This window comes from Nocardia sp. NPDC005366, assembly GCF_040606855.1.
Taxonomy (GTDB): domain Bacteria; phylum Actinomycetota; class Actinomycetes; order Mycobacteriales; family Mycobacteriaceae; genus Nocardia.
In genome coordinates, this window is sequence record NZ_JBEXFQ010000025.1 from 57479 (window position 1) to 113598 (window position 56120).

General features: G+C 68.5%; 60 protein-coding genes (2 of these 60 running past the window's edge). 12 read left to right on the forward strand and 48 right to left on the reverse strand.

Features of this window, described 5'->3' with window-relative positions:
* On the forward strand, positions 1-2367 hold the 3' end of the coding sequence (mobF, locus tag ABZS43_RS25615; protein WP_355038499.1) for a MobF family relaxase. It extends 3705 nt beyond the left edge of the window; only the last 2367 of its 6072 coding nucleotides appear in the window; its start codon lies beyond the left edge, outside the window; its stop codon occupies positions 2365-2367.
* 127 nt (positions 2368-2494) lie between these two features.
* Here mobF and ABZS43_RS25620 read toward each other — a convergent pair whose 3' ends face one another.
* The 3 genes from ABZS43_RS25620 to ABZS43_RS25630 are packed head-to-tail and all read right to left on the reverse strand — an operon-like array spanning position 2495 to position 4717.
* Positions 2495-2896, reverse strand: coding sequence for a hypothetical protein (locus ABZS43_RS25620; protein ID WP_355038500.1), 402 nt, complete (start codon positions 2894-2896; stop codon positions 2495-2497).
* A 60-nt stretch (positions 2897-2956) separates the two neighbouring features.
* The gene (locus ABZS43_RS25625) at positions 2957-3787 is read right to left on the reverse strand and encodes an SAM-dependent methyltransferase (protein WP_355038501.1); all 831 of its coding nucleotides are present in this window, start codon (positions 3785-3787) and stop codon (positions 2957-2959) included.
* A 36-nt stretch (positions 3788-3823) separates the two neighbouring features.
* A complete protein-coding gene (locus ABZS43_RS25630; protein ID WP_355038502.1) occupies positions 3824-4717 on the reverse strand; it encodes a helix-turn-helix transcriptional regulator in 894 nt (297 codons plus the stop codon).
* Between the two features lie 215 nt (positions 4718-4932).
* Between ABZS43_RS25630 and ABZS43_RS25635 the strand changes: the two genes are divergently transcribed.
* The 9 genes from ABZS43_RS25635 (at position 4933) to ABZS43_RS25675 (ending at position 12917) form a co-directional block, all read left to right on the forward strand.
* Positions 4933-5271: a hypothetical protein gene (locus tag ABZS43_RS25635; protein WP_355038503.1), complete on the forward strand. Its 339-nt coding sequence runs from the start codon at positions 4933-4935 to the stop codon at positions 5269-5271.
* A gap of 59 nt (positions 5272-5330) precedes the next feature.
* Positions 5331-6407, forward strand: coding sequence for a hypothetical protein (locus ABZS43_RS25640; RefSeq protein WP_355038504.1), 1077 nt, complete (start codon positions 5331-5333; stop codon positions 6405-6407).
* Positions 6408-6417: 10 nt separating this feature from the next.
* Positions 6418-7329 carry an aminoglycoside phosphotransferase family protein gene (locus tag ABZS43_RS25645; protein ID WP_355038505.1) on the forward strand — a complete coding sequence of 304 codons (912 nt, stop codon included), beginning with the start codon at positions 6418-6420 and terminating at the stop codon, positions 7327-7329.
* 484 nt (positions 7330-7813) lie between these two features.
* Positions 7814-8692 (forward strand): hypothetical protein, encoded by an 879-nt coding sequence (locus ABZS43_RS25650; RefSeq protein ID WP_355038506.1) that lies wholly within the window; start codon positions 7814-7816, stop codon positions 8690-8692.
* Entirely contained in the window at positions 8689-9237 is a 549-nt protein-coding gene (locus ABZS43_RS25655; RefSeq protein ID WP_355038507.1) for a hypothetical protein, read from the forward strand. Before ABZS43_RS25650 ends, ABZS43_RS25655 begins: the two co-directional genes overlap by 4 nt.
* Positions 9234-9827, forward strand: a complete 594-nt coding sequence (locus ABZS43_RS25660) for a hypothetical protein (RefSeq protein WP_355038508.1) — start codon at positions 9234-9236, stop codon at positions 9825-9827. Before ABZS43_RS25655 ends, ABZS43_RS25660 begins: the two co-directional genes overlap by 4 nt.
* Positions 9828-9874: 47 nt before the next feature.
* A complete protein-coding gene (locus tag ABZS43_RS25665; RefSeq protein ID WP_355038509.1) occupies positions 9875-10069 on the forward strand; it encodes a cold shock domain-containing protein in 195 nt (64 codons plus the stop codon).
* Positions 10066-10845, forward strand: a complete 780-nt coding sequence (locus tag ABZS43_RS25670) for a TetR/AcrR family transcriptional regulator (protein WP_355038510.1) — start codon at positions 10066-10068, stop codon at positions 10843-10845. The genes ABZS43_RS25665 and ABZS43_RS25670 overlap by 4 nt, the downstream gene beginning before the upstream one ends.
* Before the next feature lie 260 nt (positions 10846-11105).
* Positions 11106-12917 (forward strand): hypothetical protein, encoded by a 1812-nt coding sequence (locus ABZS43_RS25675; RefSeq protein WP_355038511.1) that lies wholly within the window; start codon positions 11106-11108, stop codon positions 12915-12917.
* A gap of 220 nt (positions 12918-13137) precedes the next feature.
* Here ABZS43_RS25675 and ABZS43_RS25680 read toward each other — a convergent pair whose 3' ends face one another.
* The 31 genes from ABZS43_RS25680 to ABZS43_RS25830 all read right to left on the reverse strand — a co-directional run bounded on the left by ABZS43_RS25680 (position 13138) and on the right by ABZS43_RS25830 (position 43465).
* Positions 13138-14688, reverse strand: a complete 1551-nt coding sequence (locus tag ABZS43_RS25680) for an NAD(P)/FAD-dependent oxidoreductase (RefSeq protein ID WP_355038512.1) — start codon at positions 14686-14688, stop codon at positions 13138-13140.
* On the reverse strand, positions 14685-15353 hold the full coding sequence (locus ABZS43_RS25685) for a GNAT family N-acetyltransferase (protein ID WP_355038513.1): 669 nt from the start codon (positions 15351-15353) through the stop codon (positions 14685-14687). The genes ABZS43_RS25680 and ABZS43_RS25685 overlap by 4 nt, the downstream gene beginning before the upstream one ends.
* Positions 15354-15452: 99 nt before the next feature.
* Entirely contained in the window at positions 15453-16118 is a 666-nt protein-coding gene (locus ABZS43_RS25690) for a GNAT family N-acetyltransferase (protein WP_355038514.1), read from the reverse strand.
* 35 nt (positions 16119-16153) lie between these two features.
* Complete coding sequence (locus ABZS43_RS25695) at positions 16154-17011, reverse strand: MBL fold metallo-hydrolase (protein ID WP_355038515.1); 858 nt, start codon at positions 17009-17011, stop codon at positions 16154-16156.
* Positions 17012-17180: 169 nt separating this feature from the next.
* Entirely contained in the window at positions 17181-18092 is a 912-nt protein-coding gene (locus ABZS43_RS25700) for a hypothetical protein (protein ID WP_355038516.1), read from the reverse strand.
* Complete coding sequence (locus tag ABZS43_RS25705; protein WP_355038517.1) at positions 18089-18988, reverse strand: hypothetical protein; 900 nt, start codon at positions 18986-18988, stop codon at positions 18089-18091. Before ABZS43_RS25705 ends, ABZS43_RS25700 begins: the two co-directional genes overlap by 4 nt.
* A complete protein-coding gene (locus ABZS43_RS25710) occupies positions 18985-19908 on the reverse strand; it encodes a DUF4913 domain-containing protein (RefSeq protein WP_355038518.1) in 924 nt (307 codons plus the stop codon). Before ABZS43_RS25710 ends, ABZS43_RS25705 begins: the two co-directional genes overlap by 4 nt.
* Entirely contained in the window at positions 19905-21773 is a 1869-nt protein-coding gene (locus ABZS43_RS25715; protein WP_355038519.1) for a TraM recognition domain-containing protein, read from the reverse strand. Before ABZS43_RS25715 ends, ABZS43_RS25710 begins: the two co-directional genes overlap by 4 nt.
* 49 nt (positions 21774-21822) lie before the next feature.
* Entirely contained in the window at positions 21823-22848 is a 1026-nt protein-coding gene (locus ABZS43_RS25720; RefSeq protein ID WP_355038520.1) for a hypothetical protein, read from the reverse strand.
* Between the two features lie 178 nt (positions 22849-23026).
* Complete coding sequence (locus ABZS43_RS25725) at positions 23027-24001, reverse strand: hypothetical protein (protein WP_355038521.1); 975 nt, start codon at positions 23999-24001, stop codon at positions 23027-23029.
* A 13-nt stretch (positions 24002-24014) separates the two neighbouring features.
* Positions 24015-24929 (reverse strand): hypothetical protein, encoded by a 915-nt coding sequence (locus tag ABZS43_RS25730; RefSeq protein ID WP_355038522.1) that lies wholly within the window; start codon positions 24927-24929, stop codon positions 24015-24017.
* 65 nt (positions 24930-24994) lie between these two features.
* A complete protein-coding gene (locus ABZS43_RS25735) occupies positions 24995-25870 on the reverse strand; it encodes a hypothetical protein (RefSeq protein ID WP_355038523.1) in 876 nt (291 codons plus the stop codon).
* Between the two features lie 19 nt (positions 25871-25889).
* A complete protein-coding gene (locus ABZS43_RS25740) occupies positions 25890-26963 on the reverse strand; it encodes a hypothetical protein (protein ID WP_355038524.1) in 1074 nt (357 codons plus the stop codon).
* On the reverse strand, positions 26960-27505 hold the full coding sequence (locus ABZS43_RS25745; RefSeq protein WP_355038525.1) for a hypothetical protein: 546 nt from the start codon (positions 27503-27505) through the stop codon (positions 26960-26962). Before ABZS43_RS25745 ends, ABZS43_RS25740 begins: the two co-directional genes overlap by 4 nt.
* Positions 27502-28179, reverse strand: a complete 678-nt coding sequence (locus ABZS43_RS25750; RefSeq protein ID WP_355038526.1) for a hypothetical protein — start codon at positions 28177-28179, stop codon at positions 27502-27504. The genes ABZS43_RS25745 and ABZS43_RS25750 overlap by 4 nt, the downstream gene beginning before the upstream one ends.
* Positions 28176-28766: a hypothetical protein gene (locus tag ABZS43_RS25755; protein ID WP_355038527.1), complete on the reverse strand. Its 591-nt coding sequence runs from the start codon at positions 28764-28766 to the stop codon at positions 28176-28178. The genes ABZS43_RS25750 and ABZS43_RS25755 overlap by 4 nt, the downstream gene beginning before the upstream one ends.
* 102 nt (positions 28767-28868) lie before the next feature.
* Positions 28869-29981, reverse strand: a complete 1113-nt coding sequence (locus tag ABZS43_RS25760; RefSeq protein WP_355038528.1) for a C40 family peptidase — start codon at positions 29979-29981, stop codon at positions 28869-28871.
* Positions 29982-29996: 15 nt separating this feature from the next.
* Positions 29997-31697: a hypothetical protein gene (locus ABZS43_RS25765; RefSeq protein WP_355038529.1), complete on the reverse strand. Its 1701-nt coding sequence runs from the start codon at positions 31695-31697 to the stop codon at positions 29997-29999.
* Entirely contained in the window at positions 31694-33166 is a 1473-nt protein-coding gene (locus tag ABZS43_RS25770) for an SCO6880 family protein (protein WP_355038530.1), read from the reverse strand. Before ABZS43_RS25770 ends, ABZS43_RS25765 begins: the two co-directional genes overlap by 4 nt.
* Positions 33163-34620 carry a hypothetical protein gene (locus ABZS43_RS25775; protein ID WP_355038531.1) on the reverse strand — a complete coding sequence of 486 codons (1458 nt, stop codon included), beginning with the start codon at positions 34618-34620 and terminating at the stop codon, positions 33163-33165. The genes ABZS43_RS25770 and ABZS43_RS25775 overlap by 4 nt, the downstream gene beginning before the upstream one ends.
* On the reverse strand, positions 34617-35417 hold the full coding sequence (locus ABZS43_RS25780) for a hypothetical protein (protein ID WP_355038532.1): 801 nt from the start codon (positions 35415-35417) through the stop codon (positions 34617-34619). Before ABZS43_RS25780 ends, ABZS43_RS25775 begins: the two co-directional genes overlap by 4 nt.
* A gap of 15 nt (positions 35418-35432) precedes the next feature.
* Positions 35433-36101 (reverse strand): hypothetical protein, encoded by a 669-nt coding sequence (locus ABZS43_RS25785; RefSeq protein WP_355038533.1) that lies wholly within the window; start codon positions 36099-36101, stop codon positions 35433-35435.
* Between the two features lie 5 nt (positions 36102-36106).
* Positions 36107-36403, reverse strand: coding sequence for a hypothetical protein (locus ABZS43_RS25790; RefSeq protein ID WP_355038534.1), 297 nt, complete (start codon positions 36401-36403; stop codon positions 36107-36109).
* The gene (locus ABZS43_RS25795) at positions 36403-36702 is read right to left on the reverse strand and encodes a hypothetical protein (RefSeq protein WP_355038535.1); all 300 of its coding nucleotides are present in this window, start codon (positions 36700-36702) and stop codon (positions 36403-36405) included. The genes ABZS43_RS25790 and ABZS43_RS25795 overlap by 1 nt, the downstream gene beginning before the upstream one ends.
* Entirely contained in the window at positions 36699-37358 is a 660-nt protein-coding gene (locus tag ABZS43_RS25800; RefSeq protein WP_355038536.1) for a hypothetical protein, read from the reverse strand. Before ABZS43_RS25800 ends, ABZS43_RS25795 begins: the two co-directional genes overlap by 4 nt.
* 3 nt (positions 37359-37361) lie before the next feature.
* Complete coding sequence (locus ABZS43_RS25805) at positions 37362-38078, reverse strand: hypothetical protein (protein WP_355038537.1); 717 nt, start codon at positions 38076-38078, stop codon at positions 37362-37364.
* A gap of 132 nt (positions 38079-38210) precedes the next feature.
* Positions 38211-39713 carry a hypothetical protein gene (locus ABZS43_RS25810; protein WP_355038538.1) on the reverse strand — a complete coding sequence of 501 codons (1503 nt, stop codon included), beginning with the start codon at positions 39711-39713 and terminating at the stop codon, positions 38211-38213.
* Positions 39714-39780: 67 nt separating this feature from the next.
* Positions 39781-40908, reverse strand: a complete 1128-nt coding sequence (locus ABZS43_RS25815) for a lipase family protein (protein ID WP_355038539.1) — start codon at positions 40906-40908, stop codon at positions 39781-39783.
* A gap of 3 nt (positions 40909-40911) precedes the next feature.
* Complete coding sequence (locus tag ABZS43_RS25820; RefSeq protein ID WP_355038540.1) at positions 40912-42138, reverse strand: cutinase family protein; 1227 nt, start codon at positions 42136-42138, stop codon at positions 40912-40914.
* Entirely contained in the window at positions 42135-43079 is a 945-nt protein-coding gene (locus ABZS43_RS25825; RefSeq protein ID WP_355038541.1) for a hypothetical protein, read from the reverse strand. The genes ABZS43_RS25820 and ABZS43_RS25825 overlap by 4 nt, the downstream gene beginning before the upstream one ends.
* 146 nt (positions 43080-43225) lie before the next feature.
* Positions 43226-43465 carry a hypothetical protein gene (locus ABZS43_RS25830; RefSeq protein ID WP_355038542.1) on the reverse strand — a complete coding sequence of 80 codons (240 nt, stop codon included), beginning with the start codon at positions 43463-43465 and terminating at the stop codon, positions 43226-43228.
* Positions 43466-43751: 286 nt separating this feature from the next.
* Between ABZS43_RS25830 and ABZS43_RS25835 the strand changes: the two genes are divergently transcribed.
* Positions 43752-44573, forward strand: coding sequence for a helix-turn-helix transcriptional regulator (locus tag ABZS43_RS25835; protein WP_355038543.1), 822 nt, complete (start codon positions 43752-43754; stop codon positions 44571-44573).
* Positions 44574-45354: 781 nt separating this feature from the next.
* Here the strand turns inward: ABZS43_RS25835 and ABZS43_RS25840 are convergent.
* Entirely contained in the window at positions 45355-46209 is an 855-nt protein-coding gene (locus ABZS43_RS25840; protein WP_355038544.1) for a zf-HC2 domain-containing protein, read from the reverse strand.
* Between the two features lie 60 nt (positions 46210-46269).
* Between ABZS43_RS25840 and ABZS43_RS25845 the strand changes: the two genes are divergently transcribed.
* Positions 46270-46794, forward strand: coding sequence for an NUDIX domain-containing protein (locus ABZS43_RS25845; RefSeq protein WP_355038545.1), 525 nt, complete (start codon positions 46270-46272; stop codon positions 46792-46794).
* Here the strand turns inward: ABZS43_RS25845 and ABZS43_RS25850 are convergent.
* The 13 genes from ABZS43_RS25850 to ABZS43_RS25910 form a co-directional block, all read right to left on the reverse strand.
* Positions 46777-47520, reverse strand: coding sequence for a hypothetical protein (locus ABZS43_RS25850; protein ID WP_355038546.1), 744 nt, complete (start codon positions 47518-47520; stop codon positions 46777-46779). The genes ABZS43_RS25845 and ABZS43_RS25850 overlap by 18 nt on opposite strands.
* Positions 47521-47554: 34 nt before the next feature.
* Positions 47555-48199 (reverse strand): exonuclease domain-containing protein, encoded by a 645-nt coding sequence (locus ABZS43_RS25855; protein WP_355038547.1) that lies wholly within the window; start codon positions 48197-48199, stop codon positions 47555-47557.
* On the reverse strand, positions 48184-49239 hold the full coding sequence (locus tag ABZS43_RS25860; protein ID WP_355038548.1) for an aminotransferase class I/II-fold pyridoxal phosphate-dependent enzyme: 1056 nt from the start codon (positions 49237-49239) through the stop codon (positions 48184-48186). Before ABZS43_RS25860 ends, ABZS43_RS25855 begins: the two co-directional genes overlap by 16 nt.
* On the reverse strand, positions 49236-50270 hold the full coding sequence (locus ABZS43_RS25865) for a radical SAM protein (RefSeq protein WP_355038549.1): 1035 nt from the start codon (positions 50268-50270) through the stop codon (positions 49236-49238). The genes ABZS43_RS25860 and ABZS43_RS25865 overlap by 4 nt, the downstream gene beginning before the upstream one ends.
* The gene (locus tag ABZS43_RS25870; protein ID WP_355038550.1) at positions 50267-50932 is read right to left on the reverse strand and encodes a hypothetical protein; all 666 of its coding nucleotides are present in this window, start codon (positions 50930-50932) and stop codon (positions 50267-50269) included. Before ABZS43_RS25870 ends, ABZS43_RS25865 begins: the two co-directional genes overlap by 4 nt.
* Positions 50929-51753, reverse strand: a complete 825-nt coding sequence (locus tag ABZS43_RS25875; protein WP_355038551.1) for a methyltransferase domain-containing protein — start codon at positions 51751-51753, stop codon at positions 50929-50931. Before ABZS43_RS25875 ends, ABZS43_RS25870 begins: the two co-directional genes overlap by 4 nt.
* Positions 51750-52256 carry a phosphoribosyltransferase family protein gene (locus ABZS43_RS25880; protein WP_355038552.1) on the reverse strand — a complete coding sequence of 169 codons (507 nt, stop codon included), beginning with the start codon at positions 52254-52256 and terminating at the stop codon, positions 51750-51752. Before ABZS43_RS25880 ends, ABZS43_RS25875 begins: the two co-directional genes overlap by 4 nt.
* Positions 52253-52963 (reverse strand): 7-carboxy-7-deazaguanine synthase QueE, encoded by a 711-nt coding sequence (locus ABZS43_RS25885; RefSeq protein WP_355038553.1) that lies wholly within the window; start codon positions 52961-52963, stop codon positions 52253-52255. The genes ABZS43_RS25880 and ABZS43_RS25885 overlap by 4 nt, the downstream gene beginning before the upstream one ends.
* A 3-nt stretch (positions 52964-52966) precedes the next feature.
* A complete protein-coding gene (locus ABZS43_RS25890; RefSeq protein ID WP_355038554.1) occupies positions 52967-53368 on the reverse strand; it encodes a 6-carboxytetrahydropterin synthase in 402 nt (133 codons plus the stop codon).
* Positions 53369-53582: 214 nt separating this feature from the next.
* Positions 53583-54134, reverse strand: coding sequence for an AAA family ATPase (locus ABZS43_RS25895; protein ID WP_355038555.1), 552 nt, complete (start codon positions 54132-54134; stop codon positions 53583-53585).
* A gap of 208 nt (positions 54135-54342) precedes the next feature.
* Complete coding sequence (locus tag ABZS43_RS25900) at positions 54343-54810, reverse strand: hypothetical protein (protein ID WP_355038556.1); 468 nt, start codon at positions 54808-54810, stop codon at positions 54343-54345.
* A gap of 499 nt (positions 54811-55309) precedes the next feature.
* On the reverse strand, positions 55310-55675 hold the full coding sequence (locus tag ABZS43_RS25905; protein WP_355038557.1) for a hypothetical protein: 366 nt from the start codon (positions 55673-55675) through the stop codon (positions 55310-55312).
* A 53-nt stretch (positions 55676-55728) separates the two neighbouring features.
* Positions 55729-56120, reverse strand: partial view of an SAM-dependent methyltransferase gene (locus ABZS43_RS25910; protein ID WP_355038558.1) — the 3' end only. The gene runs 430 nt beyond the window's last position; the window shows 392 of its 822 coding nt (coding positions 431-822); its start codon lies beyond the right edge, outside the window; the stop codon is at positions 55729-55731.

The following is a 56120-nucleotide window of genomic DNA, read 5'->3' on the forward strand; positions in this document are numbered from 1 at the left end:
GTCAACCGGTGGGCCGAGACCGTGGACGGGATCGAGCCGCGCATCCTCACCGACCCGTACTGGCCCGCGATCGCCGAACGCATCGACCTCGCCGCGCGCGCGGGGATCGATATCGCCGAACACCTCCAAACCGCCGCTGGGTTGCGGGCATTGCCCGATGAGATGCCCGCCGCCGCGTTGTGGGCGCGTCTGGAACTCGACGCCTCCGCACTCGACGCCCGTGACCACAACCTGCGCCCGGACTGGATCGCCGACCTGGCCGATGTTCTCGGCGCCGATATCGCCGACCGGGTGGTCGAGGACCCCGCGTGGCCGCGGGTTGTGGCCGCGGTCGACCGCGCCGCCGCCACGCAGTGGGCACCGCGCCAGCTCTTGGCCACCGCCTACGAACTGCTGCTCGCCGCCACCCCCGACAACGACGGAAGCAGGCTGCGCCCCGACCAGATCGCCGCCGCGCTCGCCTGGCGCATCGACGCGCTCCTGCGCCACACACCCACCGCCGCCCCCGGCGAAAGGACCCCGTCCGTGAGCGAGAACACCACCGCAGAAGCAACTCCGGGATCGACGGCACGCGAACATCCACCCGACCTCGAATCGCCCGAGATCCACGATTCGAATCCCGCAGCCGCAGCCACGCCGGTGGCGTCCACGCCGGTCGACAGCAGCGGCTCCGGTGCCGATCCGGAGCTGGCGGCCATCGCGCAGTTGTATCGCGACGGCCGAATCCGCGCCGCGATACACCGATTTCGGCAGTTCGCGGATCAGCTCACCGACGAGCAGCGGTGGGTGATCGGCGCGGTCACCGACACTCTCTACCGCTACGCCTACCCCGTGGCCACCGCTCGCCTGCGCGACGCCGGACAACGGTTTCCGCACCATCGCGCGCTCATCGATGCCTGCACCCCAGCCGCCGATCCCGGTGTCCACGACGACCGCCCGGACCGGAAACCACCCGCACCGGTGTTCGAGCGCGCGCGCCGCGACCGAGCGGCCCGTGACCACGACACCCGCGTCGATCGTGACCTCGTCCGTGATCCGCTGCCCGATCCGCGGGTTCGTGCTCGCCGTCACGAGCAGGACTATCAGGACACCCGCGCCGGAATCGATGACGAGCCTTGGGCGCGTCCCGACGCGCACGAGGTCCGCGGTCTCACCGACGACCCCCAACTACCCGATTCCCGCCTGCCTCCCCTACCGAAACGTGTGCCTGCGGCACCTCGTGAGGCCGACCTCGCAGGCCATAGCTATCGCCGTGACGAAGCCAAAGACCCGACGCCTGCGGCGTATTCACTCGACTACGACAAAGCCGCCGGCCACCGCGCTCGCGGCCTGGAGTGCGTCTCGTGCAGCATCGAACGCCGCCCCCGCGACGCGACTCCGGTACCGCCGCGACGCTCCGACGACGGACTGTGCGGAGAATGCCGCGACAACGGCGAGCCCGGTATCCCCGACCACGATCCCGCCGAGCACATGACCGCGCGCGCCGACCACCTCGCGGCCACCAAACCCCTTCCCGCCGTGCACACGATCCTGCGCCGGGACTGGAGAGCCACGACCGACCTCGAACGCCGCGCCCAGATCGAAGCCTGGATACGCGCCCACCCCGCGCCCAGCGGCGAGGCCGCCTACCAGCCGCCGGTCTCCGATCCACTCTTCGCGCTCACCGACGCTCAACTCACCGACCGGGTCGACGACCTGCACCAGCAGCTCGCGCTCACCACCACCTACGCCGCCGCCTACACTGCGCCACCACCCGAACAATCCGACAGCACCGATATCGATGAACAGCTCCAACGCCATCACGACGCGCACACCGCCATCCGCACCGCACTCGACGCCGAGCAGCGTCTCCACGACGCGACCCGCACGCTGCACGCCACCCGATCCGAACTCGCGACCCACCGCCAAACACTCGACACCACACCCACCTACAAACGCCACGTCCGCCACGTGCTGCGTACACGCATCGATGAACTCGTGCGCGCCCAAGCCGAGCACGAACGCGCCCGCACCCGCGCCCGAGGCGACGCGCGAGAAACCCACCGCGACGCGGTCAACCACGCCGGAACACCCGAGCGGTGGAACGAGGTCCTGAACACCAGCTCAGACGACATCAGCTCCCGCAACAACAGCGCTCGCCCCTTGGCGGCCACCGCCGACGCGACCGCCGACCGGTTCGCCGCCGAGACCCGCGGCGAGATCGACCACGTGCACGCCGAGCAACAACGACGCGCCGCACTCACCCCGGCACAGACACGTCACGAACAGGCACTACGCCTCGCCGACGACCCCCGCACCACCCCCGACTACACGGAACTGAACCAGCCTGACCCCAGCGACTCGCCAGAGCCCGACCTCGGATTGTGAGAGGCTTCCGGACAGGCGGTTCTGCTCGTTGTCTTTCCGCCCATCCTGCCCCTGACGTTGTGCAACACAGTGGTCCTTCGTCGACAGTGACGAGCCGCTGCGTCGCCAGTCGAACAAGCTCCGAGTGCTACACCGGCTGCTGCGAGCCGACCCCTCGTTCGAACTCGCGGTTGAGCACGGCTATGGCGAAGGCGCGGTATTCGGCGTCATCGAAGTACAGTTCGGCCGTTCCGGCGCTACCCGCGTGCCCGTCGGCGGCGGTGAAGACGTAGCCGTTGTCGCTGGTTCGGGTGATCATGAGCGGGTGCCGCACCGGCTCGCCGGTCCGGATCGCGTGTTGGATCGCCTCGAATTGGTCGTGGCCGACGGTCAGGCACTCATGGAGAGGGACTTCGTGGTCGCCGAGGCGGGCGAGTTTGTCATCCCAGACCAAGGTGCGGGCGGCGTCGCGGTAGATCATGACGCATGCCTGCTGGGGTGAGCTGGCGACAGCCTTGCGGAATTGACTCACGGTCGGTGTCGGCAGCATGGGCGATCCTTTCGAGCGCGCGGAACCGTCCGGTTGTCCCGGTTCTCGCACCAGTCCACGTTACGACAGGGTGGCGGTAGCGGCGAAGTTGCAGCGTCGTGCGTCATCGTCGGCATCGATGTCGGTGGGGTTGTCGGCGTGCCAGTCGGTGGCATACGTGATGCCGGGTTCGGTGAGTGTCCAGCCGTCGAAGAAGCTCGCGAACTGCCGCCGGGTGCGCAGGGTGACGGGTGTGCTCGCTTCGGCGAACACCGACGCACCGGCGGCGACCTGGCTCCTGATCTCGGGACCTGCGTCCTCGAGGGAGACGTGGGTCATCGCGATCTGGCTACCGGGCGGCATCACATTACGGAGTTGGGTGAGAACGGCAGCGGGGTCGTCTTCGTCGGTGATCCAGGGCAACACCGAGATCAGGAGCAGCCCGATGGGCTGGGTGAAGTCGAGCAGTCTGCGCGTCTCGGGGTGCTCGAGGATGCGTGCCGGTCGGCGCAGATCGGCATCGACCATAGCGGTCGTGTCGCCGAGCTGGTGCCGGGTGAGCAGTTCGCGGGCGCGGTTGACGGCTTCTTCATCGTTGTCCACGTAGACCACGCGCGGGTCGGTGATGAGTTCGCGGGCGACTTCGTGGGTGTTGCCACCGGCGGGCAGTCCCGATCCGATGTCGAGGAATTGCCGGATTCCGTGACTAGCCATGTGCCGCACGGCGCGGCCGAGGAAGGCCCGATTGTGCCGCGCCCACTTCGGATAGAAGGGGATCGCGGTGTAGAGCTGGTTGATGAAGGGAAGGTCTGCTTCGTAGATGACCTCACCGGTGATCATGTGCAGGTAGATGCGCGCCGAGCTCGGCTTGACGGTGTCGAGGTGGCGAGGTTCGAAGTCGGGTGCGGACATCGACGGGTTCCTATTCGGTGGTGGTCGCGGGGGCGGCTAGCGCGTGACGGTGGGCCGGTTGCGCAGTCCGCGCACCAGGTGCTGCATGAATTGCCGGGAATCGGCGGGGCTCAGGGCGGTCATGGTGAGGCGGTTGAAGATCTTGTCGCGGATGGCGACGGCCGGCTTGTCATCGATGTAGCGGATCTCGCCCTGCGCTTCGACCACGGCCATCTCCAGGTCGCCCGCGGCGCCGGGCGAGGGGACGCGGACCAGGATGTAGCGGTCCTCCATACCAGCGCCGGGGGCCTGGTGGGTGAAGGGCATGACCTGGAGTTGGATATTCGGTCGCCCGGATAGTTCGATCAGGTGGCCGATCTGGTCGACCATCACCAGGTCGTCGCCGTAGGTACGGCGAAGGCAGGACTCGGACAGGATCGCGTGGAACTCCGGTGCGTCACGAGAGAAAAGGATCTGCTGGCGCGCGGTTCGGGATTCGATGTAGTCCTCGACGGTGACGGCATCGGGGTCGTGGTCGTCGGGCTGGAACGGTTGGTGCAGCGCGCGGATGTAGTCGGGATGCTGGAGTAGGCCGGGGATGATCTCGGCGGCTGTTTCGCGCACGCGATCGGCCACGGCTTCGAGATCGACAAGAAGTCTCAGTTCCTCGATGTAGGCACGCCGGTACCCCGAGGTCCAGTAGCCGCGGCGATGGTTGTCCTCGCGCAGGTCGAGCAGAATCTCGAGATAGCTCTCATCGTTGATCCCCAGTTCGGTGACCAGCTTCTCGATCGCTTCGGCAGTGAGGTTGCCGGTGCCCGCGATCGCGGCGGCGATGCGTGACTGACCGACACCGACGATCCGGCCCGCGTCGGCCTGCGTGACACGCGAGCGCCGCAGCAGGTCATCGATCTCGCGTCCGAGCAGTACCTTTCGCGCGGTCCTGGCCATGGCCTCCCACCCTATCCCGCAGCACGATCGAGCCCTTTCCGCTCACTTTTCTGATTATCAGGTTAGATTATCATTCAAGATAATCTGCACGAGGCGAGATCGCTCCGGTGGTCGATGTTCAGGAGAGCGTCGACGTGCGAAGGCAGAGTGGATGCCGAATCGGTGCACACGGGCGTCAGGGCCGGCAGGTGGTGTCCGGAGATAAGGGGTAGCCGGTGGAGCCGTCGACGTTGCGCGATCCGGCGCTCGAGTGGGCGGACGATGCCGGGGCGAGCGGGCAATCGTGGGGCGAACGGCTGCGGTCGTTCCGGCTCGATCGCCTGCGGATCAGCCGCAAGGACTTCGCCGAGTTGATCAACTCCCGCGCCCGCGACGACCGTGTCAATGTCGCCTGTTCCGAACGTCATGTCGCACGGTGGGAAGACGGTGACGTCTACACACCGAGCGCACCGTATCGAAGTCTGCTGATCACACTCGGCGCACCGGTCCCCACCCCACCGAGAAACCCGCACGCGTTCGACCTGCCACCGACACCGAGCCCGCGCAGGCAATGATGCCGTGGTCTCTCGGGTCGGATGCTCCCGGGCCGCGGTGCACGCCCGAAGCGACGTTGTTGGAGGCCGTCGCCGCCGCGGTCGTCGGCTCCCCGTCCGCGTTGGTCCCGTGGCTCCCGCGACTCGACGAGGCGCCCGCGACGGACCAGGACGAGAGGGACGGGCTTCTGGACGTCGATGATGTGCGGGCGGCGACGGCGCGTTTGCGGTCCCTCGATCAGCAGCGTGGCGGCTTCGCAGTCACCGATTCCGCGACCGCGTTACTGGGTTCGATACCGGACCTGCGCAACCTGTGGCACGACGAGAACGCCGATCACGCGATCCTTGTCGCCTCGGCAGACCTGACGCGATTGATCGGATGGGCCTTCCACGACGCCGGAGATCAGTATCGCGCGCGCCAGTTCGCCACCCTGGCTCTGATATTCGCGCGCCGAGCGGGCGAAGACAGTCTGGCGGCGTCGATCCTGTACGTGCTGGGTCGCATCAGCGTGATCGAACGCGACCCGCGCACCGCCCTGCGCATGTTCCAGCTCGGCCAACTTCCCGCGCGCGACGCCGCCGACAGCGGCGAATCCGCCAGACTGTACGCCAACGAGGCATGGGCACACGCCATGCTGGGCGATCGCCACCGCATGGATTTCGCCTTGGCTCGCGCCGAGGACGAGATCAACCGCGTCGGTGACATCGTCGCGCCGTGGACCCGTGTGTTCTTCACACCGGGCGAATTCACGGGCATCCAGGCCGTCATCTACAACGAATATGCCACCACCGCGCCCCGCGTCGTCGCCGACCGGTATTGCCTGGCCGCCCTCGACAACGCCCGCGCCGCCCTGCGAGCCTGCGCACCGGGACGGCCCGCCCGCAGCATCCTGTTCGACAACATCACCGCCGCCACCGCCTGTTTCCGACTAGGTGAGATCGACGCCGGACTGTCGTTCGCCACCGCCGCCATTGGCATGGCCGAACACATCACCAGCGCCAGAGTCGCCGACCGGTTCGAGAACATGGTCCGCTGCGCCGTGACCGCGACACCACGCAGCGACGTCCGGGACATGTTCTACGCGGTCAAAGCGAGCCTGCTGGCCATCTCTCACCCCTCACGTCACGCGACCACGAGCCGAGCCAGTAGCGCATAGGCTGAGGGGTGTGGCGACCGATATCGCGGCCGGGCGTGCCGCCGAATTGCATCGCATCGTCGAGCTGGCCTGCGCCCGAGTCGGATTGAACCCCCACGGGGCCGAACTCATCAAATACACCGTCAACGCCGTCTACCGGCTCCCCCGCGAACATGTTGTCCTGCGCATCGCCTCCGGCCCGGTCGGGGTCTCTCGGGGACAACACGTGGTCACGATGGCTCGCTGGCTGCACGCCCGCCACGTCCCGATCGCAACACTGCTCGACGCCGATCAACCACTGACGGTCGCCGGCGATTACACGGTCACGTTCTGGCACGAACTCGACCGGCGAACAGACTGGGCCGCTGCCGATCTCGCATCGCCGCTGCGTCGACTTCACACGCTCGCTCTCGACCCCGCCGACCACACCGCGCTGCCGACGTGGGATCCGTTCTCCACCGCACGCGATCGGCTCGCACACGCCGACATCGCGGTCTTGGCGTCCGCCGACGCCCGGTGGCTGGGCGAGCAATGGGACCAGGCCGAACAGGGATTCCGTCGCGTCCAGGACCAGTTGCCGACCGGCGTCATCCACGGTGACCCCCATACCGGCAACCTTTTGCAACGAGACGATGGCACGGTCGTGCTCTGCGACCTCGACGAGTCCGGGATCGGGCCTCTCGCATACGATCTCGTCCCGCAAGCGGTCGGTGCGACCCGGTTCGGCCGTCGCGACTTCTACCGCGAGTTCGTCCACGCGTACGGCAGCGACGTCCGCGATGATCCGGTGTGGCCGATCCTGTCTCGCATCCGCGAACTGATCATGGTCACCAGTGTCCTACCCGATCTCGAGCACCGCCCCACCGTCGCCGCCCAACACGCACACCGGCTGGCCACACTCCGAACAGGCCGCCACGACGTCCCCTGGGACCTCTACACCTAGAGCCCGCGCACGGCGTAACGGCTCTCCGCTCAGCAGGACCCGGCCAGCGGTCTCGGCCGACGGATCGTCAACGGGTCCGGCCCGAGTCATCGAACCGGGTGTCCGAATCTGTCATGGGATGTCAGCGACGATGCCCGATTCTGCCCGACTCAATGTCATGGCGGCAGTCCTGCGGCGACGATTAACTCTGCATATGACAGCAGATGACGCAGTCCGCGCCCCACCGCATCGGCGCCGGACCGGATCGACGGAATAAGTCACACGCGCCGCTTCGGCGGCGGCAACATCAACGCGGCGGACCGCGAGGTTCTCCGGAACCGCGTTCTCCCTGACCACTTGTCGTCAGGAACACCGCCCGCGTCATCGCCCGGCGACACGCAATCCCATCTCGGGTCTGCCCGAAGACCCTCCGGGTCGCCGCTGGTCATCGGTCACTACCGCCGTTCACCTCGTCGAGGAGAACCAGCCACAAGGGGTCACAGCAATGTGGATCGGATACGCCCGCTCGGACCTGCTGTCCAGACACGACGCCGATACTTTCGATCGATCCGTGCACGAATTCGCCGCACGCCACGGGTTCGGGGACGGCCGAGTGTACTTCGAACCGCTCGCTTCGGAAATCTTGATCGGTGAGCTTCTCACCGAGATCGACCGCACCCTGCCGGTGTTGAACCGCCTCGAGTCGCTGGCACGATCACGAGGGGTCGATCTGAGACGGCTTCTGAAGCCAGGTCACCGGCGAGCCGATCTGCTCTGGTCGATTTTGTCACAAATTCCGGAAGCGACCGACCTGCGCTTACTGGCACCCGCCCGCCACCACCTATCCGATCTCGAATCGTCAGGACGGGCGGCACTGTCGCACCTCACCGCCCTGCCCACGCTCACCCTGCATTATCTCGACCAGAGCGCGCACCAGCCGGATCGGGTTTCAGGGCCGACCCCCGAACACGACGCGGGCCGCGAACAGGTCGTGGCCGAGTCCCGGGTCGGCGCGATCCCGGCGGCGGCGCAACTGGACGCCGCCGAAGCGCTCGCTCGTCACCGATGGCCGGAGGTGATGGAACGGGTCGACGCGGTCTATGTCGCCCTCATCGGCGACCGCCACCAACCGGCCACCCGATCGATGTGGCTCGACCCCACCCCGATCCACGACACGGTGATCCGCACGCTGGTCGACACCCTGACCGGAGCGTTGGCGGTCGAACTCGACGAACCGTGTCAGCGAAGCGATGAGCCCTCCCACGACCTGGTTGTCCTGTGCGAGCGTGTGCAGCGCTTCCCCAGCGGCGCACACACCATCACGCGCTGCACCCTTCCGGCCCGAGTGAGCACGACCGGCGAATCCGCGGTGAGTCGGCGATGAGCACCACAACGCCTCTCACCGATCCGCTGACGATGCCGGAAACCCATGCCCGACAGCGTGATCACAGCGGGGCGATCGACAACCTTCTGGAACCTCGCGAACTCCACCTCGCGGTGGCCGGACGCGGTGTCGAGGGCGGCTCGTCGCTGATCGGGTGGGCCCGCGAGCTCGCCGACATCCACGCGAGCCTGCTCAGCGCGGCGGTCTCGGTGGATCGGCGTCCGACCGGGTTCGATGAGATCGCCACTCGCGACCACATGGCCACGGTCATGGCGGCGATCGACGAGTGGGCGACATTCCACCTGCCTCGACCGGTCAACGCCGCCCACCACACCCATCCTCTGGGCGAGGTGATCAGCCACTACGCCGAGATCTTCGCTCGATCCCAGTGGATCTTGCGCCACACCACCGACACCGAACACCATCACGAGGCCGCGCTGCGGATGGCCCAAACCCACCACGGCTACACCGATCTGGTCGCCGCGATCCGCGCCCGACGCGTCCAACTTCCGCTGGGCTGGCGAGCAATCCAGAGGCTGCGATGAACCGCACCACACCCTCTCCAGCGCACCAGCCGGACCCACCGACATCACGGGCCGTCGGCATCGACTCGTCCTGGTTCGGGGTGATCCCGTCCGCGCACATGCTGTTCCGCGCCTGGAACGCAGGAGAGTACGTCGCTGCCGACTACCCGTTCCCCGCGCTGGTCGATATCGCGGTCCAGATGCTCGATGCCCACCACCATTACCGGGCCGCTTTCAGCCGATTACTGGGGCTCCCGCCAGGGCATACCGACAGCGCCGACATCGACCTCCTCACCGACGCCCTGCACACCGCCCACCGCCGAATCGCCCAACTGATCGACCGCATCGATGACCATCTCGCCCGCATCCTCGCACCGCCGACACACCCGACGGCGACCTGCCATCGCACCGGTCTCGGCACCGAGGTATCCCAGCTGTGTGGCTGCTGGATCACCGCGATCGACCCCACCGTCCCGGTCGAACCCGATCCCGAGGCACACAAGTCACTGTTCGGCCGAGCCGTGGTCTACGACCTGCTCGCCGCCGACGTCGCGGCCGGAAAGGTCTATCTACCCAGTCGTGTCCCGCCTCCGATCAGGACACGGCACTGACCGCGCCTCACACCGCGACGGCGTTCACCAGGAAGGAAGGCACGAGCATGGCATTTGGCACCGTGAAATGGTTCAACGACGAGAACGGATTCGGATTCATCACCTCCGATCTCGGCCCGGATCTGTTCGTCCGCCGAGCCGACATCGACGAGGGAACAGCGCTGCACCGCGATCAGCGCGTCGCTTTCGACCCGGTCGACAGCCCGAAAGGCCCCCTCGCGCAGAACGTCCGGCCTCAATGAACGCCCCCGTACCCAGCCGCCGCCAGCGCAGGCACCGAACCCAGCGCCGAATCCTGGTAGCCGCGCGACGACTGTTCCTCACCCGCGGCTACGCGGCGACCCACGTCACCGAGATCGCCAAGAACGCCGGATACACCACCGGACCGCTGGGCAAGCACTATCCCCACAAGCACCAGCTCGGCCACGAGGTCGCCGAGACCCTGACCGCGCTCGCCATACGCCAGCTCTCCGATGCCCGACCAACCGACCGCAGCAATCTGGTCACGATGCTCTCGTCGTGGGCGAATACCGTGATCAGCCACCCCGAATGGATCTGGTTCGAACTCGGACTCGCCACAACAGCACCAGAGCACCGCGACCGGCACACCGACCGCAGACAACGTATCCACGCGGCACTGACCGATCTGCTCGCCACGACTATCGAACCCGCGCCCGGAAGCGATCTCACGATCACCGCCGCAGCGCTGCTCGCCACGTTGGTCGGATGCACCGTCGCTACGGTCGGCAACACCGTTCAAGACCACCACCGAGTTCGTACGCAGATCGAACTCGTCCTGCACGCTACGACCGAGCCCGCGTTCCCCAGCAAGACCAACCCCGACGAGGAGAACCGCTCCATGTCCTATCAGGCCCGGACCCCGCACGCCTGCGACGACATCGACCCGCCTCAGACCACCGACCACGACCACACACTGGCGACAACCACACCCGCCGACGACGATTCCGATGTCGTCACCGCTGTACGCGCCGGGCTCCAAGCGGTGCGCGATGACTGAGCCTGCCACGCCGTCGCCCGCCACACTATCGGGGTCGGCCACTGCCCGAGACGAGTACGAAGGCGGCACCGGCTTCGACGAATCGCCCAACACCAGGCCGTCGCGCACCTCGAGACCGCCCTTCCCGGCTTAACCCAGTGCCAAATGATCTGCGGTCCCCGGTGACCCGATAGACTCCGCCCGGTGGCGCACCACTTCCTCGACAAATCGTTCGTGACGCACTCCGGTTCGATCTCGCGAACGAGTCCCGATCGCGGCCGATGAGGCCGGTCACTGTTCCTTCCGACGTACTCGATCGCGAGGACTTCGCGCGTCACAACATCCCGGTTCCGGCCGCGCTGGACCGGGCCACCGTCGAACTGGTCGCCGCCAGGTCGGGTAAGTGGCACGCCCGCAACGGATGTCAGTACGGGCGTGAGGGAGCCTTCCAGCAGGTCCCGCTACTCGGACTCCGGTGGGACGAAGTCTGCCGCAACTGCGGCAACGCCGCCCGATCCGTGGACCCCGCGCACGCGAGCACCTTGCGAGCCGTCGCCGAGCTGAGCACGATGCACCGGCACATCGACGCGTTCACCCGCACCCTCGCCGACCACGGCACCGGGTTCGAGTGGCTCGACTACGCGCGATGGCGTGCCCGATGCCCGATGTCGACAGAATCTATAGCGGGATGGATGGACCGGATCAGAGGCGTTCGCGGATACTCGCGCACGATCGCCGCCATCAACAGCGCCGCCGTCGACTACCTACGCCGCCACGAGGAACTGGTCGCGCAGCTGGCCCAGCGGCTCGGCTCCGACGACGACGAGGACGGATTGCTCGATCGAGCGATCGACATCGTGAACACCGACTCACCGGCCCGCGCGGAAAGCGCTCTGCTCGCGGCCATCACCGGGACCACCGATTCCGGGATCAGGGTCTACGGCCTGTCCGATCGGACCTTCGACGCGTGGACCTCGGTCGCGGGTCTCTGGCTCGCCGCCCACCGGCAAGGCGACTCCGATCCCGCCACGATCACCGCCGATGCCACACGCTATGTCGCCCAACACCTGTCCCAGGTGACCGACCTGCCCCGGCTACCGGTCGATTCCACGGTGGCGGTCCATCCTGTCGACACCCCGCAGAGCTGGGCAGATCGAATGTTTGCCAGGTTGCGGGACCGGACCATCACCGCCTGGGTGGACCGCGCGGAATTGGCGCTGTACGGGCTGCGCGGAGTCCATCGCCGCGACGAAAGCACCGAACCCGAACGCGCCCTGATGGTCCCCGGGTGGCCGCTGGACGTCGCCTCCCGCGCGCGACTGTCCTATCTGACCCAATACCCGCACCTGCTGGCGCCCGTGCCGATCGAGCTCCGATCCCTCACCAGATTGTCCTACGACTTCGACGATCGCGACGGGACCACCGTGGCGGTGCTGCGGGTACCCGACTACGCCGCCGAACAGGCGCACGCCATTTCCTCCCACATCCGCTCCGTACCGTTGACCGGCGACCTCGACCCCGCCACCGCGGCTCGCCGACTGCTGCGCGAAGTCGGTGTCGTGGTCCATCCGCTCGACCTGGCCGACGCACCCGAACCGTCCCCGCGGGTCGAGGCCGAACGCCGCCGCCTGGCCACCGCACATCAGGACACCGAGTTTCAGTACCATTCCCGCCCGTTCGCCCTGAACAGCGGCAAGCGTCCCGCGCGCCTACACGGCGAGGACCGTAGTCCGACCATCTGGGAAGCGCGTGCGGCGTTCGACCATGCCGGATCGGTCTTTATCCCCGGTGTCGATGATCTCGGACTGTTCGTGTTGGCGTTCTCCCGCGCCAACGTCCACACCCCCTCCGACGTGCAGGTCCGGCTCGAAATCGCCGCTGCGAAACCCCCGACGCTCCATTCGCGGCGGGGCCTGCTGCCCGAGATCGAGCATCCGCTCACCGAGCAGACCGCAGGACTGATCGATCTTCCCGCTGCCCTGTACGGGATCACCGGAGATCGCAGCGCCGTGCTCTTGGAGATCAGTCCGTGCCGTGAACCGGTCGCTGTGCCGCTGACCTGCATCGCCCTCATCCAGAGCGTCCGCCGATAGAACCTGTCGAGGAATCGGCCGAGGTGACATCGAATCGGAGGTTCGCGGCCGTAAGAGCCGCTGTGAGTGTAGCGCTCGCGAGAGGTCGGCACATGCGCCGATCGTCGTCCGAGTGCCGCCGGATCCCCTTCCCTGCGGCACCCGGACGGTGTGGGGCATGTCGGGGTGTTCGCTCAGGTGAGCCGAGCAGACCGCGTGTACGCCGGTGGGCTCGGTTCGCTCACCGTGCGGGTTCACCCGCGAATGCCATCGTCGAAGACCGGCAGGTAGTCGTGGTGAAGGAGTCTGTCGGCGGGTTCCGCCGCAACATCGTGCGGTAGCGGCCCACGGTCGCGGGCCAGGGGTTGGTGATCGCGCCGGTGGCGTGCTTGTACCAGCTGTGCGGGCTGTGCGGCCACACCGTCTTTCCGATGGCCCGGTCCAACCATTCCTGGTAGACCGCCATCGCGTCGGGGTCGACTTCTATTGCCGTGGCCCCGGTTTCGTCTCGCATGCGCAGGCAGGCCAGGATGTAGTCGATCTGGAGTTGTTTCATCGCCGGGTTGCTGCCTGCGGGGGTGAAGGTGTTGGGGCCAGCGATCAGGAACATGTTCGGAAATCCCGGCACCGCCATGCCGTAGAAGGCGGACGCTGCGTCGGCCCACTGCTCGTGCAGCATCCGTCCCTCGCGCCCGGTCACGGTGACCTCGGCCAGGAATTGCGACGCGTGGAAGCCGGTGGCGTAGACGATGGTGTCGGCCCGGTGGTGTGTCCCGTCGCCGGTGGTCAGCCCATGGGTCTCGAGTTCGCGGATCGGTGTGGTGATCAGCTCGACGTTCGGTCTGGCCAGGCTCGGGTAGAAGGCGCTGTCGAGCACGATCCGGGTACCGCCGAGCGGGTAGTCCGGTGTGAGTTTCGCGCGCAGCGTCGGGTCGGGGATGTGGTGGCGTAGATGGTGGCGGGCGAGCGCTTCGGCAGGGCGGGCGGTCCAGCCGCGGCGCATGATCGGTGCGAGCAGATGATCGGCGCCGGTGTACAGCAGCCGACGATAGATGTCGTGCGCGCCCGGGATCGCCAGTAGCGCGCCGGTGAGCGGCCCGAACGCCGGTGCGGGTTTGGGCAGCACCCAGTGGGGTGTGCGTTGGAAGACGCGGACCCGGGCGGCGACCTCGGCGAGGTGGGGCAGGATCTGGGCGGCGCTGGAGCCGGTGCCGATGACCGCGACGGTTCGTCCGGCCAGGGAATGGTCGTGGTTCCAGCGCGCGGTGTGGAAGGTGGTGCCGCCGAATTCGCCCGGCAGAGTGGGGATGTGGGGGCGGTGCAGTTGGCCGAGGGCGAAGACCACGGTTTCGGTCCGGATCCTCTGTCCGGTGTCGGTGACCAGTTCCCAGCAGCCGCTGTGGTCGAGGTAGGTGGCCGAGGTGATCGCGATCCCCGGCCGCAGGTGCGGCGCGAGTCCTTCCTGGGCGATGATGCGGCGCAGGTAGTTCAGGGTCGCGCGTTGGTCGGGATAGCGGATACGGCGATCTCGGTAGGGTGCGATCGGCAGCGAGTACAGGTGGGCCGGAACGTCGCAGGTGCATCCGGGGTAGGTGTTGTCGCGCCACACTCCCCCGATCTCGTCGGATCGCTCGAAGACCGCGAACCGGGTGACACCGGCTCGTGCCAGTGCGGCGGCCATGCCGATTCCCCCGAATCCGGCGCCGATGACCGCGACCTGGAGCGGCATCCGGTTCTCGGCGGATCGTTGTCCGGGCATGGTCGGCGACGTCTGGTCGAATGGTGTCGTCATGGGCGGTCGCCGATCGTGAGATGGGCGATCGACGTCTCAGGTGATCGCGCGGCGATGACTGCGGGCAGGTCGGTGTGCGGGTGCAGGTCCAGTGGTGTTCCGGGGTCCGATATGTGCCATCGGTGGCGTAGCGCGAATCGCGTCTGCATCGGTTGGGTGGTGTCGAGGTGTCCGTAGATGATCCGGACGTCGGATTCGTCGCAGATCTGGACGGCTCGCCGTAGCAGCGTGGAACCGATTCCGTAGCGCTGCCACAGCGCGTCGACCGCTATCCCGTGTAGTTCGACGGTGCTCAGCGCGGCGTGCAGTACGGCGGCGTGTCCGGTGTCGGACAGTCGCGCGCACAGCAGCATCGACGGTCCGGCGGTCAGTCCGCCGATCGGGAATCCGTCGACGAGGGCTACCAGTGCCATCGTGCGCGCGGCGACGACGGTGGGGATGCTGACCGGCGCGCGGCGTCGGTGTCGCAGTGCGGCGGCGAATCCTCTTGTCAGGCCGGTGGACAGCAGTCGGGCGTCGTGGATGCCGAGCAGGTGGTCTCTGGCCAGCGGTGGCAGCGGGTTTCCGGCCACGTCACGCCAGCGGGCGATCTCGCGCACCTCGCGGTGGGTGATGGCGTGGCGTATTTCGACCGCGGGTGCGGTCGTATGAGTGGTGGTGAGCATGAGGGGTCAGTCCTTCGGTGTGGTCTGCGAGGGCGCGGCCGACGGTGCGGTTGCCGGGGGAGGTCTCGCGAGTTCCCCGGCAACCGCGTCGCGGGAAATTCAGCGGAGGTTGTGGGTGAAGAACCGGTCTTCGCTGGCGGTGTGGATGGTCAGCTCGATTCCGGCGAGTCGGTCGAAGTCGATGGCCGTGCCGGGGGTATGGACGGTGAGGCCGCAGCCGCGATAGAAGCTCGATAGTCTTGGGGTGTTGGGGAATTGTCCGTAGAGCACGTGGGCTTTGAGTGCGCGTGAGGATCGGATAGCGCTGCGGACCAGGGCCGCGCCGGCACCGGTGCGCCGGTGTTGTTCGTCCACGGCCAGGACCTGGATCTCGCTGGTGCGTAGGAGGGCGAGGAGCAGGTGGTCGGGGGTGTTGGCGAGGACGCGGGTCAGCAGCCACATGGTGGGTCCGGTGATGACGCCTCCGGCGATTCGGCCGTCGACGACGGCGACCGAGACGGTGGTGCGGGTGGCCGCGGCGGCGGGGACGCCGTGGGTGTCGAGGGTGCGGCGCAGCGTGGCGCGGGCGTTGGTGTGGCCGCTGCCGAGTAGTCCGTCCTGGTGGTAGCCGAGCAGGTATTCGACGAGGAAGTCCGGGTCGCCGACCCCGCTGATGGCGGCCCAGCGCACGAACTGGTTCAGTTCTGTCTCGCTGTCGATCTCGCGCACCGTGATACGGCGATCAGGGCGACCGGTGTCGAGGGTGGCGCTGAGGTGATGGGTCATGAGTGTTGTCTCCTTCATCGGGGTTGGCGGCGGGGCTATTCGGGCTGCCAGTGCGTGGTGTGCTCGTGGGTGACGACGCGGCCGAACTGGATGTCGGCGAAATGCATGCCGAACCCGCGGGTGTAGGGCTCGGCGAGTTCACGCAGCAGCCGGGCGGCGGAGTCCCGCGATTGGGCGGGGTCGTCATCGGCGGAGCTGGCCAGGTGCGGGTGAGTGATCTGGACGGGTGTGGTGAGGGCGTCGCCGAACACGACGAGGCGCTCGCCGAGGCTGTCGAGTAGGTAGCTGGTGTGGCCGAGGCTGTGTCCGGGTGTGGGCAGGGCGCGCACGCCGGGGAAGAACTCGCCGTCGGGGAGGGGACGGATCTGGTCTGCGAAGGTGGCCAGTACTTCCGGGGGTGTGCCGTCGGCGACGGCGAGCTCGCGTAGCTCCCATTCGGTGGCGCTGGCCAGGACCGGGATTCCGGCGAAGACGTTGATGGTGGTGTCGGTGTGGGCCTGCCACAGCCAGCCGATGTGGTCCATGTGCAGGTGGGTCAGCGCGACGAGGTCGATGTCGTTGACCGATTTCCCGGCCGCGGCGAGGCTGTCGATGAGTTGCCCGCCGCGCAGTTGCCCGACCGGGGTGGGGACGGCCAGCGGGCCGAAGCCGGCGTCGATGAGCATGGCGCGGTCGCCGTATTCGATGAGCAGTGCGCCGACGCTGGCGACGAGGTAGCCGTCGGGGTCGAGCAGGGCAGCGAATTGGCGCCATACCTGGTCGTCGGCGTCGGGGAGCCAGCGGCGCGCGTCCAGCAGGGCGACGCCGTCGGGGAGGTAGGTGACGCGGTGGTGTCCGAAGACCGCGCGGCGCAGTCCGGCGGGGCGGGTGAGTCGAGCGTTGGTGACGGTCACGGTGGGTTCTCCTTCTCGTGGTGTCCGAGTTCTGTTGTCTCGGTGCGGGATCGGCCGACGGGACTGTCGGCGGCGAGGGTGGTTGTCGGGGGCGGGCGGGTCGTGTCTGCCGGGTGGGCGGGTCACGTCTGCTCCTGTGCTGGTGGCGGGCGCGCCGAGGGCGGACAGCTCATGGGTCGGGTCCGGGCTCCGTGGCGGCCGGGTGGTCGGTGAACTGGTCCGCGACGGGGTCGTGGTCGTGTTCTCGCTCGGTGCCCGAATGGGGGTCGGTGACGGCGGCGGCGACCGCGGCGGCGATGTCGGCGGCGGGGTCGGCGGGCGGCGTGCCGGTCAGACGGGTGCGGGCTCGTTCGAGCCAGTTCGTGGGAGCGGGAAACGTGGCGTCGGTGGTGTCGCGTGCGGGGGTTTTGGTGAGTCGTCGGCGCGCGGTGTCGCCGAAGGCGGCGCTGGTGTAGGCGTGCCACAGGGTGTCCAGGTCATCGAGGGACAGGTCGCGGTAGACCCTCGAGCGCTCGTCGAATCCGACGGTGGCGGTGGCGGTGATGCGTTCGCGCGCGGTGGTGCTCATCCCGAGCGCGGTGGCGGTGACGACGGCGCGCTGCCAGACCGTGTGCATGTTGCGTCGGAATTGGTGCTCGGCCATCGAGTTCGGGTCGATGCTGATCTGGTGGTGGGCCAGTAGGTGCTCGCGGGCCACCGAGACCGCGGCCATGTCAGCGAGCAGGCGGGTGTCGGAGGCGACGCGGTGACGGCCCCCGCGCGGTCGTGTCGCCGACGGGACCGGGGGCAGGATCTGTGCGGATGTCCAGGGCTGTTGGGAGAACCCGAGTCGCCGTGCGACATCGACCCAGACGGGCGGGACACCGTTGCCCCGGAGCGTGATTTCGAGCAGATCGCGCTCGCGGTCGATCCGATCGATCTGTTGTCGCCGCTCGAGGCGATCGGCGATCGACAACCCGGCGGTGTCGAGCAGATGCCGGTGCCGGGTGGCCTCGGCAGCCAGCTCGTGCACGCGCCGCAGTCCCTCGGCGTGCTCGACCGGGATGTCGCGCACCCGAACCGGCGTCCAGACCACGCTCACCACGGACGCACCTGCGCGCTCTGGAAGACCGGTACGGTGCCGGCGTTCGCGCCGCTGAACGGTTCATCGGGGACCGGTGCGTTGCTGAACAGCACCTCGAGACTCGAGGATTGCTGGTCGATGTCGGGGATCGCCGCGTCCAGCGCCGCACCGAACTCGGGGTCGCGGGCGGCAAGAAACAGAGCGTGGACCGGCGCGAGCGCACTGGCGATCGCGGTCCGCAGTGCCTGGGCCGCGGGCAGTGCGGGGCTGGCCTCGATATCGACACCGGCGGTGGCCAGCGTGGCGGCTTGTCCGGCCCAGCCGCTGGTGTCGGTGTCGGCGGCGGTATGCCAGCGGTGCCGGATCTGCTCGGCCGCCACCCCGTCCAGGCCGGCGGCGCCCGCGGCAGCCAAGTCGTCGAGCTCGCCCCACAGCCCTGTTGCTTGGTCGGCGGTCAACCCGAGCAGGTTGGCGACACCGGTGGTGCGCATGGACAGGGCGGTCACGTTGGTGCGCAGGCTCGCCGAGGTGGTGTCCGGGCCGTGGTGCAGTTGCTGGTGGGCGGCATCGAGGGCTTCCCATTCCCGGATCCGGGCCACGTCCTCGCTGAGATCGCGCAGCACACGGTCCCAGTCGGTCGGGCCGGGGGCGGTCAGATAGAGGTCCGCGCGCCAGCCGATCCCGCGCTCGCCGCGTGCGCGGGCCTGGTCGAGCCATGCGGCCGGTACCGCGCCCGCGGTGGCGGCGGCGATCAGGTTCTCGCGCGCGATCGCGTGGTGCTGGTAGGCGCCGAACCACTGCGGCGGCGGTGCGCCGTCGAATCCGGCCGCCTCGGTGAGCAGGGCGGCGAGGGCGCGGCTGGAGTTCTGAATGGCTTTGAGCACGCGGGTCTGGGCTCGGGTGGGTGTGATCACGGCTGCTCCTGGGCGTCCTCGCCGGGGGCGAGGTGCCGGAAATCGGGGCCGAATCCCAGCTGTTCGATCACCGGCCGCGTGCCGGGCGCACCGAACCAGTTGCGGGGGACGCGGCTGGCGGTCAGTCCGGGCAGCTCGACGTGCTCGCCCGGTGTACAGCGATGTAGCGGCCCGTTGGCGGCGTCGAGGACCAGGCGCATGGTCGGATCGATCTGGCGGGTGAACAGCGACGACATCGCCGTCTTGTTCTCCGCGGTGACTGCGGCCTCGAACGCCGCGTGCAACAGCGCGAAGCGGACCGCGACGCCGTGGTGTTCCCACCAGCGAGTGCACCAGGTGTAGGTGCCCTCGCGGTGCTGGCCGGCGATGCGCACCGAGGTCACCGGCAGCAGCCATTCCTGCACCCACAGCCGGTAGTCGTCGAATCGCGGCGGCGGCTTCTTCTTCGCACCGCCGTCCGTGCCGGTGCCCTCCGCCGAGCCGGTGCTCGGGGCTTGTTCGGGGTCGGTGTCGGGACGCGGAACGATGTGTGGGATGCGTTCGGCAGGAACGGGTTCGAACGGCAGGGACGGTGTGGTGAGGTGTTCGGTCGGGGTGCAGCGGTGCAGGGGGCCTTTCGCCGCGTCGAGGATGACCCGCAAATGCAAGTCGACGTGGCCGGTGACGAACGCGCTGGCGGCGGGGCCTCGGGAGGCTTCGAACGCGGTGTGCAGGTGGGCGATGCGGACCGCGACCGCGCGGTGGGCCCACCAGTGCTCGCACCAGGTGTAGGTGTTCTCGCGGTTGCCGCCGGAGAGCCGGACGCTGATCAAGGGCAGCAGCCATTTCTCGGCGAAGGCGACGAAATGCGGATACGACGGTTTACGTGCGCGCGCCGGTTTGGCAGCGGGCGCGGCAGCAGCATTCGGAGTGCTGATCACAGGTCCCCCGCCCCGTCCGAGCCGCTAGCGGCGTCGTCACCGTCGTCGGGTGCGACCACGACGACGGACCGGCTGTCGGCGGCGAATTCCTTGAGGGATCGCCGGATCAGCGGCGCGTATTCGGTGTCCTGCCACCACACCTTCTCCACGAGCACCGGTCCGTGGCCCGGCAACCGCACCAGGGCGCGGTCTTTGGGTAGTGCGGCGAGCGCGGAGACCTCGAGGATGGGTTCGGCCCGCCATGACAGGGTGCGGTTCGTGCCGCCCTGGCCTCGGCTGCGCGAGCGATCGGCGACGTCGTGTTGTCCGGCCATCTGGGACCAGTGCTGGAGGTAGTCGACCGCGGCGATACCGCCGCCGTAGACCTCGATGCTCTGGGCGCGCATGGTTTTGAGTCCGCTTGCGCCCCAGAGGTCTTCGCCCTGTTCCAGGACTTGCAGAATGGTCATCAGGATGATCCCGCAGCCCCCGGCGTAGGTGTAATAGGAGGGCAGTTCGCTGATGCGGGCGCAGTTGGCGGCCTCGTCGAGCACCCCGAGCAGCGGCACCGCCAACCTGCCGTCGGGCCGGGCGCGCGCCGCGCTGAGCGCGGCTTCGATGATCTGGCCGACCAGCGCCGAGGTCAGCGGTGTCGCCCCGTCGGGTCCGGCCATCGACAGCGCGTACACGGTGTCGGTGGATTCGACGAACTCGACCGGCTTGAACTCCGGCAACTCGTGGGTTCCGGTCTGGATTTCCTTGTCGATCACGACCCCGGCCTTGGTTTCGCGCACCCGCAGGTGCGTACGCGCGGGCGGGGTCACCATCTGGGCGTAGTCGCCGTCGGCGAGGACGTTCAAGAATCTCCTGGCCATGTCGTAGAGCCCGTCGCGCTGGCGGGCATACAGGGCCTGGGACTCGCGGATCCGCTCGCCGGGGCGGCGCTGGCCGTGAAAGTCCAGAATCAGCGCCGGGGTCGGGTCCTGATCGCGGCCCAGCCATTCGGCCACGTGCAGCAGATCCCCGCCCGCACGCGCGGCGGCCAGGATGTAGAGCGCCAACAATTCTTGGGCGCCCCCGTCGAAATAGCTGTCCACCTTGGCGTTCACGGCCTGGGCCGTGGTGCCCGAGGAGGCGGAGACGAAGAAAGAGGCCAGCTTGCGGGCCGCTGGTAGGCCGGTGACCTGGGTCAGCAGGTTCACCCAGAATCCGCAGGTCGGGGTGCCGGTGACCCCTTGCAGATCCGAGACCCAGATAGCGCCCGCCTCGCGGCGTCCGGCAAGAGTGTGGCGGTAGAGGTCGGGTTTGTTGCTGGTGGCCAGGCACGGCCCCCACGCGGCCAGGACCGCGGGGATGGCCCAGGCCATGGTCTTGCCGGTGCGGGTGCCGGCCGCGATCGTGACTCCCAGCTCGGTGGGCACGAACAACTCGACCCCGCCGACCACGGTGCGGCCCAGCGGCGGGCCTGCGAGTTGCTGTACGTCCTCGGGCGCGTCGGCGAGCAACCGCTGGTTGGCCGCGATATTGTCGCGGGCGCGGGCGATGCGAATCTGGTTCGGGCGCTGCATGGTTCGCGCGGCGCTGTCGATCTCGTGCGGTGTGCGCAACAGCCGCCATCCGGCGAAGAACACACCCGCTTCGAGGCCGTAGAGCGCGACGGCCACCACCGTGGCCTGCCACGGCCAACTCGCCGTGCCGAGGACCACGGCCAGCAGCGCGACGGCCGGGTTGACGGTGACCGGGAGCCCGGCCCACCACCGGCCCACCGACAACGCCGCCCACGCCGTAGCCGCGAGCGCGACCACCGCGAGGAACAGCAGCAGCATCGTGGTTTCCTCGCCGATCCCGCTCTTGGTCCGTCGACGGGTCTCCCGTGTCGCGATCATGCGCACACTCCTCGATAGATTTCCGTTATCTGTTGATGGACAGTGGTTTTCACAGCGCAGCTCCGATGTCTCGGGACGGCTCGGGCTCGGGCTCGAGGTCGAGGTCGAGGTCGAGGTCGAAGTCGAGGCCGGTGTCGGGCTCGGCATCCGGCATGTCGATGCCGTCGGCACCGATGGCGGCGGCGACCGCCGCGTCGATGTGGGCGGCGGCCGGGTCTGCTTCGGTGGTGGTGTGGGCGTAGGTGCCGTCGCGTCCGGCCAGGTAGGCGCGATCGATCTGTTCCTGATCGGCCCCGGCCAGCGTCGCGTCGCTGCGTGCGTCGCGGGCCTGGACCAGCAGGTCTTCCAGATGCTCGATGAGGTCCTGGTCGTGGCTGGGCACCCCGGCGAAGCGTTCGCTGGTGCGGGTGTGGGCGGCCGAGAGGTCCTGCACTCGCCGCAGTGCCGAAGCCCGCTCGATCGCGCGTTGGTCGGTGCCGGTGTCGAGGTCCCCGACGAGTTCTTCGGCGTCGAGCAGTTCGTCGGTGGTGGCGATGAGCGCGTCGATCTCGGCCATCGACACCTCGGGGCCGCGGCCTCCGAGTGCACGGTCCACCGCACTACCGGGGCGCAGTTCGATGACCTTGGCCCGGTCCTGGGGTCGGGAGCGGGCACTGTCCTGCACCGATCCGGTGATGTCGGGCTCGATGCGGCCGGTCAACACCGCGGCTTGGCGCATACTGCGCAAGGTGAGATCGTCGACGACCTGATCTCCGCTGGCGTGTGCCGCAGCGACACCGCTGTATACGGCGCGGGTGGTTTCCGGCCGGGCCGTCCATGCGCCGGTGGCGGCATCCAATTGCGTCCACAAATCGTGGGCGTCGACGTCGCCGGAACCTGTCCATCGCTGCGACAGCATCTGCGCTTGCGCGGTGAATTCGGCGACTTGATCAGGTGTTTCGCCGAACGGGGCGATCTCGTTCAGGTAGTGGTAGAGGGCGAAATCGGCGCGTAGCCGGGCTTCGCGCTCGTCGGCGGCGTCGTGGTAATAGCCGGGATCGGTAGGTGACCCGGGTTGCGACTGCGCCCAGCTCATCAGCGCCCCCTCGGGAGGCGGTCAGCGGGTCGCGGGTCGCGGTGGTGTGGTGTGTGCGGAATGGACATCGGCAGCCTCGCGAGAAGTGGAGGAATGCGGTGTCCCCGGTGGCGGGTTCGATGTCGCGGCCAGTACCCGTGACCGGCGGCATCGACGAAACGCAGGGTCGATCAGCGGGTCACGGGTCGGTGCCGTAGTCGTGGCGGTATCCGAGATCGTTGTCGGGCTCCGGGCCGGGATCGGCGACACCGTCCCCGCCGGTGCCCGGCGGCAACGCGTCGTCGACGGCGGCGGAGATGGCGCCGAGTGCGGCGGTGGCGTCGGCGGTGTCGGTGAGTGCGGCGTCGATGAATTCGGCGCGCAAGGTCGCGGCGGCGGCGGCGATCATCTGCTGCGGTGTCGGCGGCAGGACGTGCGCGCCGGCGATTGGGGTGCCGGTGGCGGGGTCGACCGGCACATACGGTGGCACCGCCGATTCCGTCGAGAGTTTCGAATACGAATGCCATGCTTGGGCCACGCTGAGTTCGTCTCGGATTTCCAGTCGCACGGCGTGATCACGCCGATACGGTTCGGCGGCGTCGCCCCACAACGCGGCGGCCTCGCCGTCGGTGATCTGCGCGGCGTGTGCCAACGCGACCACCCGCTTATGACGCAATGCCATGTTCTGGGCGAACTGGGTTTCCGACATCGGGTTCGTGCCGTAGCTCCAGCGGCCGGTCGCGATGCGGTCGCCTCGTTCGGCCGCCAACGCGGCCATGCGTTCCAGGTGCCACAGGTCCAGCCCGAGCATGTCCATGAAGAACGACTGGGCGGCGTCGTCGCGCCAGGGCATGGAGTCCTGGCGCGACAGGGCATCCAGGCGCGGCAGGGCGCTGTTCTCCCCGAGTGCGACCGCGTCGGCGATCCATTCCGGGCGCACGCCCGCGCTCAGCGCTGTCTGCTCGACGCGGTGCTGCTCGGCGGTCAGGGCGTCGAGGTGTTCACTCCACGCGGATTCGGCGTCGCCACCGGAGTCGAGGGGTTCGAAGCCTTCCCATCCGGCGTCGAGGATTCGGGTGTGCTCGCCCGTCAACAGCCGGATCTGGGTCAGCAGTTGGGCTTGCCACTGCACGACCGTCTCGCGCGATCCCGGCGCCGGGGGTGGGGTGGTCACGATCGTCGCCCGTTCACAGCTCGACCCCGCCGCCGGGTCCGGTCTGCGACCGGGGGTCCATAGCGACCAGCCACCGACCCCCACCCGCCGACGCCTCGTCACGCGTGAGGAACAGCGTCTGGGTGCTCGCCTGGGCCACGGCCTCGGCGACCGCGGTCACCGCCTCACGTGCGCGCTCGAGCAGCACATGCGGTGTCGGCGGTCGGTCGGTGTCGGCGACGAGCGAGCGTGCGGCGTCGGCGGCCATATTGTCGACACTGCGGTGCACGTCCCAGGCGATCCCCGCCCAGGCGTGGGTGCGCCAGAGTTGTTCGAGTTCGAAGTCGTCGTAGCCCTCGACGCTGAACTCCAGCAGTCGATCCCAGTCGTCGCCGACGCGGCCCCAGAGTTGCTCGCGCTCGACCTCGGTCAATTCGGCGAGCACGGCCACCGAGTCGACGCGGTCCCACAGCAGGTCCATATTGATCAGGTACTGCTGGTGGGCGGCGGCATCGGTCAGGTCGCCGACCTGACGGTGTTCGCGCTCGATGGCGATGATCGCCATGTGTTCCAACGTCCACACGTCCTCGGCGATCGCCGCGATCCGCTGCGCGCGCACCGGGTCCTCGCCGTGGCGGGTGGTCGGTGGGTCGTTGACGCTCTCGCCCCACCGTCGGCACGCAGCGCCGTTGTCGATCGCCGCGCTGATTGCGGTGTGCGGGATTCCGGACGCCCCGGCGCGTGTGATCAGTTCGTGTTGTTCGGCCTCGAGATCGCGCAGGTGCGCGCGCCACCTCTGGATAGCGACGTCGCCGCGACCGGATCCGGGGTCGTATTCGGGATATCCCCGATACAGCAGTCGCGCGTGCTCGGTGCCGCGTTCTTGGATTCGGGCCAGCAGCCCGGCCTTCCACCCTGCCAGTTCCGCGGGGTCATCGGTTCGACTCATCGTCAGTGTCCTTCCTATTTCGTGCTGTGGCACAACGGCTTTCGGTATCTCGGAGGGCGGTGCGGTCATGGTTCGACTCCGTCGCTCGGATCGGGGTAGGAAGAGGCGAGGGGTTGCCGATCCGCCGGGTCGGGGTCGATGTCGGTGTCGGGCACGGCCGGGTCGGGTTCCACGGCGGTGGCGATGGCGGCGGCGGTGCCCGGGAGAGCGGTATCGCGGGGGGCGTGGTCGTCGAGCAGGGCGAGGGCCCCGGTGACTTCGGTGACCATGTCGTCGGGGGAGGTCGGCATCGCGGCGTTGGCGTCGGCGGCGGTGATCCCGGCGGCTTGCAGCACGACCACGGGGATGGTCGCCGCGCTGAAGTCCGCGGTCACGACGGCGTTCCAGTCCTGTGCCAGCGACTTCAGATCGGTCTCGCGCACGCGCTCGGCGACCACGGTGGACCAGTGACGATCGCCGCGGGTCCAGACCTGGTGTCGTTCTTCGGTCGTCAACCCCAGGGCGTGGGACACCGCGCCGAGGCGCTGCCAGGTCATACCGGTCATCCGGCGAAACCGGGCGGTGACCTCGGCGTCGATGCCGCGGTGGGCAAAGACCGCGGCGAGCCCGGCCATGTCCTGGAGGCCACGCACCTCGCGGGTCAGGGCGCCGATCAGCTGGGCGCGCTCGACGTGGCCGGAGCCGAGCATCGCTCGTCCCGCCTGCCAGCGGGTGCCGCGTTGCCCGGACGCGCGGGCGTAGTCGATCCAGGCTTTCGGTACCCCGATCCCGAGAGCGACCTGTTCGAGCTGGTCCAGTGCGCGTTGCCCGATGCCCCACTGCTCATCGAAGTCGGCGGGTTCGCCGGTCTCGGCCGGGCGGGGGCGGCGGCGTTCGTTGTCCACGGCCAGGTTCTGGATGCCCTTGAGCAGGTGTGCTTGCAGCGCGGTCGGGGTGTCCATCACCGACTCCTGGTCCCGGTCACAGGTCCCGCCCCGGGTCCGGGTCCGGGTCGAGCAACTCGGTGGCCGGATCGAGGGCGGGCTCGTCCTGCGGTAGCGGGCCGTCGCCGAGCTCGCCCCCGACCGCGGCGTCCACGGCGTCGGCGACCAGGCCACCCACCCCACGGTCCGGCGCGAGTTCGGAATCGAGGAACACGCCGGCCGCGTGCGACAGGCGGGTCTCGGCGGTCAGCTCCTCGGTCAGCCCCGCCAAACCATCCGCTCCCGGATACTCCGCTTCGGCGGATGCGCCGGGATCGAGGCCGCCGCTGTCGGTCCCGCTGGGTTCGGCGGCGTCGGGATCGATATCGAAGAATTCGACGTCGATCACGGCGTCGCTGTCTGAGGCGGGCAGTGCGGCGGCGAGGATCTCGTCGTCGGTGAAATCGAGGCCGGTGTCCTCGGCGAAACGCCCAGCGAAGGCGTCGGCGTCGGCGTCGTGTTCCTCGGACAGGTCCCGGTTGGCGTCTGCGGCGGCGAACGCCGCGGTCGAGGCTGCGGCCTGTCCGTCGACGCCTTGACCGGTGAGGGTGTCGGTGAAACCGGCGGCGCGCCTGCGGATGTCGATCAGCAGTTTCTTGTACTCGACCTCGAGATCGTGCAGTTCGTCGGCGCGGGTCTCGCGGCGGTCGTATGCCTTGGTCTTCTTGTCGTGGATCTCCTGGTTGTGGGTGTGCTCCTGTTCGCCGGCCTTGGTGCGGCGCGTCAGATCAGTTTCGGCACGTTCCATACGGCGCTCGGTTTCGCGCTGGGCCAGGGTGTGGGCGTCCTTGTTGTGGCTGGTGCGCCCCTTGACCTCATCGACACGGGCTTGGCCGAGCGCCCACTCGGATCTGGCCTTGTCGATCGCGGCGCCCACGCGGACGTTGTGCTCGCGGATCGACCGCCGCTCCTTCTGGTCGGCTTGGTCGAGGCGCTGGTTGTGTTCGGCGCGGGAGCGGCCCTCGGTGCCGCGTCCGCGCATCAGCGCGGCGGTGGTGTGCGCGGTTTGCAGGGCTTGCACGAAGCCTTGGCGCACCTGCTGGCCGCCCTCCTCGACCGGATCTCCGCTCATTGGCTCACCTGCACTCCGGACAGCCGCCATCCGGTCCCGGTGCCGATCCGGGTCGCGGTGGCGTACACCGCGAAGGCGCCGGGGTCGGAGACGGGGGCGTCGATGTCGACGCTCACGACCCGCGCCACCTGAGTGGCGGTGTCGGGTGGGTGGTCATCGGGCCGGACGCGCACGGTGGTCACGACCGGCACCCGGTCGTGTCGCCATTGCTGCCAGAGCGCGGTGGTGACCGAACTCCACACGAGCGCGCTCGCGGCGGCATCGGCCGCGAACCGGTCATCGAGCAACGGCCGCGCAGCATCCAGCGCGTCGGCGGGGTCGGCCTGCACGTCGGGCCGGTAGCCGAAGACGGCCCGCAGTGCCGCTGTGAGTACCTGCTCGGGGTCGCATGGATCGACCTGCTCGAAGGGTGCGGCGAGACCTTCTGTGCCGCAGTCGCTCCCGGTGACAACGGGATCGGCGGGAATTCCAGTGGTGGCGCATCCGGTCGCGGTGAGCGCGACCGAGATGGTCAGTGCGGCTGTCGTGTATCGGCTGTTCATGGACGCTCCGGGGCGGGGTCGGTGAGGGAGAGCAGGTCGCTGCCGCGCCACCCCACGTGCGGCGCGGCGCTCGCGCGCGCGGCGGGATTGCCGACCGGGTCGATGACGAGGTCGAGCAGCAGATTCGCGGCGAGTGCGGCACCGTGGAGCCCGACCAGGTCCAGGCCGTGACCGCGAGCCAGGACCAAGCGCAGGGTCGCCGCGTCGACTCCCCACCGGTCGCAGGTCTGCCCGGCCACCCAGATCGCCTGGTGTGCGGCGGATTCGGCGGCTCTGATCAGGCTGTTCACCGCGGCGTGCGGCGGGTGGCGATCGCGCCAGATGATCTCCCCGCCGGGGGCGACGATGGTGAACAGGCTGCGGGTGGCCGCGCACCACAGCCGCAGTCGAGCGCCGTGGGAGGCGCGCACGGTGAAGATCGGGTCCAGGGCCTTGCGCGCGGCGTTCAGGGCACGCACCGCCTCGTAGTCGATCCCGGCCGAGACCCGCAGTGCGCGAACGAATCTCTCGAAGTCGGGCGGATCGTCCAAGCCGTGCTCGACCGCGAATCGTTCCAGGTCCAGGGCGCGGGTCGTGCGACGAAGCACCGCGAGATTCGCCGTGACCAACTCCTGGATCTCGCGCAAGGTCATCACCGCCTCGGGCGGAGTGCGGCCGGTGGTGTCATCGCTCACGGTTCGACCTCCGTCGAGTCAGGTACGGGTGCGGTGTCCGGTTCCCCGGATGCCTCGGCCGAGGCATCCGGGGCCGGGAGCGCAGGGGTATCGGTGTCGGCTGCGAGCGCGGCGGCGATGGCGACGGTGGTGTCGCTATTGGTGGACGCGGTAGCGCCCGGTGTGGTGAGCACGGCATCGAGTTCGCCGGGAGCGGGTGCGGGAGTTTCGCTGTGGCGATCGGCGGTCATCGCGCGGGCCTGGTGGTGGCTGCGCAGTTGCGCCGGGCTCATCGCGTCGTAGCCGGCGGCGCGGTCGGCGCTCACCCGATCCATGAACCGGGCCATCGTGTCCGGGCGTTCCCGCCAATCGGCGTACGCGTCGAGGAGATAGGCCCAATCGCCGCTTAGGCGGTCATGATCGCGCCACCGCTGCCCGATCACGGCGATACGGTCATCGATCCGCCCAGCCAACCCGCCGTCGATCTCGCTTCCGACGCGGGCGCGCGCTAACACCGTCGAGAGGGCGAAATCGACACGCATCGCGAACTCAGCCGGATCGCGGTCGCCGTCCCCCCGCTCGATGGCGAGGTGCGATGATTCAGTCATGCCGATCCGCCCGCCTCTCGCACACTGCGACGCGTTCTCGTCGGGATCGCTGTGTCGGCGAGGCAGACGATCTGCGCGCGATCGGCGAGCATGCGTGATCGGTCATGACGCACCCGCGCGGTCGCGGATTTCGTAGCGGCGCACGTCCATTCGCTCCCCCGCGAAGCCGCTGAGCAGCGTGGTGGTAACCGTCTGCCCGGATTGGGGCGCGTGTAAGAGCAGGTCGCGTCCCTGCTCGTCGGGACCCAGATAGATCCCGACGTGATGGGAATCGGTGTCGCCGGGACTGGTGAAGAAGATCAGGTCCCCGGGCGCGCGTTGCGCGAACGGAACCACGACCGCGCTGGGATCGTCCTGCTGGGCTTGTGTGTAGTGCGGCAGCCGGATCCGCCCACCGGAGGCGTGGTAGATCGCGTACAGGGTCAGCCCGGAGCAGTCCACGCCACCGCCGGTGGGGCCGTTGATGTCGCCGCCGCCCCACACGTAGGGGGTGCCGATCCAGCGCGACGCGTGCTCGATCACCGTGCGCCCGAACGTACTGGCCTCGGCCGGACTCAACACCGACCCGGCCCCCGAACCACACCCCCTCGGCGCCGCACCCGCCGAGGCGGATGATGTTGTGCGCGGGTCGATGTCGGCGAAGCGCTGATACAACTCGCGCGCGAGTTCGATCTGTCCGGCGTAGGCGTTGGGCGCCGACTGTTCGATGTGCTGGGCCAACTCCGCGGGTGAGAGTTGTTGCGCCGCTGCACCGGACTGTTCGGCGCGGTCGTAGAACCAGTTGATCTGATAGGCCGGGTCCATCAACTTCGCGATGCCGACCGATCCCCACACCCCGGCCCGGAGTTGATGCGGCCCGACCGAGTCGTGGTCGTGGCTCAGGCCGTCGTTGGGATAGCTCAGCGATTCCGGCACCGACGGATTCGCCAGATTCCGGAACCCGGACTCCACCCCTTGGGCGGCGAGTTCGGCGATGATCACCGATTCGGGCATCCGGCGTTGTTTGCCGATCACGACTCCGTCGCGCGCCAGCCGTAACTGGGCTTCGGTCAGCCCGGCGACCGTCTGTCCGGTCGGCCCGCCCGCGGAGGTGCCCAGGGGTGTGGCGCAGGTCGTGCGGGGTTCGGCGGCGATCACGCCGAGTAGCAGGACCAGCAGGGTGATCGGTAGTAGGATCGCTGCGGCGGCGGTGGTTTTCGAGGTCGCGTTCATCATCGTCGTTTTCGCTGGTCATCGCGTGCTCGATTCGGTGTTCATGTCGAAGCGTCGGTTCGTGTTGTGGATCTGGCTGGCTCGTTCGGTCGGGGTGAAGGTCATGCGGAAGGCGACGCCGGGTTCGGCGGCCTCCCCGGTCTTGAGCAGATAGCAGCCGGTGCCGGGCGGGGTTTCGCGCCGTCCGGGGTCGAGGTCGTCGTCGGTGGGCGGGCGCGGCGCGGCCCAGGAGGTGACCAGGAGCTTTTCGGTGTCGGTGATGCCGACCGCGGAGCGGATGCGGTCGATCTCTTCCGGGCCGACGGGGCCGATGATCTTGGCGCGGGCGCGTTCGAAGAAGCCGAGCGCTTTGGCCTGTGCGGCGGCGGAATCGAAGGCGGCGAGGTCTTTGATGGTGTGGCTGCACATGATCAGCCCGGTACCGAGGGTGCGGTTGAGCCGGGTCAGGGCGTCGACGCGGTCGACCATGAATTCCCCGACCCCGAGGACGCGCCAGATCTCGTCCATGACGACTTCGAAGGTGCGCGCGGGTGCGAGTCCGGCGTCGGAGAGGGCGTGCGCGGCGGCAACCGCGCCGAATCCTTCGCTCCAGCACACCATCAGCACCGCGGCCAGCAGTTTGGTGTCGCCTTCGGGGATTCGGGAGACGTCCACGCACACCGCCGGGCTCGCCAGATCCAGCCGTGTGGTGGTGGGGCCGTTGAAGATCGCGCCGAACGGCCCTTCCACCAGCGCGCGCAGGGAACGTCGCAGGGTCTTGGTGGAGGCGCGGTAGCTGGGTTCGTCGTCTTCTTCGGCGAAGCGCCTCATCTGCTCGCCACCGGTGGAGATCACCGCGAGCAGGTCTTCGAGCAGTGGTGGCCGGTCGTGGGTGAATTCGTTTGCGGGACCGTAGAGTTCGCGTAGCCCGGCGGCGATGAGGACTTCTTCGTAGTCGGCGACCCGCGACCCGCGTACGAGTTCGATCAGGCCCGCGACGATGTTGACCTGTCCGGCTTCCACTCGGGCGGTGACCTGGCGGCGCTGGTCGGGGTCGGTGAGCCGTTCGACGATGTCGCCGAGGGCGCCGACGTCGAGGGGGTTGAGGGTGCCGTGGCCGTAGCCGACGTCGACGACTTGGCCGCCCAGACGTTCGACGAGGTCGCGGTAGTCGGGTTTGGTGTCGCCCATGCACAGCACGGTCTCCCCCGCCGCGACCGCCCCGGTCACCATCCGCCGGATCAGACTCGATTTGCCGAATCCGTTGAGCGCCAACACGAAAGCGATCGGCGCGGTGATGAAACCCTTCAGGAACCAGCTCATCGGGTCGAAGTGGACCGGGGCGCCGGTGATGTAATGCGAGCCGACCGGGGTACCGACCGTGGGCGCGCTGGCGCCGACGGAGAAGGGCCACAGTCCGGCGACCTGAACGGTGGTGGCGCGCCATTCCGGGGTGGTGGGGACCACGGTGGCTCGGCCGCCGCCCGGCCCTCGGTAGCCGCGGTCGGTGAGCTGTGTCGGCGATCGGTCGAAGCCATCTCCGGCGTCCGCTGCGGCGACGCGGCGGGCGGCGGTGGCCCGGCGATGATCATCGCTCGATATCGCCAATCTTGCCCACCAACCACGCGGTCCGGGCCGGGCGGCAGCGGCTTCGGTCGACGCGCGCGCGGTCGCGGTGAGCACCCGCACTCCCGCAACGGTTTCGTGGCGCCGCCGATCCTGGTGGCTGTTGCCGGTCATGCGCTGACCCGCTTGGAAATGGAAGAATGCTCAGGCAAAATGAGCCCGATTCCCAGGCTGGCGGCGAAACTCGCGGCTTGCGATCCGTAGCTGCGGCGCACGCTGAGCCGCGACGCGGCGCTCATGGCCTTGACCGATGCCTCGATACCGGGCAGGTCCCCGTCGAGGTGATCGGTCACTGTCACCAGCGCCCCGAACCTGGTCAAACCTGCGCCGCGTGCTTGTTCCTCGCGCGACGCCTGGGTGTTACCGACGCGGATACGCGCCGACGCGGAGGCGATGCCGCGTTCGGTCTGCTCGGCGGCGATGGCGTCGCGGAAATCGGAATCGACCAGGGAGGTGGCTTCGGCGGCCGAGTGCAGCCGGTAGAACAGGGCCACCCGTTTGCGGGGCACGTCCGCGCGCGGGCGCAGCAGTTCTTCCAGGACGGTTTCCATGACCGCGCCGCGCGGGGCGGCGTCCATCTCCCAGGTGATGGAGCGGGCGCCGTCGTGGACGTAGTGATCCCAGCGGTCGACGTGGGCGATCGGCCCGACCGAATCCCAGGACTGGGTCTCGAGCAGGGACGCCCCGGCGGCTTCGACGTCGCGTTGGGAGGCCAGGTCGTAGCGGGTGCGCACCAGGGCGAGGACTTCCCATGCCTGGAGCGGGGTGGCGGGCAGTCCGGCGCGGGCGAGCTGGGACAGCACTCCTTGCAGGCGTTGTCCGATCTCGCGGGCCTGTTCGGCTTCGTCGCGGCGGACACGGCCTTTGCCGATGGCGCGGTAGGTGATCGCGATCCGCGCCTCGATCCGGACACCGACCCCTCCCAGGTCGGCGGCGGCCTCGCGCATCACCGTCTTCGCGAACTCGGGTGCCTGCTCGCGCACGAGTCGGGTGACCTCGCGGGCTTGGCGCAGCCGGGTCTCGACGACGTTGTCCAGGACCGCGGTCACGGCCACGACTTCGCCGCCGCGGCTCTGGGTGGCCAGGAACTGCCCGTACCCTTCGACCCACGAGTCGATCTGGGGTTGGTCGACCAGTTCCTTGCCGCGCGGGACGACCCGCAGCACGACGGTGTAGTGGTCGCTGCGGCGGATGTGCAGCATCGCGAACCGCCGCCCGCCCGCCGTCTCGTACTCCGACAGGCTCGAATCCGCCAGCAGGCCGGGCAGTTTCGCCAGACCCGGAATCCGAGAGAAACGACCCGCTCGGTAGAGGTGTTCACCGCGGGCGCGCGCGGTGGCGAACTGGACGCGCAACGCCAGCAGCTCCCACCCGGTGCGGCCGTTGATCGTGACCGCCAGCGGCGCGAACACCATCGCGGCCCCGACCACCAAGACGGCGGCGACGCTGAGCGAGCGCGAGATCAGGAACCCGGCCATGATCGTGATCACCAAGGCGAGTCCGAGCATCGACACGCCCCAGGTGAGCCCGAAGAAGCCTGCACTGCGGGGGCGTTCCCACCGCCCGTACATCCGCGCGGTCACCGCCGCACCTCCGCCGGAGTCAGCGAATCGGGATTCCAACCCCCGTCGGCGGCGTCGCGGGTCTGCGACTCGACCGCGGCGACTCCCTGCTCGCCTGCGGCCTTGACCTCCTGGGCGGCCATCACCGCCGCCCCGGCAGCACCACCCGCGGCCCCACCGGCAGCGCCCCCGGACTCCGTCCCAGCCCCAGTCCCCGCACCAGAGGAACCGCTCGCGTTCGGTGAAGTCGATCGCGCCGCGGACCCCGAACCGGACCCACTCGAAGACCCGCTCCCGAGATCCGAGGTGGAACCAGCGCCGGGATCGCTGCCCGCACCACCGCCCAGTGGCCGGCCTCCACCACCGCCACCGGGGGGGCCGCCACTAGGTGGTGATCCGCCGCCGGGACCGTCACCGGATCCGGCTCCGCTGGGAGCGTTCTCGCCTTCGCTGACCTTGCGAGCGCTACCGCCACCGCCGGTCGAGCCCATCGCGACACCGGCCGCGCCACCGGCCAACACCGCGGTCGCGCCACCGCCCCCGCCCAGGGTCGCGACCGCCGGGGCGACGAGGCGGACCAAGGCCGGGAGCACGATCACGCTCATCACCAGCAGGATCAATCCGAGCAGCACCTGCTGCGGATCGGTCTGCTGTTCATCCCCGATCACGGTGAACGCGACGGCGTAGACGAGCGCGCCGACGGGTTTGTAGAGCACGAACGCCAGCGACCACGACAACAGGCGTTTGTAGGATTGGGATCCCGGCCCGGTGCCCGAGGCTGCGGCGGCCAGCGGGATGACTGCCACGACCAGGATCAGCAGGGCTTGGCGGATCACCAGCATGACCAGCTGGATCAGGGTGCTGATCAACCCCAGCAGTCCGACCACGAACAGGATGCCTGTGCCGAGCCCGGATTTGGTGTCCTCGTTCAGTTGCGCCATCCGGTCGACCGTGCGTGTCCAGTCCCCGCCGGTGGCGGTGAAGATCACCCAGTTCGAGAACTCGTCGCCCGCGCGGGTGCCGGTGGTGATCAGGACCGCGAACGCCATCGAGGTGAAAGAGGCACGCACCAGCATCAGGAAGCTTTCTTGAGCCTCCCCGGCCAGCCCGCCGCGTTTGGCCAACGCCAGACGTGCCGCGGCGAACATAATCCCGGCGATGAGGAACACCACTTGGAGCCCGCCGGTGAACTCGCGCACTCCGGTCAACGCCGCGCCTGGATACCCACCAGGACCGGTCAACACAGGCGAGGGCAGCTCGGTCCACCAGCCCATCGCCATCCGCACGCCTCTGCCGAACCCGTCCATCAGGAAATCGACCATGTCGTCCCAGGCCGATCCGACCGCGCGGGTCGCGATCCCACCGACCTGGTTGCACACCTGCTGCGGGCCGAGGGGGATGTCGCACAGCGCAGGGGTCGGCAACTGCTCGCGGACGCCGCCGGGCGGGGACGCCAGGACGATGCTGTGGTTCATGAGACGGTCCTCCACGCGCCGAATCCGGTCATCGAGTCGACGTAGGTGCCTGGCCCCCAGAGGGTTTCGATCTCGGTGGGGACCGCGACGCGCCAGTCACCGTCCGCCCAGGCCATCGGCCAGCGCGCGATCCGGTAGCCGAGCCCGTCCCGGATCGCGAATTCGACGACCGCGTAGTCGGGGCTGTATCCCTGCGCGATCCGCACGCCGTCGGGCACCGTCACGTAGCGGGCGGCGTCGGGGGTGCGCGCCCGCGATCGCGCGAACCGGTCGAGCAGGGCCTGTCCACCGCCGCGATAGCGCGTCGCGACGACCTGCCGCCAGGTCCGTTCCGGGGCGGCCAGCGCGCGCCCGAGGGCGTCGGCAGCGGCGAGTCCCGCGCCTTGGGGTGTGCGCGCGAACCCCGAGGCGATGCCGTCGGTGATCGAGGTCGGGCCGTCGCCGATCGAGACCGGCAGCGCCGCACCACCCCATCCGCGTTGCCATGCCATCCCCGCGGGTGGGCGTATCAGGTAGTCCGGCTGGCTCGGGTCGGCGCGCCGGGCGCGATCCTGCGTCAGCGCGATGCCGGCCTCGCTCGCGGGGACCTCGAGTCGGTTGCCGAACAGGTCCGCGGTCGGCCCCACGGTTGCGGTGGCTGTCGGGCGCGGCTCGGTGAGGGTGGTCGCGTCCGGACGCGGTGTCTGCGGCTCGGGCGGGGTGGGTTCGTCGTCGCGGGTGATGGTGACGACGAACACGACGATGACGACCACCACGATGGCGGTGAAGACGATGATCAGTAATCGGGGAATTCGCATGCGGGCGGCTCGCTTTCAGCGCGGGAGGAAGGCGACGAGATCGGGCGGCGGCACGGTGACGGCAGTGACCGGCGGTGGTGTACCCGAGGCGGGGTCGGGCAGTGCCAGGCGCCAGTCCTCGTACAGCCAGAGCACGGCGGCGTGGTTGCGGGTGAGCGAGTTGTCCGGGTGCAGGCTGTAGATCTCGACCTCGGCGGCCTCGGGGCTGTAGCGGGTGAGGACGTAGCCGAGCAGGCGCGGGGCGCCCTCGGCGATGGGGGTGGTGATCGAGATCTGTGCCCGCGCGGTCGCCCACCGGTCGCGGCCGGTGCCGGGGGTGAGCATGCGGGCACCGATCTGGGGCCATTGGGCGTCGGTGGCGATCGAGGCCCGCACCGTCGCCTGTGTCGCCGCGACCGCCGCTCCCGCGGGTGAGTGCTCGTATCCGGTTGCGACCGCGCCGTCGACGCGGTGCGGGCCTTGGTCGGTGACCGGAAGGTCCACACCTTGGAAGGGCTGCCAGCGCAGGCCGGTCGGTGGTGCGGTGGTGTCGACCGTGGCCGGGAGGCGGGTGGGTTCGCTGGGAGTGTCGGTGCCGCAGGCGAACAGCGCGGCGGCGGTCAGCGGGCCGGCGAAGGCCAGCACGGCGGTGACAGCCCAGCGGGGAAGGTGGTCGCGGTGTGCCGGTGTCGGGTTCGTGGGCATGGCGGTCACCACCGGGGGATGACGGCGAGGGCGAGGGAGCTGGCGCTGCCGAGCAGGGCCGCGCCGAGCAGAGCGCCGATCAGTCCTTCGACGCTTTCCTCGCGGTAGGTGCGGATCGCGAGCAGCCCGCCCACCCAGATCGTGCGCGCGATGCACAACAGCAGCACGCACCAGGCGAGATATCCGAGCAGCTGCACCAGCGGTTGCAGTACCTGCGGCGGCAGGATCGTGCGCCCGGACGGCGAAGCCGCCCACAACATCCAATCACGCTGCCCGAGTGGAGAAACGGCGTCGGAGTCCATCAGGAGCCCCCGGTGACGACGGCGTTCATGATCGGTCCGGCGCTGGTGGCCAGGATGCCGCCGAACATCGCCGCGGCGATGATCTTCGGGGACTCGACCGAGCCGCCGTGCCAGCGTTCCCACCCGAATTTCCCGCCCGCGTAGATCAGTGCGGCGATCCCGGCCAAACTGACCAGCCAGGCCAGGTAGTTGACGAGGTTGATGATCAGGCCCGAGCGGGGTGGGGCCGTGGGCGTGATCGTGATCTCCTGGGCCAGCACGGCCGAGGCCACGTCGGTGACCAAGGTGACGAGGGTCATGGCGTCTCCGAATCGGGTTGTGCCGCAGCCGGTAGGTGGGTCGCGGACAGGCGGGTGATGATCTGGGTTCCGACACGGTGCACGTCGGCGGGAACGGTGTGGCGCAGCCCGGCGCGACGCGAGGGTGGTGGGTCGAAAGGCGCGAATTCGGCCAGCTGGGCGAGTTCGATCTCGAGGAGCTGGTCGTGCCAGCCGATGTCGTAGACGGCCGCGGCCAGGTCGGTGACCAGCGCCCGGTAGCGGCGCACGACCGCCGGCACCTTGCCCGGCCGTATCGGGGTCAGAACCAGCCCGATCACCTGCACACCGTCCGGGGCCAGCCCTGCGTGCCATTCCCGCAACCGGTCGGCCGCCGCGGTCAACCCCGGGGTGCACAGGCGCGCGGCCACGACCACGAGCTGGGTGCTCTCCGGTGAGGCGGGCCAGGCCGGACCGGTGTCGGCGGCCGGTGCCCACCACCGCGCCAGGGTCGAAGCGGCGGCACCGCCGTGCGCGCCGAGCACCGCGAACAAAGGCGGGTGCGCACCGGTCGTCGCCAAGGGCTGTTCGCGTACCGGGGCGCGATGCTGTGGGTCGGGTGCGGCGACGGTGTCCGGGTCCAGTCGTGTCGGGCCGGGTCCTCGTGTGGTGGCGGCGAGGCGGTGCGCGGCGGTCATCGCTCACCCTCGCTTCTGGATGTTGGAGATCACGAGATCGCCACTGACCTGGTCGGCGGGGCGGACGTTAATCAGTTGCAGGTAGTCGATGCGTGCGCCGTCGGGATGGCGCTCGACCAGATGCACTTCGGCGGTCGTTTCGGCGACCGGGGTGATCGCCACGCAGTGTGTTGTCCCGGGCGGGATCGAGGCGATTCCAGCGGCCAGGGCCTCGGCGACAAGTCCGGCCTCGGGGGCGACCAGCCCCAGCGCGGCGGCGGCGTCACGGCGCTGGTAGTAGGTGTGTTCGAAGGCCGCGACCACTCCGGGCAGCGAACGGCGATCCCCGGCACTGTCGGTGATCACCGCACCGCTCAAACCGGTGCACGCCGCCGCCGCCGCGGTCGTGGTCGTGGTGGGCGGGGCGGCCAGTGCGGTGGAGGCCGCCGTCGTGGTGTCGGGTTCGCTACTGCCTGAACGGAATACGGCGGCGACGATCGCGACGGCGGCGACCAGCGCCACCCCCACCGCGATGCCGATCCACCGTAGCCTCGCCGGGTGTCCGGCAGTGCGGCGGTCGCTGGGGCGTGGCGGGTCTTCGGCAGGACGGTCGAGCCACCGCCACGCGTGATCATCACCGTCGACGTAGCCATTCTCGTACGGAACTGCTTGCAGGACAGTGTGTCTCGACTTGTCGAGCCATCCGCTTCCGTGTGGGTTGTCGATCTCGTTGTCCGCCATGGTCGGTGTGTCACCTCCTGCGGTAGTAGGTGTGGGGGTGGGCCCTCCGGGCGGAAGTTCCGGGGAGGATCAGCAGACCAGCGGGGTAGCGTCCGCTGAATCCGGCTTCCGCCCGAAGGGGTCTGGGGTGGGTCATCGGCTCGACGGGGCCACCGAGCTCGTCGTCGCCGGCGGGGAACTCGACGGGGAGGGCACCGTGGCCGAGGGTGTTCGCGTTGTCGAAGCCACCGCGGACGGTGTCGTCGGCGTGGTGTTTGCCAGGTCGCGGGCCAGGGCGGTGAACCAGGCCGAGACCGTGCGCAGGGTGGATTCGCCGGTGCCGGTGGCAGGCGCGGTGGTGTAGGAGCCGTGGCGGCCGGTGGTGTCGCTGTACTGGGAGGATCCGGCCAGGGTGTAGAGCTGGTCGGGGGCGGTGACGGTGCTGGTGATCGCGTCGAAGGCGTCGTTGACCCAGCGGCTGGCGGTCTGCGGGGGAACGAGTTGCACGACCGCGGTGGCGAGTTTGGCTCCCAGGACCCCGACCGCCGCGAGGGGGTCGACCATGCCCACGGTCGCCAACTCGGCCACCGTCGCCGGGGTGATCACCGTGCGCGCGACCGATATCGCGGCGCCCAGCCCGATGGTGCCGAGTTTGAACAGCGCCGAGAGTGCGTCGGCCTGGGTCGGTGCGATGGCGGTGGGAGCGGAGGCTTCGGCCAGACGCTCCCCGAGGGGTTTGGCGGGCTGGTAGGACAGTTGGTCCAGGCTGGTGCCCGACAGGTCGTCGTTGACGACGCCGACCGCGGTGGTGAATACCGTGCTCGACAGGGCGGTGGCGATGGTGGAGATCGCCGCGATCGGATCGCGCAGGTCCGAACGCGCCGCGATGTTGGTCACCGTGCTCGCCAGCGGGCTGCCTGGTGTGGTGTCGCAGGTGGCGTCGCCGCCGACGCACAGATCCGCGACCCGCCCGGTCAGTGTTCCGTAGTCGCTGGCCGCGGTGGTCGCGGCAGTGATGCCGCCTCCGGTCAGACTCGGGTTGGGCAGGGTGATCGTGGAGACCTGGGTGCCGGTGGTGCCCGGCGCGGCCGAGGGGGTGTCCGATTGCGGGCGGCCGGGCACCGTGGGTGCGCCGACGGCGCGGGCGGGGTTGGCCAGCAGCGCGACCGCTGCCACCTTCTCCGCGCTGACCGTGCTCTGACCGGCACCGACACGGGTGGCGAAGCGGTCTGCCGCTGCGGCGCCGTGGGCGTATCCGGCGACCGCGAGTTGCGTTGTCGAGCAGCGGTTTTGTACGGTCGCGGCGGCTTGCTCGAGGTGCTCTGCCGCGGCGGTGACCGCGTCGTCGTAGGCCGGTGTGGTGCCGTCGGCGCTCTGGCCGTAGGGGATGTAGGCGCGTTGCACAGCTTTTCCTGCCGCGGTGGTCAGTGGCCCGAAGACTTGTCCGAGAGCGCCGGTGTCGCTGCCGGTGGCGACGTCGCCTTCCTCACCGCCTTGCACGCCGAGCACGTACAGCGCCGGGCAGATGCCATCGATCTGCACGCCGCCGGGTTCGGCTGATGCCGTCACGGTGACGTTGAGGGTCGCGGTGCCGATGATCAGGGCGAGCACCGCGCTACGAAGTAGGTGGTGTGTGCTTGTGCGGTTGCTGTGCATGAGATTTCACCTCGGTGGGGAGTGCCTGCCCGCCCCGGGACGAGGGACCGGGGCGGGCTGACACGATTCAGGTGGCCGATGGACGGGTGGCGGTGGCCGCCGACGGTGTGCGGCGGCGCAGCCGGAAGCTGTTCAGCCGCGTCAGCGCTTCGCGCGCCCCGGCCGCGGCGGTGGCGGCGTGGCCGGTGTCGTATTCGCGCCAGCTCAGATCCACACCAAGAGCGCGGTATTCGGCGAACAGGGCGCGGCTCATCGCAATCGGGACGAGTTCGTCCTCGGTGCCGTGGTAGAGGTGCACTGGCACCTCGGGGGCGCGCAGGGCGGCGGCCTCGGCGGCCAGGACGTAACGCCACAGCGGGTCGTTCCAGGGTTCGCGGCGCTCACACCACGTACCGAGGGGGATGTGGCGGTAGGTGTCGAGCAGTTCGGCGACGGTCAGGGTTTCGGCGTGGGCGAGTCCTCGGCGGCCGTTCTCGGTGAGCAGGTGGGTGACGGGCAGGTGCCGGTAGGCGCGAGCCAGCCCGGCCATGCCCGCGAAGACCAGCCCGGCCCACGGCCCGGCGTCGAGATCGGCGACCAGAGCGCGGGGGTTGGCCACGACCGCGCCGGCGGCGACGCCGCGCAGGTCCAGGTCGGGGGCGTAGCCGGGCTGGGTTTCCGCGGCCATGACCGCGGCCCGTCCGCCGTCGCCGTAACCCCAGATCGCGCACGCCCCCGACGCGCCACCGACTTCGGTCGAGCCGGTGACCGCGCGCGCCAGGTCGAGCACTGTGTGGGCGGCGGCACCCCCGGACAGGAACGGGTACGCGCCCAGACCGGTCATGCCCACGCCCTGCCCATCGGGCACCACTACGATCCAGCCCTGCGCCACCGCCGACGACACATCCGTCACGGCCGCCTCGCCGAGACGCCGCGACGGGGCGAGGTGGTGTCCCAGTCCCCCGAACCCCGGGTAGTACGCCAGCGTCGAACCGCCACCAGCGGCATCGGGCTCGGGTGCGACCACCAGCCCCGATGCCGGGAGTGGGGCGTGGAAGGCGCTGCGGGTGGCGTACACCACCTGCCACGCGCGGGCGGCCCCGGTCCCGGTGGTGACCTCGACCTCGCGGGCGCGCAGCAGGACCCCCGCGGGCGCGGTGAAGTCGTCGGGGACCGCTTGGTAGAACTCGTCGACGGTGCCGGTGCGGGTGGTCATGGGTTACCGTCCTGCGAGGTCATGGGCGAGGGCGACCATCCACGCCACCCCGGAGGCGAGCTGGCCGCTGGTGGCGTAGCCGTTGTGGGCGGCGATGGTGTCGACGTAGCGCAACAGCACCGCCGGATTCACCAGGTCGGCGTTGTCGGCGACCAGCTGCGCCCACGCCGCGGACAGCTGACCGGTCAACTTCGGCAGCAGCACAACAGGATTCGCGATAACGGTGGCCGAGATCTCGTCCCAGCGAGCCGCCGCGGCCCGCACGTCCGGTGGGGGATTGCGCGGGTCGGCGGCCTCGACGAGCCGATCGGCCAGCCCCTGCCGGGGCCGGTAGTCGACATCGCCTCCGTCGACGAAGATGTCGTCGAGCAGCACCGTGTTCCACGCGTCACCGAGCGCGGCTTGCAACAGTCCGCTGAGGGTGCCCAGCGCGGCGAGGGGGTTGCGCAGGTCGGCCTGGGCGGCGATCTCGGCGGCGACCCGCAGGAAGGCGGCGCGGTCCGGTGCCGAGCAGGCCAGATCGCCGTCGGTGCAGATGTCGGCGACGCGGCCGGTCAGATCCCCGTACGAGGCCGCGCCTGCGATCCCGCCGCCACCGGCGACAGGATTGGTGAGCGCGACCTGTAAGACCGCGGCCCCGCTGGTGCCCGGGGCGGGGTCGGGTACCACCTGTCCGGGGCGGCCCGGCAGCACCGGGGCGACGACCGGACGGTCAGGGTTGGCGTAGAGCGCGACACCGGCGATCCGGTCCGCGCCGACCGGGCCCGCGCCCGCGCCGATGTCGGCGGCGAAATCCGAGACCGCTTGAGCGCCTTGGGAATAGCCGATTCCGGCGATGAGGGTGTTGGGGCAGGTTTCGGCGATCTGGGTCGCGGCGGCGTCGAGCTGGTTGCGGGCGTCGGTCACCGACACCGCGTAAGGGTCGGGTCCTCCCCCGGGAACGATGCCGCCGAATCCGGCGCCGTAGGCGATGTAGGAGCGCTGGACCAAGCCGGGGGCGGCGGCCAGCACCGGGGCGACGAGCGCGCCCACCACGCCGGTGTCGGCCAGCGGGTCCGCAGTCGGCGAGGATTGACCCGTGCCCTGGACGCCCAGCACATACAGTGCCGGGCAGCCGGGCCCGATCGGCACCGCCGAAGCCGGTGGGGCGGCAAGCGTCAGGCCGGAGGTGGTGGCGGCGATCGCGACGGCGGCGGCCAGTCGGCGGGTGTGCGAGTTCGTCGGGGTCATTGGCCGACTCCGACTCCGGCACCGAAGCCCGCGCCGACGGTTCCGGCGGCGACCGCGCCGACCACGGCGACCGGGACACCGGCCACGACCGCCCCGGCCACGGCACCGGCCGCCGCACCGAGCGCGGTACCGGCGACACCGGAGGTCACCTCGCCGACGACCGGCACCGGGACGATGATGCCCAGGGTGGCACCGGCGATCCCGCCGATGGTCCCCCCGATCAGTCCCCCGGCGACCGCCCCGGCCACGGCCGCGAGTCCACCGAGCGCGACGGCACCGGCCGCGCCGCCGATCCCGGCGCCGGCCAGGGTCGCACCCGACACCCGATCCGAGCGCCCGGCGGGGATGCCGATCGAGTCCAGCGCGGTCGCCACCTGCGCCTCCACACCTGCGGAGAAGTCGTTGATCGCCTCCGCGCACGGCTCGTCCAGCCAGCCGGGACGGGCGGTCTCCCACTGCCCGATCCGGATCACGTCGGCGGGCACCTCCACCGGCGCGACCGGCTCCACCGGTTCGGGCAGATGCAGGTCCTCGATCCGTATCGGTGCCACCGGCTCGTCCACCGACGGCGCCGGACGTGTCGGGGCGTTACGCACGTCGGGCGGCTGCGCGTAATACACCGGCGGCGCGGGTGCGGGTGGCGGCGGTGCCGGTTCGGGGGCGGGCTCCGGTGCGGGTGGCGGTGGCGGCGCGGTGGTTCCGGGCTGGACGGGGCTGGTGACCCCGGGCTGGTCGGCGATCGCGGTCAGCGGCTCGGCAGCTTGTGCGGTTCCCGCTGTCGCGATCAGGACCGCGATCGGGACCACCGCACCGAGGGTGAGGCGGGCGGTGCGTGAGGTTCGCGGGGCAGGCCGTGCTCGACGGGCGGCGCGATTACCCGGCGTGGGCGTGGAGTGCTCGATCGAGCTGCGGTGCAGCGGGGAAATCCCGGATGAGAGCATGACGAAATAAGCCTTCCCAGTGAAGGTGAGCGATGCGAGGGTTTCAGATGCCGCGCAAGTCGCGGCCGAGGAATTCGGGCGGTCTGCTCCCACAGCGGGGGATCCGCTGTGGGAGACCGCTTCTCAGGTCATCTCGGTCAGATGATTCAGATGAAGGGCAGGATCAGGCTCAGCGCCTGTGCCGCGACGTTCAGGCCGCTCGACAGCACCGACAGTCCGGCGTTGATGTAGCCCAGAATTACGAAGGGATCCACGATCGCGTTCCTCTCAACGTTTTTCGGATTCTCGGCGGGGCCGGTATCGACCTCGCCCTTCCAACAAAACGCCCGGAACTGCTGGAAATCCAGGCTTTCCAGGTATGCAGTTTGCGGTACCGCAAACTGCATACCTTTGCTATTCGCTCTCTGAGCAGACCGTTTGCTGGCGAAGGTATGCAAATTTGCACCACCGATATTTTCTCCGAAATCCGGTCCGCCACAGAGCCACTCAGCTCGAAAGCCGCCCGCGTGCTCGCATCCTCGGGGCAACCGGCTCGGATGATGTGATCATCCATGCCCTTGCCGGGCGATTCCCCATCTGGTAGGAACGAAACATCAACCTGGGGGCCAACCCATCACCATAACCTCTGACCATCCTGCCGTGGAAGCTTTTCGAGGAGGGGATTCCACTCCCATGACCAGTGATCCCGAACACCGCAGATCACCCGGATCCCGACACGCACTACCACCGCGTGTCCCCACTATCGGCAACACCGTCCGCCGAATCCGCGACGAGCGCGGTTACACCCGCGACTACGCCGCAGTCATGCTGCTCAAGATCAGCCGAAGCTACCTCCGAGACATCGAACGAGGTCGCCGAATTCCCGGCGCGGACCTGCTGGAGTTGATCATTCTCGGTTACCGACTCGACTCCACACTCGCCCGCCACCTGCGCGAACTACGAGTCGCGGCAGTCGCTCTCGACCCCACCGCCGTGCTCGCCAGAGCCGTCACCGGCAACCCTGTGCTCATAGCCCATCTCCAGAGCCTCAATCAACGAGGCGAGCTCGCCGCCTACATCGACCCCGTCTGGAACGTGCTGGCCTGCAACGAGAAGTTCCGGGAAGCGACACCCGGACTCGAGCGCACCGGGTCCATCCCGGTCTGGATGTTCAGCACCCACACCAAACCGATCCTCACCGACCGACCCTACGAACTCGCCTACGCGACGGCCTCGATTCGGGCTATCACCGGATGCTTCCGCAACGCCGAACAGACCCGGGCGGTCTTTCATCACCTGGGGCCCGACACCGAATTCCGGGCCACCTGGAGCGAGGACGTACGCGTGGTGTACGGGCGCGACCCCAGCGCCCTGATGCACGCCATCCACCCCGTCACCGGCCTGCCCGTCACCTACAGCCTCACCATCACGAGCCAGTCCGAGTCCGTCCTGCTGCTCATCCTCTCGCCCAGCCCCTCCCCCGAGGACGCCACGAGCCGAGAAACCGACGGATAGAAAAAATTGCGACACGCACCACGACACGCCGGTGACCTCTCTCTGGGTTCAGCCGACCACCAGGTCTTGTTGATCAAGCTCAGCGCGATTGCAAACCGGCATGTCGCCCGCTCCGAGGTCGCCGATACCCCTCACCGGCAATCTCGGGGCACCGTGACGTAGCCGTTATCCAACTCCACAAAATGGGAAGGCAAAGAACTCCGCGTACCTCTGCCATCGAGAAATTGCCGGATACAGGATCTGTCCATGACCGAAAACTCCCCCACCCCAGCGCCTGATCCACACCTACCTCCGTCCGACGAAACTCATGAGCACACCTATCCGGTTTCCGCCGGTGCCCGTGCACTGAGGAAATCCGAACGCTGGTACATCCAACAACTCAAGAACGGACGCTTTCCCGGGCACAAAGCGGGCCGCACCTGGTTCCTCACAGCCGGCGACATCGAGGCCGCGATCGAAGCCTCCCGCCGCCCATCGTCGCGACCGGTCAAACGCCAACCTCCCCCACAACCGACCAACCGGGCACGGCCCACCACGCCCCCTCCGACCCGACGAACCCGCCACCGTCGATACATCCCACCTCAAGATCGATGAGAACGCGAGGCCGGAGTCAACTCGATAATCGAAGCGTTGCAGACAACCGCCCACCTGCCCTGCCGCACCGTCCACCGCCTCGGCGTCGGATCGTTTCCAGTGCTGTTATGTGTCGCCCGCACGTGGCCGTGTCATCGACAGGCCGGACTGCGCTCGCGGAAGTCATTCTCATGGTGACGCACACGTATCAGAATTCAGGATTCGCCCGCCAGTACTGGCAAATTCCGTCGCTTCCGATCGATGTCAGGCCGTAGACTCCAAACAACTCGGTGAGCTCACCGTATTGTCGACGGTGGTGAAACCGTTGATTCCCATGCTTCCGTGTCCCGGTGAGGTCTTCGGTGATCATCAGCCGAATGCTGGGTAGAAGCGTCCCGAGCGTCTGATCTATCTCGGTGATGTGGTCGAGGGTGTCGATGATCCAGAGCGCGTCCGGCGTAGTCATCGCATGTAGTTCGTCGGGTTCGATGACCGGGATCGATCCGCCGGTTCGGTGGTGCATGAATCGGGTCGATGGAGATCGGTAGTCGCATCCGGTGACGGTGAATCCCTTGTGGCGCAATGCAAGAGCGTCGCTGCCGATGCCGCATCCGACGTCGAGGATGGTCCGGACAGCGTGCTGTTCGAGGGTGGGCAGCGCGGCGGTGACGTAGGGCGGTCGGTTGCCGCTGGCTTCCCAGATCGTCAGGTTGAACAGGTAACTCATGCTGGTCCGGAAGAAGTCGGCGACCTCGGCATCGGTGCGGGGTTCGGCGGAACCCCATTCGGCGGCCAGCGCTTTGGAGGAGTCATGGTAGGGCCGAAACCGCGGTCCGAGAAATTCGGCGAGCTGGCTCAGCAGTAGGTGGTGCGCGGCGGCGTCCCACCGATGCCGGTTCCAGACTCTCCAGCAGCGTTCGCACACGTCCAGATGTGTCCGTACCGCGGTCATCGTCTCGGGAGGCAGGTGTCGATGCAGATAGTCGTCGAGCAGGTCGGATGTTGCGAGTTCGCATACTCGGGATTCGTGTCCGGATTCATCGGGCGTGGCCGTGGGGGGCATTGGGGGCGGGTCTGGCACGATGTCGGGGACCGACACCGACCTGTCCTGGGGTGATTCTGGATGATGAAAGTGCACGCGACGGCCTCTACCTTCGTGTTCTGCCGGTTCGAGGGCGAGGGGTGGAAGATCGGCCTGGTGCTACAACCGCGGTTGGGCAAGCAGATGGTGCCCGGTGGTCACGTCGAGGACGACGAAACCCCGGCCCAGGCGGCGTTGCGTGAGGTGGTCGAGGAGACCGGACTGCAAGTTCGGCTGCTGCGGCGCGCGAGTGTTCCTCTGCCGCAGGACTATCCGCTGGAAGTGGTGGTCGAGCCGTGGTGGACCACGTTGGTCGACGTCCCGCGCGACAATCATCTCGCCGAGCCGCACAAGCATCTCGATCACCAGTACGTGGCGGTCGCGGATTCCCCGGATCCGGTCGCGCAGGCGGTACACGAGTTCGGCTGGTACCGCCTCGAGGAACTGGCGGATCTGGATCTGTTCGACGACACCCGCAGGCTCGCCGAATTCCTCTTTCCCCATGTCGATGTGCTCGACCGCGCCGAAGCGACGGTCGGTGGGCACGGGTCACTGCTGCCCGCCTAGAGACGCGGATCGGGTCCGAATCACGCTGGATTCGGACCCGGCCGGGGCCAGCAGTTCGAGCAGCGCGGCGGTGAGTGCGGTGGTGTCGTGTTCGCGGCGGTCCAGGACCAGGAAGCGGTCCGGGTCGTCGGCGGCCAGGCGCTCGAACAGGGCTGCCGCCCGCCGGTGCAGGGTCCACTGCTCGGCGGTGAAGGTCTCTGCGTTGCGGACTTCCGCGCGGTGTACGGCGGCTTCGACGTCGTCGGTCAGCAACACGGTGCGGTCCGGCAGTGGCCGGTAGAGCGCGGCGTGGCGCAGCAGGGTGGTGGCGAAGCTGTGGGCGTTGTCGTCGTCGGGGTGGGTGATCAGGGATTGGTAGACCGCGGTGGTGTGCAGGCTGCGGCCCTCGATCACGGTGCGCCCTGCGGCCAGGAGTTCGAGCACGGATTCGTAGTCGTGGGTCTTGACGGCCAGCAACAGTAGTGTCTCCGAGCCCGGGTATCCCGCGCGTAGGAACCGCTCGCTGCGGGATGCCTGTACCAGGGTGCCCAGTAGGCGGCGGCCGAGGTCGGTATCGGTGGATCGGCGGGAGAACTCTTCGAGCACCACCGGCGGGACTTCGCCGTCACGGGTGAGCTGGTCGACGACCAACCCGGTCAGATAGGTCTTTCCGACGCCGTTGATCCCTTCGATACTCAAGAGTTTCGGTGCGGAACCGTTTTCATTCATGCGGGTAGAAGCAGGCATGATTCCTCGTTTTCTGCGGGCACGGTCGCCGGGGTCAGTCGAACAGCGTGGTTTGCTCCGGCGGCGGGGCCTGCGGGGTGTAGCCGGCGATGGCGCGTAGGTGGTCCAGGTTCATCCATGTGGTGGAGTCGGTGACCATTCGGATGAAGATCTCGGCGGTGAGGCGCACATCCGCGCCTGCGCGGTGCCGGTCGGGCGGTGCGGGGATGCCCAGGTGGCGCATGATCTGGTCGAGGCTGTGTTTGGGCAGAACCGGGTACAGGTCCCGTGCCAGGCGCACGGTGTCCAGGATCGGCAGTCGCGCCAGGTTCGGGCACGATTGGCGGTAGGCGGACAGGACTCCTGCTTCGGCGGGCGCATGGTGGGCGATGAGCACGTACGGGCCCGCGGAGAAGCGGCGATCCAGTCTCGCGAGCACCTCTGTCGCGGGGGGCTGGTCGGCGACCATCTCGGGGGTGATGCCGGTTTGGCCGGTGTCGAACACCGTCAGTGCGGCATGAGCCGGGGGCCGCATCAATGCCTCGAATTCGGCGCCGAGGTTGATCTTGCCGTGCTCGACGTTCAACACCTGTACGGCGACCTCGAAGGGTTCCTTCGGTGCGCCGGTCGGAGTGGTGTACTCGAAGTCGATCACCGCCATGGTGACGGTGCTCAGGGAGTCGATCAGGCGTCGACCCATCGGTGAACCTCCTGTTCGATGATCGCGGCGTACTGCGCGATGCGGGTGTGGTCGTCGGCGCGGGTGAGCGCTATGGCGAGGACGGTGTCCAGCACGGTGGCCGCTGTTGTGCAGCGCGGGCCGGTCTCGTCGGCGAACATCGGGCGTTGATCCAGCGGGATCAGTTTGAAGGTGCCCGTCGAGTTCGGCACCGGGATATCCAACGCGGCCAGGTGTTCGGAAAAGGCCCGCGGCCGGTCCAGATGTAGCCGGAACACCGGCGCGTAGTGGTTCCAGCGCTGTCGTGGCGGGACCAGCGCCTCCAACTGCTTCACCTGGGCCAGTAGCCGGATCAGCAGCAGTGTTTGCTCGGTGCGCCAGCTGATCTGTTCGTCCAGCCCTGACAGTTCGGCGCGGCCGAGCGCGGCCAGCGGGGCGGCGAGCCGGAAATTGTGGGCGATCCGCGAGGCCGGGGCACTCTGCGGTGGTGGAGGGAGCCAGTGGGAGCGGTAGGCGCGGGCTGTGGCGGCGATCTCGCTGTCGTCGGTGGCCAGGAAGCCGCCTTCGCCGGTGGAGAGCAGTTTGAGCTGGTGGGTGCTGTAGCAGCCCACCGTGGCATCCAACCCGGCGTGAGTGCGCCCGATCATCGTTCCCAGCGCTTGGCAGGCATCGACGACCACCGGGATACCGCGTCGGGCGGCGAGGTGGTGCACCGCGTCGCTGTCGGGTGCGCGTCCCCACAGGTAGACCGGCACGATCGCGGCGGCGTCGTCGAGGTGAGTGGTGAGGTCATCGAGGTCGAAATCGGTTCCGTCGTCGTTGCAGTCGACGAAGACCGGTTGCGCGCCCAGTGCCACCACCGGGGCCACCGTCATCACGACCGTCAGCGCGGGAACGATCACCCGATCACCGGGACGCACCCCGGCCGCGTACAAGCCGGTCTGCAAAGCCGCAGTGCCGGAGGAGACCGCCACGACGTCGGTGACGCCGAGGTAGCGCGCCAGTTCGTCTTCGTAGGCGTTCACTTCGCCGGTCAACGGCGGCGCGGCGGCGCGTGTCACCGAGCCCCCAGGACACGGTCGAACTCCATCAGCGGGTTCATGTTCACACAATCGCCGCTGAACAGCGGGCAGTCCCGCACGGTCGTCGTCGGCACGAACAACTCGGCCGCGGTGTGGCCGATGATGCTTCGCTGGGTACCGGCGGCGGCCTGCGCGGCGATCATGTGCCCTGACGGGCAATCCCACACCGATCCATCGGGCTCGATGAATGCCAGCTGGTGTCCGCCGTAGCAGCCGGGTTTGTCCTGCAATCGGTGCCGCACTGTCGAGACCACCTGCGCCGGATACAGCTCCCCTGGCAGGGTCATGCCGAGATCGGCGTCGGCGATCTCGCCGAAGACCTGCTCGAGCTGCGGTATGTCGCGCTCGCGCAGCACCAGTTCGGCGAAGAGTTCGTGGCCGGGGTCGAGCGCGACCGGCTGCGCGACGAAATAGTCCACACCCAGCTCGGCGGCGAACCGCGCGGTGTCGGGCATCCCGGCCAGGGTGTTGCGTGTCAGCACGCTGTAGATGCCGACCTTCATCGCCCGGTCACCGCGCTCATCGAGCAGCGCGGAGATCCCGGCGACGACCCGAACCCAGCTGTCGGTTTGACCGCCCCGTGTGGGGCGTTGACGGTCGTTGATCACCGGATCGGCCGAGTCCAGAGACACCGAGACCGCGTGCACGCCGTGGTCGTACAACATTTTCCGGATCGCTGGGCGCGTCAGAGGGCGGCCGTTGGTGCACACCACGACCTGTACTCCCGCCGCGGTCAACGCCGCGATGATCTGGCCGACCGGTGGCCAGTTCAGGGGTTCGCCGCCAGCGAGGAACACACGCTGCACCCCTGATTCGCCGATATCGGAGAGGAAATCCAACAGCACCGGCAGTCCCAGATCACCATGGGGCAGGTGAGTGAGTTTGCCCGGCTGTGTCGGCGGTTCGAGGCGATCCTGCTCCAGCACACCGAAATAGCAGTGCGGGCACCCCAAGTCACACGGGCTACGCAGCGCCCACAACACGGTGGTCGTCTTGTTCGCCCGAGTCATCGCGGCCCCCCAGCGGCCTCGATGATCTCGCCGAACATCTGCTCCACAACGGCGGCCTCGTCGCGTCCGGCGCGGTCGACCACCCGGAAACGGTGCGAATCACGGTGCGCACGGGCGCGATACATTCGGTCCGCGCACTCGATGAGCGCTCGTTCCTCGGTGGTGACCGGGCTCCCGCGACGGCGGGCGTATCGCGCGACGCAGGCGTCGATATCGTCGACGAGCAGCAACACCCGATCAGGTGGAGGCCGCCATATCGCCGCGGTCGCGGTGATATGGTCAGCGAGCTGATCACGCAACGCGGCTGTCGCCTCAGTCCCGCCCCAGATCGCGGCTTGATAGATCGCCACGGTGTCCACACCGCGGTCTTCGAGCACCACCGCGGGCGGATCGGGCAGGGCATGGATCTGTTCGTACTCGCGGACCTTCAATCCCAGCAGCGCCAGGGTTTCGGTGCGCGGATGGCCGGTGCGCAGAAACGTGTCCCCGCCCGAGAGGGCGGCGATCACTGTGCTCGGCACCGCGTCACGGGTGTCGGTCAGCTCGGCGACCATCGCATACTCGCCCGCCACGAACCGCTGGGCCACCTTCCCCAGCAGATGGGTCTTGCCGACGCCGTTGATCCCCTCCACGCTGCACCACAGCGGTGCGCGCGTGGTCATGACCGATCCTTGCGCACGCAGACGTACAGGTTCTCGGTCGATGATTCCCCCAGCACCGTGGCGATGACCGGGCCCAGCAGTTGATCGGGCACCCGGTCGGACAGCTGCTGATACAACTCGGCCGCACCGCCGCCGAATCGGTCGCTCAGCGCCTGCTCTATCGCGTGCGTCGGTGGCGGCAGGATCCCGATCTCGTCCATGACAGCCAGCCCCACCTCATCGAGGGCTGCCAGGAGTTGTTCGCGGGGCCATTCGTGGACGTGGACGCGGTATTGGAGCGGTGCGCCTTCGGGGGTGATCGGCGTCGACAACAGCAGCCGACCGTCGGGGCTAAGCGCGTTGGCCGCTTGGCCCAGGCTCGCCAGTCCCGCCGGATACGGCAGGTGTTCCAGTGCCGAGGTGTAGACCACGACGTCGATATCGGTGCCCACGCCCCAGGGTTGGGAGACGTCGGTGGTCAGGAACTTGATCGGGAACTGCGGCCCGTAGTGGGTATCGAGTTGCTGTTGGCGCAGGACCGCGCCGCGCAGGTTCGCCGGGCTGATATCGAGTCCCAGATAGCTGCCCAGGTCCGGGCGGTAGCGGTAGAGCACCGGCAGTTGCAGGCCACCACCGCAGCAGGCGTCGACGACCTTGTCTCCGGGGTGGCAATGCCCGGCGATGATCAGCCGCTGCATCAGGTTCATGATGCCGCTCGCCTTGACCTGTCCCACTCCCAGGGCCGCGTAGAAATCATCCATCTGATTGATGCTGTAGTCGCCGATCATCGGCGTGCCCGGCCGCGTACGGCGCGGATCATCGTGGCGTTCTGCCGCAGTCATCGAACCTCCCAAGGGAAACGAACCCATCCAGCGCATGTGGCGCCGATGTAGTGACAATGCTGTTGAGGCTCATCGGCATTCGCCTTCGCCCAGTTGACGGTGTTGACCACGACCACCGCGCGGCGCACCCGCACCACCGTGTCCGGGAGCAGCGAGCAGGCCGCGGCCAAACTCGCGCCGGAACCGACGACGTCATCGACGACCAGCACATCGGCACCCGGGGTGAAGACACCCAGCGACGCCGGGTCGAGCACCCGCGGCGCCGGATACTTTTCGGCGTCGGTGCCCTCGTCCCGGGTGTGTTCGATGCCGATCGCGCGCACGTCCCGCACCCCGAGCTGATGCGCCAACGCCACCGCGGGCACCATCCCCCCGCGCAGAACGCCCACCACCACGCTGGGCCGCCCGTCGGCGGTGACACGTGCAGCCATCGCGCGCAGACAGGAACCGAATCCGGCCCAGGTCAGATCCAGAGCCAGAGCCTCGCCGTTCGACACGCTCATCGGGCTCCTGCCAGCACATGCAATCGGCCCGAGACGTTCCAGCCGCGTGCCACGGCCCTGTCGTGGATCGCGGCCAAGCCCGCCACCACAGCCTCAACGGTCTCCCCTTCGGGCATCACCCAGACCGGGGACAGACCATGAGTGGTCTGCAACTCGGTGATCTCGGCGAAATCGGCATCGACGTCGGCGACGACGAATTTGAACACCGCACGCCCTGTCGCGGTCAGCGCCGCCAGCGCGTCCGGCACGATTCGGATCGCGTGCGGCATACCGGAATTGGCGAGTTTCGGCGAAACCACCCACATCTGCACGCGCTCAGCGAGCTCCGGGATCGGCGCTATCGTCCCGTTGGTCTCCACCTGCACCCGCGCGTCCACCCCCTGCGCTATCGCGGCCATCGCCGGTTGTTGCAGCATCGGTTCCCCGCCGGTGATCACCAGCAGATCCACGCCCGTACCGGCGACCCAGTCCGTGATCTGGGCGGTCGGTAACCGCCGCGACACCTCGGCCGGGCGGTATCGCGACCAATCCCAGGTCTGCTTGGTATCGCAGAAGCCGCAACGCAGATTGCATCGCGACAGCCGCACGAACGCACACCGCTGCCCGGCGTAGGGGCCTTCTCCCTGGGTCGACACGAACCTCTCCGCGACCAGGACAGTGTCACGCCGCCGATCGACCACCGCGTCCCTATCCGAACCTGTTGCCATCGATCACGACCTCTCCCAGCACGCCGCCGAATGCGATGTCTCGCTCACAGTCATCGACACCAAACGCGCGCCACCCAAATGCGGTTCGACTTCGGCGACGAACCAGCAACCCAGATGCTGAGCCAGCAATTCACTCGTCGGCGCGAAGTCGACCACGTCGTTGAGATGACGATGATCGAACCGTGTCCGCAAATACTCATCCAGCGGCGACAGGTTCGCGAAGTCGGTCACGAAACCGTACTCATCGAGCGTCGGCGCGCCCAGGGCCACCGTGACCGTGTAGTTGTGTCCATGCAGCCGCGAGCACTTGTGCTCCACCGGCAGCGACGACAGTTGATGGCTGGCGCAGAAGTTGAATGACCTCGATATCCGGAAGTTCCCGCGCTCGGTCGAGACCTGCGTCATCGTGTCGTCCCCCGATCAAATCGTCCGACGATCGTTTCGAAATCTAGTGTTATTCAACGTTATACGGCATGTCAACCTGTAATTTGTTGCCATACAATCATTTTCGCGAATAACGCGCCCGTCTATGGCGGTGCATAACAGCGAATGCACCGCTATCGACTGCTCAAGGTAGTCAGCTATGGGATTCGGCTCCGCGACCTCTCTGTCTCGAAGATCACGATCTCTGTTCCGCCTTGTCCTGCTCGACCCAACCGCGGATCGCGTCGGCGATCGAAAGTGCGGTGCGGCGAGGGCTCGCGGCGGAGGTATCCACGACCAGGTCGGCCTCGCGCGCCATCCAGGTGCGGGCCTCGAGGAAGATCGACAGATGCTCCAGACGCCACCCGGCAGCACGATGTAACACCTCGTCATCGCAGATTCGTTGCCGCAGGATCTCGGGCCGTACATCCAAGAGCACTTGGCGCAGCGTGTGCCCGTGTGCACGGGTTCCGGTCACCAGCTCTCGCCAGTACTGCTGGTCCAGCACGGTTTGCGTGATCACTAGGTGCTGGCCGGTCTCGCGGGCGATCTCGCCGCAACGATCGGAGTCAGCCGTTCGCCATGACCGCAGTTGCTGGAAATCGGCGAATCCAAAGTCCTGGAACTGCGATCGAACCAGGAACCCGACCATCTCCGGGTCGAATATCCGCCACAGCGGGTTGTCCGCCACTATCTGCTGGGCGACGGTCGTCTTACCGGTGCCGTACGGTCCATTGAGCCACACCATCACAGGAGAACGCTCCTATCCCGAGCAGGCCATCTCGAACCCGCAAGTCACTGCTGTCGGATTTCATTCGCCGGTATCGACACCGTCTCTGGGCACCTCTCCCTCGTTGTGTCGAGCAACGGGTATCAGCCACCACACCGCCCACCCTCGCTGGCGGTTCTGTTGAGAGTGGCGCGGTGTTCTCGGTCCGCTGGCAGGAAAGATATGTTCATCGGCCGTATCCGGGCACTCGGCCGATGGCGGTATTGGTGACGACGTCCGCACTGCCCGGGTGAGTTCTCGTCGCACGAAAGACGGTGCGGACCTGCCCGTTCCAACCGCACGGCAGGGCGCAAGTCGGATAGATCGAGGTCTCCATGCCGCCCTCGCGCCGCCGAACGGTGCGTGTTGCTGTCGCCGTGTAGCCACAGTTCGGGCACTTCTCGAAAAAGTCCAACACCTCGCTGACGGCATACTCCGGCCTCAACACCGCCGCCTCGGAAACACCCGCAGCCGAGGCAGGCACCGCCGAACCGTCCTCTCCAGATGGCGCTGCGCCCTGGTGTTCCGAGGCGCCGCCGACTGCCGCACTCCCCTCCGTTACTCCCGTCACTCCCGGCGCGGTTGTGCCGGGGGTCGTGGCCAGCCAGTAATCGACCAAGGTGAGGCCCTTGTCGGTCAGGGTGTAGACCGTCATCGATCGGCCGGAGCTCGGATCTGGCACTATTTGGGAGCTGACGAGCGCTCGTCTCTCGAGACCGCGCAGGATGGCGACTGTCGTGGCGACAAATCCATTCGCGGTCAGACTCGCCGCAGAGCGTGGGCTTTCGGCCGACGCCAGTACGAGCAGCATGCGCAGCTGTGACCGGCTGTATCGGTCTCCGCGGAAACGGCGGTGGGCGAAGATGGCATCCGCATCCGTGATTGCCTGTTCGACACGGTATGCCGCCAGTCGACGGTCATCGGTGTGAGTACCGCTGAATTCATCGGTACTGGCCGCTGCGGTCATCTGGTCGTTCCGAATGTTCGCTCGACCGCATTGCGTGGAGCACACCGCGTCACAGCACTATTCGATCTCACACTGTGGTCTGTTGAGCCGTGGCCGCTGCGGGCACTGGTCGGTGCCGCCGGCGCGATGGTCTGTCCAGGATTCGTGCCGCTCATGCCGTCTGACCCCCGGTGGGGCGTCGGTGAGCTCACAGTGTTCCCCCGTTGTCGACGTGGGCTTGCAGGTCCTCGCCGGCTGCGGCATACACGAACTTCACGTGACTGCGAACAATTGTCCGGCTCTGCTCGTGGGTCCATCCAGCCCGGACCAGCATGTCGATCGCCGCCGCGAGTTCGGTCTGCCGACGTGGCTGGTCATCGCGGTTGTCGGCGTCGATCGCGCGAATGAAGGTCCCGGTGTACTCGGAGCCGAACTGGGAGTCCAGCGTTTCGACGAACTCCGCCGCCCGAGGCAGAGCGATGCCTTCGGCCCTGTGCAACGTCGGCTTCGTCGGGGGTGGCTGAGCGGTCACGGGATCTCCGGGGTTGTGGTTGCTGATGAGCGGTGGCGTCATGGCTGGCGGTTGCTTCGTCCGAGTGCGCCTGGAGAATCGAGAGTGCGCGAGCATCACCGCAGCCTCCCCACCGCAGCCAAACAGAACTCGCTGGATGCCGGATGCCAGCCGAGGCCCGCCCCGTCCACCGAGGCTCGCTTCACATCCGGACACCAGCCGTGCACAGGGACCAATCCAGGCCCTATCAGGTCGAAGCCGGACATGAGCGCGGCGATCTCCACGGCTGAGCGAGGCCAGAACTCGATCCCCCCACTGCGGTAGATGTCGCGCGCTTCGTGGACCATGTCGGTTTCCACGTCGTCGGTGACGTGGCTCAGCACCACGAACGACCCGGGCGCAAGGACTGCGGTGACCGCCTCGATCACCGCGCCGGGGTCGGCGATGAACTCGACGACGAACCCGAGACACACCGCCGCCGGCTCGGTGAGGTTCATCAGCGCGCTGA

Excerpts from the sequence above, each read along its gene's own strand:
- ABZS43_RS25620 (WP_355038500.1), bottom strand. The coding sequence starts at position 2,896 with ATGCTGCCGACACCGACCGTGAGTCAATTCCGCAAGGCTGTCGCCAGC.
- ABZS43_RS25625 (WP_355038501.1), bottom strand. The coding sequence starts at position 3,787 with ATGTCCGCACCCGACTTCGAACCTCGCCACCTCGACACCGTCAAGCCG.
- ABZS43_RS25630 (WP_355038502.1), bottom strand. The coding sequence starts at position 4,717 with ATGGCCAGGACCGCGCGAAAGGTACTGCTCGGACGCGAGATCGATGAC.
- ABZS43_RS25650 (WP_355038506.1), top strand. The coding sequence starts at position 7,814 with ATGTGGATCGGATACGCCCGCTCGGACCTGCTGTCCAGACACGACGCC.
- ABZS43_RS25655 (WP_355038507.1), top strand. The coding sequence starts at position 8,689 with ATGAGCACCACAACGCCTCTCACCGATCCGCTGACGATGCCGGAAACC.
- ABZS43_RS25660 (WP_355038508.1), top strand. The coding sequence starts at position 9,234 with ATGAACCGCACCACACCCTCTCCAGCGCACCAGCCGGACCCACCGACA.
- ABZS43_RS25665 (WP_355038509.1), top strand. The coding sequence starts at position 9,875 with ATGGCATTTGGCACCGTGAAATGGTTCAACGACGAGAACGGATTCGGA.
- ABZS43_RS25670 (WP_355038510.1), top strand. The coding sequence starts at position 10,066 with ATGAACGCCCCCGTACCCAGCCGCCGCCAGCGCAGGCACCGAACCCAG.
- ABZS43_RS25675 (WP_355038511.1), top strand. The coding sequence starts at position 11,106 with ATGAGGCCGGTCACTGTTCCTTCCGACGTACTCGATCGCGAGGACTTC.
- ABZS43_RS25680 (WP_355038512.1), bottom strand. The coding sequence starts at position 14,688 with ATGACGACACCATTCGACCAGACGTCGCCGACCATGCCCGGACAACGA.
- ABZS43_RS25685 (WP_355038513.1), bottom strand. The coding sequence starts at position 15,353 with ATGCTCACCACCACTCATACGACCGCACCCGCGGTCGAAATACGCCAC.
- ABZS43_RS25690 (WP_355038514.1), bottom strand. The coding sequence starts at position 16,118 with ATGACCCATCACCTCAGCGCCACCCTCGACACCGGTCGCCCTGATCGC.
- ABZS43_RS25715 (WP_355038519.1), bottom strand. The coding sequence starts at position 21,773 with ATGATCGCGACACGGGAGACCCGTCGACGGACCAAGAGCGGGATCGGC.
- ABZS43_RS25720 (WP_355038520.1), bottom strand. The coding sequence starts at position 22,848 with ATGAGCTGGGCGCAGTCGCAACCCGGGTCACCTACCGATCCCGGCTAT.
- ABZS43_RS25730 (WP_355038522.1), bottom strand. The coding sequence starts at position 24,929 with ATGAGTCGAACCGATGACCCCGCGGAACTGGCAGGGTGGAAGGCCGGG.
- ABZS43_RS25735 (WP_355038523.1), bottom strand. The coding sequence starts at position 25,870 with ATGGACACCCCGACCGCGCTGCAAGCACACCTGCTCAAGGGCATCCAG.
- ABZS43_RS25740 (WP_355038524.1), bottom strand. The coding sequence starts at position 26,963 with ATGAGCGGAGATCCGGTCGAGGAGGGCGGCCAGCAGGTGCGCCAAGGC.
- ABZS43_RS25745 (WP_355038525.1), bottom strand. The coding sequence starts at position 27,505 with ATGAACAGCCGATACACGACAGCCGCACTGACCATCTCGGTCGCGCTC.
- ABZS43_RS25755 (WP_355038527.1), bottom strand. The coding sequence starts at position 28,766 with ATGACTGAATCATCGCACCTCGCCATCGAGCGGGGGGACGGCGACCGC.
- ABZS43_RS25760 (WP_355038528.1), bottom strand. The coding sequence starts at position 29,981 with ATGATGAACGCGACCTCGAAAACCACCGCCGCCGCAGCGATCCTACTA.
- ABZS43_RS25765 (WP_355038529.1), bottom strand. The coding sequence starts at position 31,697 with ATGACCGGCAACAGCCACCAGGATCGGCGGCGCCACGAAACCGTTGCG.
- ABZS43_RS25775 (WP_355038531.1), bottom strand. The coding sequence starts at position 34,620 with ATGAACCACAGCATCGTCCTGGCGTCCCCGCCCGGCGGCGTCCGCGAG.
- ABZS43_RS25780 (WP_355038532.1), bottom strand. The coding sequence starts at position 35,417 with ATGCGAATTCCCCGATTACTGATCATCGTCTTCACCGCCATCGTGGTG.
- ABZS43_RS25785 (WP_355038533.1), bottom strand. The coding sequence starts at position 36,101 with ATGCCCACGAACCCGACACCGGCACACCGCGACCACCTTCCCCGCTGG.
- ABZS43_RS25790 (WP_355038534.1), bottom strand. The coding sequence starts at position 36,403 with ATGGACTCCGACGCCGTTTCTCCACTCGGGCAGCGTGATTGGATGTTG.
- ABZS43_RS25795 (WP_355038535.1), bottom strand. The coding sequence starts at position 36,702 with ATGACCCTCGTCACCTTGGTCACCGACGTGGCCTCGGCCGTGCTGGCC.
- ABZS43_RS25800 (WP_355038536.1), bottom strand. The coding sequence starts at position 37,358 with ATGACCGCCGCGCACCGCCTCGCCGCCACCACACGAGGACCCGGCCCG.
- ABZS43_RS25805 (WP_355038537.1), bottom strand. The coding sequence starts at position 38,078 with ATGGCGGACAACGAGATCGACAACCCACACGGAAGCGGATGGCTCGAC.
- ABZS43_RS25810 (WP_355038538.1), bottom strand. The coding sequence starts at position 39,713 with ATGCACAGCAACCGCACAAGCACACACCACCTACTTCGTAGCGCGGTG.
- ABZS43_RS25815 (WP_355038539.1), bottom strand. The coding sequence starts at position 40,908 with ATGACCACCCGCACCGGCACCGTCGACGAGTTCTACCAAGCGGTCCCC.
- ABZS43_RS25820 (WP_355038540.1), bottom strand. The coding sequence starts at position 42,138 with ATGACCCCGACGAACTCGCACACCCGCCGACTGGCCGCCGCCGTCGCG.
- ABZS43_RS25825 (WP_355038541.1), bottom strand. The coding sequence starts at position 43,079 with ATGCTCTCATCCGGGATTTCCCCGCTGCACCGCAGCTCGATCGAGCAC.
- ABZS43_RS25830 (WP_355038542.1), bottom strand. The coding sequence starts at position 43,465 with ATGCAGTTTGCGGTACCGCAAACTGCATACCTGGAAAGCCTGGATTTC.
- ABZS43_RS25835 (WP_355038543.1), top strand. The coding sequence starts at position 43,752 with ATGACCAGTGATCCCGAACACCGCAGATCACCCGGATCCCGACACGCA.
- ABZS43_RS25840 (WP_355038544.1), bottom strand. The coding sequence starts at position 46,209 with ATGCCCCCCACGGCCACGCCCGATGAATCCGGACACGAATCCCGAGTA.
- ABZS43_RS25845 (WP_355038545.1), top strand. The coding sequence starts at position 46,270 with ATGATGAAAGTGCACGCGACGGCCTCTACCTTCGTGTTCTGCCGGTTC.
- ABZS43_RS25850 (WP_355038546.1), bottom strand. The coding sequence starts at position 47,520 with ATGCCTGCTTCTACCCGCATGAATGAAAACGGTTCCGCACCGAAACTC.
- ABZS43_RS25855 (WP_355038547.1), bottom strand. The coding sequence starts at position 48,199 with ATGGGTCGACGCCTGATCGACTCCCTGAGCACCGTCACCATGGCGGTG.
- ABZS43_RS25865 (WP_355038549.1), bottom strand. The coding sequence starts at position 50,270 with ATGACTCGGGCGAACAAGACGACCACCGTGTTGTGGGCGCTGCGTAGC.
- ABZS43_RS25870 (WP_355038550.1), bottom strand. The coding sequence starts at position 50,932 with ATGACCACGCGCGCACCGCTGTGGTGCAGCGTGGAGGGGATCAACGGC.
- ABZS43_RS25875 (WP_355038551.1), bottom strand. The coding sequence starts at position 51,753 with ATGACTGCGGCAGAACGCCACGATGATCCGCGCCGTACGCGGCCGGGC.
- ABZS43_RS25880 (WP_355038552.1), bottom strand. The coding sequence starts at position 52,256 with ATGAGCGTGTCGAACGGCGAGGCTCTGGCTCTGGATCTGACCTGGGCC.
- ABZS43_RS25885 (WP_355038553.1), bottom strand. The coding sequence starts at position 52,963 with ATGGCAACAGGTTCGGATAGGGACGCGGTGGTCGATCGGCGGCGTGAC.
- ABZS43_RS25890 (WP_355038554.1), bottom strand. The coding sequence starts at position 53,368 with ATGACGCAGGTCTCGACCGAGCGCGGGAACTTCCGGATATCGAGGTCA.
- ABZS43_RS25895 (WP_355038555.1), bottom strand. The coding sequence starts at position 54,134 with ATGGTGTGGCTCAATGGACCGTACGGCACCGGTAAGACGACCGTCGCC.
- ABZS43_RS25900 (WP_355038556.1), bottom strand. The coding sequence starts at position 54,810 with ATGACGGTCTACACCCTGACCGACAAGGGCCTCACCTTGGTCGATTAC.
- ABZS43_RS25905 (WP_355038557.1), bottom strand. The coding sequence starts at position 55,675 with ATGACGCCACCGCTCATCAGCAACCACAACCCCGGAGATCCCGTGACC.